This is a genomic window from Synechococcus sp. MU1642 (assembly GCF_020514115.1).
GTDB lineage: Bacteria > Cyanobacteriota > Cyanobacteriia > PCC-6307 > Cyanobiaceae > Parasynechococcus.
The window spans coordinates 52,809-105,025 of the sequence record NZ_VTKZ01000007.1; the positions used below are offsets into that span (position 1 = coordinate 52,809).

Genomic DNA, 52,217 nt, shown 5'->3' on the forward strand with positions numbered 1-52,217 from the left:
TCCAGGTGATTGATTCCAGCTGCAGCTGCTGCGTCAAGCACCTCTGCCATCTGGGCCGCTGAGTTCAGGGCACGCATCGTGCCCAGGCTGAACAGGCTGACGGGGCGGCCGCTGCCGAAGGCGCGGGTTTTCACTCCTCCGAGGGCGCTTCGCTGTCTTGGTTGCGCAGATGGCGCACCAAGGCCGCAGGGCTGAGGTCGTCGACGAAACGGCTGAAGGCAGTTTGATCTTCAGCATCCGCCTCTGCATCCACCGGGATCGAGGCTTCCGCTACCACCTCCTCCAGCATCCATATGCTGCTGCCGGTGCGGATCGCCAGCGCAATGGCGTCGCTGGGTCGGGCATCCACTTCGATCAGTTCCAGCACTTCGTTCTCAGCCAACTCCGCTTCGTCCAGATCAGGTCGCAGCTTCAAGACGGCATGAAAGGTGCTGTCCTCAATCGCGTGGACGATCACGCGCTCCAGTTCGAGCCCCCCAGCCACCAACAGTGCTGCCATCAGGTCATGGCTGAGGGGGCGTGGTGGTGCTCCCCCCTGCAGTCCGGCCATGATGTTGTGGGCTTGTGCCTGGTCGATCCAGATCGGGACCTGACGTCGACCGCTTGGATCTCGCAACAGCACCATGGGTGTGCGGCTGGCGGCATCGAGGGCAATTCCGGCGACGCTCATTTCGACCATGTCGGCGGCGCGGCTCTATCCGATTATGGCCAGAGAGCCGCTGCGAGCGATGTTCACGGGGCTGGTGCAGTCAGAGGGAAGGATCGAGCGTCGTGCAGGGGCGGTGGTGGTTTGGGGCTGCGCTCCTTTTGCCCCGTTGGCCCTTGGCGACAGCGTGGCTGTGGATGGCGTTTGCCTCACGGCGGCAGAGCTGATGGGGGATGGCTTCCGCGCCGATGTGAGTGAGGAAACCCTGCGCCGCACCACGTTGGGACGCAAGGCGGACCGTGGTGGAGCGGTGAACCTCGAGCCGGCGCTTCGGCTGAGCGACCGCCTTGGTGGTCATCTGGTGAGCGGTCATGTGGATGCCACCGGTGAAGTCACCCATCTGGAGACCCTTCCCCACTCCTGGGCCCTGTCGATCCGCTGGTCGGAACCCCGATTCGGCCGTTATGTCTGCGAGAAGGCCAGCATCGCGGTGGATGGAATCAGCCTCACGGTGGCTGAATGTTCAGCTGATGGATCTACGTTCACTCTCGCTGTCATCCCCCACACCTGGGAGGCAACGACCCTGAGGAACCTTGCTGTCGGGGACACGGTGAACCTGGAGGCCGATCAACTGGCCCGTTATGCCGAGCGGCTGCTGCATGCCACCGCTGCCGAAGACGGAAACGCCGATGGCCGAAAAAAGGATGATGATCTGTCAGCCAACTGGCTGGCAGATCACGGCTGGTCTTGATCCATCTGCTGCAGAACGATCATTCCGGAGTCCCGTTGGAGCTCGATCTTGAACTCCTGGCCGGGTTCCAGGCCGAGCCGACGGGTGTAGGCGTGGCCGATCAGCAGGTTGCCGTTGCCATGCACACGGGTTCTGAATTCGGCCTGGCGACCACGGCTGCCGCCTGAGGAACTACTGCTGCTGCTTTTCGGCAATTGCCATCCCTGGGCCGCCGCTTTGGCCTCCACCAGGGCCCGATAAAAACTCTTTTTCAGCAGACGTCCGCTTGGGCCGACGTAGCCGCAGCCGCGAGCTATGTCATCTTCAGGCCGATTGCTGAGCGATCTGGCCTTGTCGAGCAGTTCCTTGCCGACCAGCATTTCAGGAGTTAATTCAACTGAATTCTGGCCATGCTCGCCAATCAAGGCAAGGGATCAGAGCAGATAAAGGATCACGAAGAGAATCACCCAGATCCCATCAACAAAGTGCCAGTACAACTCCGCTGCTTCCAGGGGGAAGTGGTCGGCTGCAGTCACACGGCCCTGTGGCTGCCTCGCCTGCCACCAGACGATCAGGGTCATCAGGGCCCCGAGGGTCACGTGGAGACCATGAAATCCCGTGGCGGCGAAGAAGGTACTGGCGTAGAGGTTGTCGGTGAGGCCAAAGGGAAGGGTGAAGTACTCCACCATCTGGCTCACTAGAAAGGCCATGCCGAGGCCTGCGGTGATCAGCAGCCAGCGTCGACAGCGGCCGTGGTCGTCCTGCCGGATTGCCTGGCCGGCTCGGTGGAAGGTGGCGCTGCTCACCAGGAGCAGAACGGTGTTGAGGATGGGCAGGGGCAGCTCAAGTTCATAGATGGCTCCATCCGGTAGTGGGTTCACCGCTTTAAAGGTGAGGTAGGCCGCAAAGAATCCGGCGAAAGTCATGGCGTCCGCCACAAGAAATGTGGCCAGGCCGAACATGCGGTGATCGGGATGGCCGGCATGCTCCCCGTGGCTGTGCTCCTGCTCCTTGATGGGAACTGTGGTGGTCATTTGCCGCTGCTCCAAAGATCACGACCGCTGGCTGCGCTCAGGTCCAGCTCGCCCGGCGGGACGCCGTAGCCGTAGGGCTCTTCCACGAGAGGAGCCTCACCAATCCAGTTCTCGACCGGTGGTGGAGAACTGGTTAGCCATTCGGGCGTCAGCGCTTTCCAGGGGTTGTCCCCTGCGACTGGGCCGTTGAGGGCGCTGTGGATCACATTCCATAGGAAGGGCAGGGTGCTGATGGCCATCAGCAGGGCTCCGACGGAGCTGATCTGATTGATCAAGGTGAATTGGGGGTCGTATTCAGCAACGCGTCGCGGCATTCCATTGAGGCCGAGCCAGTGCTGAGGGCCGAAGCACAGGTTGAAGCCGATGAAGGTGAGTGCACAGTGCAGGCGGCCGAGATCTTCGTTGAGCATCCGGCCGGTGAATTTGGGATACCAGTGGTAAACCGAGGCGAAGATCACGAACACCGATCCACCGAACACGATGTAGTGGAAGTGGGCGACAACGAAGTAGGTGTCGTGTACATGAATGTCGAATGGCACCTGTGCCAGGGCGACCCCTGTGATGCCTCCGAGCACGAAGTTCACAATGAAGCCGCATGAAAACAGCATGGCGCTGTTGAGGCTGATGCGTCCGCCCCAGAGTGTTGCCAACCAGTTGAAGAATTTGATTCCGGTGGGAACCGCGATGAATGCGGTTGCAATGGTGAAGAACAGTCGCATCCAGGGAGGTGTTCCGCTGGTGAACATGTGGTGCGCCCACACAATCAGGCCCAATACAACGATGGCCATGATCGAATACACCATCGTTACGTAGCCGAATAGAGGCTTACGGGCATGAACCGGCAGGATTTCGCTCACCAAGCCAAAGGCCGGCAAGACCATGATGTAAACGGCTGGGTGGGAATAGAACCAGAACAAATGCTGGTAAACCACCACATTGCCTCCCAGGGTGGGATTGAAGAAGCCTGTATGGGCAACGATGTCGAAACTCAGCAGCACCAATGTTCCCGCCAGAACAGGCGTTGAGAGAACCACCAGAATGCTGGTGCCCAGCATCGCCCAGCAATACATGGGAAGCTGCATTAATTTCAAGCCGGGGCGTCGCAGCTTGAGAATGGTGGCAATGAAGTTGATGCCACCAAAGATCGAACTCCCGCCCAGCAGCAGCACGCTCAGGATCCAGATAATTTGGCCTGTTGCTGGTGTGGTGATGCTGAGTGGTGGATAGGCTGTCCAGCCCGATTGAGCAGCACCCGTGAGGAAATAGCTGGTGATCAGCATTAAACCTGCTGGAGGAATCAACCAGAAAGCAACGGCATTGAGGCGTGGGAAGGCCATGTCCCGAGCGCCCACATAAAAGGGGATCAAATAATTCCCAAAAGCACCATTCACTACGGGGACGATCCAAAGAAAGATCATCACCGTGCCGTGGAGGGTCAGCACCTGGTTGTAGACATCCCGTGCCATGAAGTCGGACACGGGACTGGTGAGCTCCGTGCGAATGGCACCGGCTAGGGCACCGCCAATCAGATAAAACACAAAGCCGCAGACGAGATACTGCAGCCCGATCACCTTGTGATCAACGCTGAAGCTGAAATACCGCAACCAACCGCTGGGTTGAAGCCGTGGAGGGCTGGATGTTTCTGGGGGCAAGCTGATGGTCATGTCAGGCGTTCGCGATGGTGAGCGTTTCTTCTTCAGGTGCGGCTTTGGCGTTCTGCCCGTACCAGCTGTCCCAGTCCTCCGGACTTTCCACCACAACAGTGGAGCGCATTCCACCGTGGTAGGGCCCACAGAGTTCTGCACACACAATTGGATAACGGCCGGTGCGTGTGGGCGTGAAACTCAGCTGAGTTGGTTGGCCTGGAATGATGTCCTGCTTCAGGCGAAATTCAGGAACCCAGAAGGCGTGAATCACATCTTTTGCTTCCATCCGCAGGGTGATTGGTCGGTCGGCTGGAACATGAAGTTCACCTGATGTGATGTCTCCCTCTGGGTAATGAAAGAGGAAGGCGAATTGCATGGCTGTCACTTCAACGGGCAAGACATTTGTTGCCGCTGCTGATTCAATCGAGCCTGAACTGATTCCTCCCCAGATCTGTTCCTCGTGTGCTCCGCCCATGTGGTCATGGGCCAGAGGCACCATGCCACCCATGCGGTCGTAAATGTCGTAGCTGTACAGACCAACAAACAGCACAACAACAGCAGGAACTGCTGTCCAGAAAATTTCGAGTGGCAGATTTCCCTCGATGGCCAGGCCGTCGCCGAGTTGCCCGCTGCGTCGCCTAAATCGAATCAAGCTGAAGACGAGAAGGCCAACGATTCCGACAAACAGAATGCTGCCAATCGTGAATAGAACCTTAAAGAGCTCGTCGTAAATCGGCGCGTTGGCGCTCGCATCGATGGGGAGGAGGTTGATGTTCTGGCCGATCCAAAGGCCGCCCAGAGCAAGGGCCATCCCGATCACCAACGTGAGAATGGCGGATGGGATCTGCACCTGATCAATCCCTGGTTTTAAACAGCGTATGGGGCTGGCTGCGGTTCTCCATGAAGTGATTGTTAAGGCCTTATTTCTGTCAGGAAAAGGGGATGATTTTTCCGCATTTGTGTTGCAGACGTCCACACAGCATGACGTCATCTTCTGCATCGCTACGGTCCAAGCAATCCCGCTTGGATGCATCGGATGGAGCTTGTTCGATGATGCTTTCCTCAATGTCGACATTGCGTCGACGTCTCGGGTTGTTGTCGGCTCACTTAGTGGTTGCCGTAATCGCTTTGGTGGTGATCGGTGGAGCGACCCGGGTGATGGAGGCCGGCTTGGCCTGTCCGGACTGGCCCCTGTGTTTTGGCTCGTTTTTGCCGGGTCGCCAGATGAATGTTCAGGTGTTCCTGGAGTGGTTTCACCGCCTCGATGCTTTCGTCATTGGCATCGCCTTGGTGGTGATGGCTGTGGCGACGACGCTTCAGCGGCGACAACTGCCGCGATGGCTGCCCTTGCTGGCCGCCGGCCTGATGGTTCTGGTGGCGATGCAGGGGGCCTTGGGTGCGCTGACGGTGACCCGGCTGCTGCCCTCCGGTGTGGTGACCGCCCATCTGGCACTCGCTCTCACCCTTGTGGCGCTCCTCAGTGGGCTGACCCAACGCTTGCTTCACCCCGCTGCTGTCCTCGCTCCGCTCTGGTGGCGCATCGCGGCATCGCTTGGTCTGTCGTCGGTCTTTGTGCAGTGCCTGCTCGGTGGTCGTATGGCTACTGCTTGGGCAGGGCAGCGGTGCCTTGCAGGAGGAGAGGCCTGCCAGCTGGTTCTCTCCCATCGCGTGACGGCGATGCCGGTGGTCGTTGTTGTGCTCGCCTTCGCCGGGGCAGCAGTTCTGGCGGGTGGTTGGGCTCGCCAGCAGTGGCCCTGGCTGGCTGGGGCCGTGCTCCTGGTGCTGGTTCAGGTGGCCCTTGGCGTTCTCACCCTTCGTCTTGGTTTGTCGCAACCCGCAGTGACCGTTGCGCATCAGCTGGTGGCTGCCTTGCTGATCGCTCTGTTCGCGGCGCTTCTGGTCCGCTCTCCGGACCTCCCCTCACCGTCCCGTTCCGTCGTCCTCGACGACACCTCCTTGGAGGCCTGTCATGGCTGAAATCACCGCAACCGTTCGTCCGACTCGTGAGGAGGTGGTTCCCTCCCGTAAGAGGGTGAAACTTCCGGCCTGGCTGGAAGTCGCCAAACCCCGCCTGATCCCTCTGCTGCTGGCTACCACTCTGGGTGGAATGGCTCTCAGTGAGGGCTGGCCTCTCTCATCGCCGCGGCTCGTCTGCACCCTGGGTGGAGGGGCGCTTGCCTCCGCTGCTGCAGGGGTTTTGAACTGCTTGTGGGAGCAGGACCTCGATGGTCGGATGGCCCGCACCAGCGGTCGCGCACTCCCCTCCGGTCGTCTGTCTCCCACCAGTGCATTCATCGGCGCCATCGCCTGCACCCTGGCGGCGGCGATGCTTCTGGTGAGCGGCGTGAACTGTCTCGCTGCTGGGTTGTCCCTGCTCGGTCTGTGCAGTTACGTGCTGCTCTACACAGCTTTGCTCAAGCCTCGGACATCCCAGAACATCGTCATCGGTGGTGTCGCCGGGGCCATTCCGCCTCTCGTGGGGGCGGCCGCCGCCACTGGCCATGTCGGCCTCGGGGGTTGGTGGCTGTTCGCTCTGGTGATGGTCTGGACGCCAGCTCACTTCTGGGCCTTGGCCCTGCTGTTGCGTGAGGACTATCGCGCTGTCGGGATCCCGATGCTGCCCGTGGTGAAGGGACCTGTGGTGACGGCCCGGGCGATCAAGACTTATGGCTGGATCACTGTTCTGCTCAGCGGTTTGGGCGTGTTTGCTCTGCCTTCAGGTGGCGTCTTCTATGGCGTGATGCTGCTTCCCTACAACGGTCGATTGCTGCAGCTCGTCGATCGGCTTTCCTTGGATCCCGACAGCCTTGTGAATGCCAAGGCTCTGTTCCGTTGGTCAATCCTTTATCTATTTGGGCTCTGTTTGCTGCTCATTCTCAGCCGGACGGATCTGGCCTCAGGCTTTGCCCAACAGGTGATGCAGCTTCTCTCCCTGCCCACGGGGGTGCAATGAGCACTCTCTAGATTCCCTGAATTGGCCGAGCAAGTCCCTGACGGTGCCTGATGGCGTTGATTGAACTGCGGAAGATCTCCAAGGCCTACGGCACGGTATCGGCTCTGCGCGAGCTTGATCTCACCGTTCCCGAAGGGTGCCTATACGGGTTGCTTGGCCCGAACGGTGCTGGCAAGACAACGGCCATGCGCATCCTGGCCACTCTGCTCGCCCCCGACAGCGGCTCAGTCGTTGTCGGGGGTGTAGACGGTCTGGCGCAGCCACGAGACGTCCGCCAGCTCATGGGCTACGTCGCTCAGGAGGTGGCCATCGACAAGATTCTGAGTGGCCGGGAACTCCTGCAATTGCAAGGGGATCTTTATCACCTGCCTCGAAACGAACGCGAAGATCGCATCGCTGATTTGATTGACCGCCTCGCGATGGGCGACTGGATTGACCGACGCTGCGGCACCTATTCCGGTGGCATGCGCCGGCGGCTGGATTTGGCGGCTGGTCTGCTGCATCGACCTCGGTTGCTTGTGCTCGATGAACCCACCGTGGGACTGGATATCGAGAGTCGCAGTGCCATCTGGCAACTGCTGCGTCAGTTGGTTGAGGCGGGCACGACTGTTCTTTTGAGCAGTCACTACCTCGAAGAAGTGGAGGCTCTGGCGGATCAGATGGCGATCATCGACGCCGGTCGTGTGATTGCCGAAGGCAGCCCTGACCAGCTCAAACGACGGCTTGGGGGTGATCGCGTCACCCTGCGGGTCCGAGAGTTCAGCAATGCCGATGAGGCGACCCAGGTGCGTGCCCTTCTTGAACCCCTGGATGGGGTTCGACAGGTGGTGGTGAACCGATCCCAAGGGTTTTCCCTGAACCTGGTAATTGAGGGTGGGGCCGTGATTGATCAGCTGCGTCAGACCCTCGAGGCTGCAGGTCTGCCTGTGTTTGCCCTGGCCCAAAGCCGTCCGAGCCTGGATGATGTCTACCTTCAGGCCACAGGACGCACCCTTATGGACGCTGAACTGGCCATCGCAGGCCAGCGCGACGTCAAACAGGAAAAGCGTCAATCCATGCGTTGAGCGCCAACGATGACTTCCCCAACAGCATCTGTTGCTCTCCAGCAGCAGCAATCCAGAGCCCTCGCCGAGCTCAGTCAGGAAACGTGGGCCCTCACCCGGCGCCTGTTTCTTCAGTTGATGCGTCGCCCTTCAACGTTGATTGCCGGGGTTCTGCAGCCCCTGATCTGGTTGATTCTCTTCGGTGCACTCTTCGCCAACGCCCCTGAGGGTCTCTTGCCAGGAGGCATGAGTTACGGCCGTTTTCTTGGTGCTGGAGTGATTGTCTTCACGGCCTTCAGCGGTGCTTTGAATGCCGGCTTGCCGGTCATGTTTGACCGCGAATTCGGTTTCCTCAATCGTTTGCTGGTGGCACCGCTTCGAAGCCGCAGTTCCATCGTGCTGGCGTCGGTGATCTACATCACGGCGCTGAGCCTGCTGCAGAGTCTGGCGATTATGGGCACGGCAGCCATGCTTGGTTATGGATGGCCAGGCATCAGCGGCCTGGCCCTGGTGCTGGTGACGCTGCTGCTCCTGGTTTTTGCTGTGACGGCCCTCAGCCTTGGACTGGCGTTCGCTTTGCCGGGGCACATCGAGTTGATCGCCGTGATTTTTGTGGCCAACTTGCCGTTGCTGTTTGCCAGCACGGCCTTGGCCCCGTTGTCGTTCATGCCGACCTGGCTGGGCTGGCTTGCGGCCTTGAATCCCCTTACCTTCGCGATAGAACCCATCCGAGCGGCTTACCAAGGTCCTCTGGATCTCTCGGCCGTATTGCTGGAGGCCCCTTACGGGGATGTCACCGGCACCAGCTGCCTGCTGATCCTTCTGTTCCTCACCATCGGGCTGTTTCTTCTGATTCGCCCTCTGCTCAACCGCAAACTTTCCTGAATCCGTGCTTTCTTCTCCGTTCCAGCAGCCGTCATCTCGACAGAACGCTCTGGCCCTTCAGATCCAGGTGGCCAGGATCTCAGGTGATGAGGCCTTGCTGGCGGGTCTGATCAGTCAGTGGGTTCACCGATACGGCTTTGACGGAGCAGCCGAGCTCGATCTGAGCGTGCCGGAGCCTGTTGCATTGAATCGTGAGTTCAGCCCAACGCCGCTGCCCGTCGTTCAGGAGGAGATTGCCGCTGAAGACGGCATGTTGGTTGAGAACGAGGCCGTTGTTGAGGACGAGATGGTCCTTGAAGAAGAAGAGGAGATTGCCGCTGAAGACGGCATGTTGGTTGAGAACGAGGCCGTTGCTGAGGACGAGATGGTTCTTGAAGAAGAAGAGGAGATTGCTGCAGAAGACGACGTACTGCTGGAGAACGAGGTGGTCGCTGAAGAAGAAACGTTCGTCGAAAAGGAAGAGATTGCCGCTGAAGAAATGCTGCTTCAACGCAGCTTCCAGGCTGCTCCTGTTCCGGCCCCACCGATCAGCACACCCCGTTCGCTGCGACGTTGGCTCCCCCGTCGAGAGGATGACGCTTTCCCCAAGGCGTCCTGAACACCATGATTCCGAACCCTGAATCCCTGGATCAGGGGCTGATCGTTTCGGTGCAGGCACCCCAGGGTTCGCCGATGCGCGATCCCGATGTGATCGCTGCCATGGCGGATGCTGCCCTGCGCAATGGGGCTGTGGGTGTGCGTTTGGAAAGCCCTGAACACATCGGTGCTGTGCGTCGGCGCTGTCCGGATGCCTTGATCATTGGCCTCTGGAAATGCACTTTCCCAGACAGCTCGGTGTACATCACCCCGGGCTGGAAAGAAATTCAGGCCGTGTGGTCTGCGGGAGCTGATGTGATCGCGATCGATGCCACAGCCCGTCCGCGTCCTGCGGGGCAGGACCTGGCCGCGTTGATCCAGCGCACCCGTGATGAGCTGAAGGCTCCCTTGATGGCTGATGTGGATTCGCTGGAGAATGGCTTGCGCGCAGCCGACCTCGGTTGTGACTGGGTTGGGACCACCCTCTATGGCTATACGGAAGAAACGGCGCAGCAGCGCCCCCCCGCATTTGACCTGCTCTCCCAACTTCGCGCTGAACTTCTCAGCTCGGTTCGTCTGATCTGTGAGGGGGGAATTGCTTCTCCAGCGGATGCACGGTTGGCATTGGAGGCCGGAGCAGACACCGTTGTGGTGGGGACGGCGATCACCGGAGTGGATCTCCAGGTGATCGCCTATAGCCAGGGAATGATCAGCTGATCACATCATTCCGGGCATGCCCATGCCACCCATTCCTGGCATGCCCATGCCACCCATTCCTGGCATGCCCATTCCGCCCATTCCGCCCATGCCACCCATGGGGTCTCCGTCTCCGGCGGGAGCCGGTGCAGGCGGTTCCGGCTTGTCGGCGATCACAACTTCGGTCGTGATCAGGAGAGAAGCGATCGAAATCGAATCTTGCACGGCCAAGCGCACCACCTTGGCGGCATCAACGATGCCAGCAGCCATCAGGTCTTCATAGGCACCACTGAGGGCATTGAATCCCTGGCCGCTGCTGCGCATGCCAGCAATCACAACGTCACCGTTCTGCCCGGCATTGGTGGCGATCTGATGAATCGGCGCCGTCAGTGCCCGCTGCACGATCTCCACACCGGTGCGTTGGTCGCCGTTCAGGGATGCAGCCAACGCATCAAGGCTGTCGGAGAGTTGCAGCAAGGTGCTGCCGCCGCCGGCAACGATGCCCTCCTCGATGGCGGCACGGGTGGCATTAAGGGCATCTTCGATCCGCAGTTTGCGGTTTTTCAGTTCCGTTTCCGTCGGCGCACCGACCTTGATCACGGCCACGCCGCCGGCCAGCTTGGCGATCCGCTCTTGAAGTTTTTCGCGGTCGTAATCGGATTCGGTGGTCTCCAGCTCACATCGGATCGCACCAACGCGATCGCTCACCGCCTGGCGATGGTCGTCGGTGGCGACAATCGTTGTGTTCTCCTTGCTGATGGTGACGCGGCGCGCTTTGCCGAGATCCTCGAGGGTCACTTTGTCGAGGGTCATCGCCTTGTCTTCGCTGATCAGCGTGCCGCCGGTGAGGATCGCGATATCGGCGAGGGCGGCCTTGCGTCGTTCGCCAAATGAGGGTGCGCGAACAGCGGCTACCTGCAGAACCCCACGGCTCTTGTTCATCACCAGGGTGGCCAGGGCTTCGCCTTCTACTTCCTCAGAAAGGATCAACAGGGGGGAACCACTCTTCTGAACGGTTTCCAGCACGGGGACCAGATCAGTGATCGTGCTGATCTTGCGATCCGTCAGCAGGATCAGTGGGTTTTCAAATTCACAGACTTGACGGTCGGCATCTGTGACGAAGTAAGGGGAGCTGTAGCCCCGGTCGAAGGCCATACCTTCAGTGATTTCAAGTTCCGTGGCCAGAGACTTCGATTCCTCAACCGTGATCACCCCATCGGTGCTCACCTTGTCCATCGCCTCGGCGATCATCCGTCCGACTTCGTCGTCACCTCCGGAGCTCACTGTGGCCACCTGACGAATGGCATCGCCGGCGACGACCTGGCTTCGCTCCCCCAGCCCCGCAACAATCTGTGCAGCGGCCTTCTCCATGCCTCTGCGGAGTTCCACAGGACTCGCGCCAGCAGCGGTGTTGCGAAGACCTTCACGCACCATGGCCTGAGCCAAAACGGTTGCTGTCGTGGTGCCGTCTCCGGCCTTGTCCTTGGTCTTTGCGGAGACCTGCTGCATCAGCTTGGCGCCCAGGTTCTCGAACGGGTCGTCCAGTTCGATTTCACGGGCGATTGAGTCGCCGTCGTTGACGATGTCGGGGGCGCCGAATTTTTTTTCGAGCACAACGTTGCGACCCTTGGGGCCGATCGTGACGCGCACCGCATCGGCGAGAGCATCAACACCCCGCTCAAGGGCGCTGCGGGATTCGTCAGAGAAAGAAAGGAGTTTGGCCATAGTCGCGGGCACGCCGTTGGTCACTGTCCCACAGCGATGCGGCGCTTGTGGAGAGGCATTGCGGTGGGGAAAGCCGAATGGTTGTAGCAGCTCGGATGCCGCTCTGAAATGAACTGATTAGGGTCCGGACATGGGTGAATCCGGAGCGCTGTTCTTTGTTCTGATGGCGGGGCTGGCCGGTTCTATGGCCCTGGTTTATGTGCCTCTGCGCATCTTTCTCACTGCTACCGCCCGCAGCCGTCGGCTACGCCTGCTCCAGCGCATCCGCCGGCTTCGGGATGAGTTAGCTCAACCCCTTGATTCGTAATCCTTGGGGTTAGGCCATCACCATGCCGCCATCCACCTGCAGTACTTGACCTGTGATGTAGAGCGCGGCCGGGTCGGCTGCAAGGAAGCGCACGGCACCGGCCACCTGTTCCTGGGTGCCAAAGGTTCCCAAGGGGATTTCTTTGAGGATGGCCTCAGCATCGAGGCCCTTGGTCATGTCCGTCGCGATGAAACCTGGAGCCACGGCGTTCACTGTGATGCCACGGCTAGCAAGCTCTTTGGCGGTGCTGCGGGTGAGACCGATAACGCCAGCTTTGGCGGCGGCGTAGTTGGCCTGTCCTGCGTTGCCCATCAGTCCCACAACGGAGGTGATGTTGATGATCCGACCACTTTTCTGCTTCAGCATCGGGCGTGCCACTGCTCGCGTGCAGAGGAACACTCCACTGAGGTTGAGGTCGATCACCGATTGCCAATCATCGGTTTTCATTCGCATCAGCAGTCCGTCCCGCGTGATGCCGGCGTTGTTCACCAACACATCAAGACGACCACTGCGTTCCAGCACCGTCTTGATCAGGCCATCAACCTCGGCCTCGACCGACACGTTGGCTTGCAGGGCGTAGGCCTTGCCACCTGCTGCGGCGATGACAGCGACCACTTCATCTGCTGCAGCGGCGGAATTGGAGTAGTTCACAACCACTTCTGCACCCGCTTCGCCAAGGGCCAGGGCGATGGCCCGGCCGATGCCGCGCCCTCCTCCCGTCACCAGGGCGGTCTGTCCGGCAAGAGAAGCGCTGGGAGACATTTAGGCACCGTTGATCGAAGGATCGTACGGAGCCGTCGTCATCCAGCTCAACCCGGCATGGTCTCAACCGTGTCGACGGCCTCCCCAAGCAACGACTGAAAGGTGGCGAGTTGAGTTTTGCTTCCCAGCACAATCAGGAGTTGCCCCGGTGCCATCTGGGTGTCGCCGCCTGGATTGGCGATCAGCTTTTCGTTCTCCCGGATCGCCAGAACCATGGCCCCGCTGCGACGGCCCAACTCCAGCTCCGCCAGGCTCCGCCCGCGGATCTCCATCAGGTGCAAAGGGTCGTGACTTAGCTGGAATTCCTCAATTTCATAGTCGGAACCCGCCAACAGCTCCATGAAGTTGAGGGCCAGAGGTCGCATTGCCGAAGCGGCCATCACCCGACCACCGGCCACATAGGGACTGACCACCACAGTCGCGCCGGCCAACCGCAGCTTTGAAGCGGCTTCATCGCTGTTGGCGCGTGCAATCAACCGGCACTCCGGTCGTAGGTCTTTGGCGCTGAGGATCACGTAGAGATTGGATGCATCGCTAGGAAGAGCTGCCACGAGGCTGCAGCAGCGTTCGAGACCTGCATCCAGCAAGGTTTCATCGAGGGTTGCATCGGCTTGAAGCACCCAAAGGCCATTTTCGTCTGCCACGGCTCGTCGCTCTGGATCGGTTTCGATCACGACGAGTGGCACCGCGTCCCGTTGCAGTTGGGCGGCAATCTCCTGTCCGATTCGTCCGTAGCCGCAAAGAATCACGTGGTCGTGCAAGCCTTCCAGCATGCGGAGAAAGCGGAATTCCCGCAGTCTGCGGAAATATCCCGACTCTTTCAGCCCAAGAACGCGTTGGATGGCCAGTTGTACAACCACCAAGCCACCCACCACGATCAAGACCGTGACCAGGCGGCCTGGAGGTGAAAGGGGGGCGACTTCTCCAAAACCTATGGTGCTGATGGTGATCAGCACCATCCAGAGGCAATCGCCCCAGTTCCATCCCTCCGTGATCCGATAACCGACGGCACCAGCGAAGATCACGGCACTGAGGGCGCTTATGGGCCCCCGCCATGGAGCTGTGATCAGCTTCAGCTGTCCCCTGGCTCGGCGCCGCCTCATGGGAACGTCCTTTAAAAACCGAGGGCCGTCAGAACATCACTGCTCTGTAGGTTGGCGAGCTCCTGCGGGCGGGCGAGGCAGCGGATCTCCTCGCGCTCGGGAAGGTCTGCGGCCTCTGCTCCAAGGGCAACCAGGGGGGTGCCGCAATAGGCCGCCAGGCGCTGGGACACCTGACAGCTGCTGAGTACGACATCGGCATTGGCCACCAGTGCCGCGCGCTTGGAAAGACTGAGCTCAGCTGGCAGCACCATGCTGCGCAGCGCCGGTAGGCGGCTTTTGATCGTCTCAGGCAGTTTGTGCCACTCCGCTGCAGGCCAGTCATCCACCTGGCCGGATGGAGACATCAGCAGCAGGGGGCCGTCACCGCTGGGCAGTGCTTCACGGGCTTCATCAAGAATCTCTGCTGCCATGGTTAGGCGGAACTGATCGGCCTCGAGTTCAAGCCCTAGGGCTTGGAGAAAGGGGTTGAGACGCTGCGCCGTCCAGCCGGGGCCGCGGCTGACCTGGTCGGTGCAGGCAAATCCCTCAGCTGCCAACCGTTTGGGGATATGGCTCATAGACAGCATCAGGTTCACCTGTTGCCCTTCGGCGAAGTTGATGCAGATTTGAAAGTCCGGTTCGCGCACACAGCCGAGCAGGTTGGCCCAGTCCGCGAGCGTGGGGTTGGCCTCGAAGTTGAACGGCAACAGCTTTTCGAGGCACGGCAGAAGCTTCCACGGAGCTGCCTGTTGGGGGTCACAGGCCACCTGCAGTGCGGCGTTGAGTTTCTGGCAGATGTCTGCCAGAGCCGGTAAACGGTCCAGCTGATCTTCGAGCGAACCCGGGCTTAGGGCAAGAACTCGCATGCAGCGCCGCCATCCATGGTGCGAGCTGATTGTATGGAGGTCGTTTACGCCTGTCCGGGGTAGGAGTCGCTTGTGCATCTGTTGATTGCTGCGGCGGGAAGCGGTCGGCGCATGGGTGCGGACCGCAACAAGCTGCTGCTGCCGTTGGCCGGACGCCCCGTCATTGCCTGGACCCTCGAAGCGGCCCTGCGGTCTCAGCGGATTAAATGGATCGGGATCGTTGGCCAGGAGGTCGATCGAGAGGAAATCCTTGCGGTGCTGGACGCACCAAGCAAGCCGGTGCACTGGATCCAAGGCGGCAGCACGCGGCAGGAGTCAGTGCTTTGTGGTCTGGCGGGGTTGCCTGAGCAGGCCCGTCACGTCTTGATTCATGACGGCGCCCGTTGTCTGGCTGAACCGGAGTTGTTTGATCGCTGTGCAGCTGTGGTGGAGGCCGGCACGGCTCTGATTGCTGCAACGCCTGTTAGCGACACGATCAAGCGTGTGGGATCCGACGGTTTGATTCGCGATACGCCGGATCGATCAGAGCTTTGGGCGGCGCAGACGCCGCAGGGCTTTGCCGTTGCTCAGCTGCGTCGCGGCCACGCTGAGGCGGTTGCCCAGGGCTGGACGGTGACTGACGATGCGTCGTTGTACGAGCGTCTGGGTTGGCCAGTGCAGGTCTTGGATGCCGGCCCTGCCAACATCAAGGTCACCACGCCGTTTGACCTCACCGTCGCGGAGGCGGTGCTCGCTCTCAGGTCAGCAGGCTGAGCCGGCCGCTTTGCCCGTCAAGGCGTGCCATCTCCCCCATGGCCAGGGCTGCGTTGCCGGCTCGGTGACCAACGGGTAGGTCCATCACCCTGGGAATTCCGAGATCGGCCGTGCGTTCATCAAGAACCTGCTCAAGGTTGAAGCTTTCGGAGGCGTCTCTGGTTTCGTCGGCGCATCCCTCGAAATTGCCAAATGCCAGACCCGCCAAGCCCTGCAAACTGCCATTGAGCCTCCACTGAGTCAGCATCCGATCAATGCGGTAGGGGGCTTCGCCCACGTCCTCCAGCACCAGAACTGCTCCTTCGAGGGGGGGTACGAAAGGGCTTCCCAACAGGTGGGTGGCCACGGTCAGATTGGCCACGAGTAGGGGACCGCTCCCCACACCGCCGCCACCACCACGACCGTGTAAGTCGGGGACGGTGTTGCCGAAGAGCAGGTTGCGCAAGCGGTCACGGCTCCATTGCGGCTCCTCCGCAAGCGTTGTGAGCAAGGGGCCATGGATCCCCCCTGCAAACCCTGCTGCCTGGCGGGCCCAGAGCAGAGCTGTCACGTCGGAAAAGCCCAGCAGCCAGCCGCTCTGCCAGTGGATGGGCTGCTCCAGCAGCCGAGCAGCCCCCCATCCACCGCGGGCGCAGGCGAGCAGCGCTGCGGGTTGGGCCGGATGCAGATCGGCATGGCGCGCGTCATCACGCCCTGCGAAGTTGCCCCAACGTCGCGCGGCCAAGGCCTGGGGTTGAACATCCAGGCCCCAGCTCTGCAGAACAGCAATGCCCTGTTGCAGCTTGATGTCGTCCTGCAGGGCTGAACTGGCGGCCACGCAAGCCACACGATCTCCAGTCCGGAGCGGTGGAGCCGGGGTGATGCGCATCAGCCTCCCCATCCCCTGGCCAGAATCAGGCCGAGCAAGAGCAGCGTCCCCGCCTGTACTTGCTGGGCAAAGTGCTTCCCGTAGGTGCCCATGGAGGCACCTTGCCTGTTTAAGGGATTGCAGCTGAGTTGCATGAAGACTGTGGCAATCAACCAGAGAGGCCAGAATGGTGCTGGGATCTGAGCCGACCAGGCCGCAATTGCAAGGGTGATGGCTGTCACGAGGTAGCAGCCACGCACCACGGGCACCACGCGGGATCCGAGGCTCAAGGCGCTGCTGCGCAGGCCGAGGCTGGCATCGTCACTTCGATCGGCCATGGCATAGACCGTGTCGAAACCAAAGGTCCAGACCATGGTTGCCACCCAACTACACACCAGGGCAGGACTCCAGCTCAAGGAGGCCGTTGCAGCGGCCCAGGGGATCAGCACCGCGAAGCCCCAGCACAGCGCCAAGATCACCTGGGGGAAGGCGAACCACCGCTTCGCTGATGGATATCCGAGGATCGGCAGCACGGCTGTGCAGGCCAACGCGAGACAGAGTCTGAGGCTGACGGCCGGAAGACTCAGAACGACAGCCAGGCTGAGGCCAAGGAAGATCAGCAGCAAAGCGAAGGCTGGTCCTCGCTGCAGCGCACCCCTTGCCAGAGGACGACGTTTTGTGCGTTCCACCCTGCCGTCGAACCGCTGGTCCCACAGGTCATTGGCGATGCAGCCCGCACCGCTAACTGCAATGCCCCCCAGCAGGATCTGCAGGATCAGCACAACACTTGGAGGAGCGGTTGGATTCAGCCAGAGGGCCCAGCCTGCTGGGATCAGCAGAATCAGCCGGCCGGTGGGTTTGTTCCAGCGGAGCAGTTCGATCCAGGGCTGAAGACGTGCAGAGCTGCTGATCACAATCAACGGGATTTGAAGAACCCTAGTCAGGGCCTGATGGCCTCGGCTGTCAGTGGCAGAGTGGATTCCGTTGCCGCTCTGACGTTGATGCTGGATGCCGAGGCCCCAGCCCAGCCAACGGAACAGAACAACGGCGTGCCTCAGGCCGCGAATCCTGATCTGCGTCGGATCGCCGCAATCGACATCGGCACCAATTCCTTTCATCTTCTGGTGGCAGCTGTTGATCCGAAGCTGCGCACGTTTCGGATCATCCAGGCCGAAAAGGCCACCACGCGTCTGGGGGAGCGTGATCCCGAGACCGGTGAGATCACATCGGCGGCGATGCAACGGGGGCTGGAAGCTCTACGCCAGTTCAGAGATCTCGCCGTCAGTCATCGGGTTGAGCAGATCGTTACGGCCGCGACGAGTGCCGTTCGTGAAGCGCCCAACGGTCGCGATTTCCTCCAATCCATTCTCGACGATCTGGGGATGGAGGTGGATTTGGTCAGTGGCCCCGAGGAGGCTCGGCTGATCTACTTGGGCGTCCTCTCAGGAATGCCATTTGGAGATCGTCCGCATCTTCTGCTCGACATCGGAGGTGGCTCCACGGAACTGATCCTTGCCGATGGTCGTGATGCCCGCGCCCTCACCAGCACCCGTGTGGGGGCTGTGCGACTCCAGCGGGACTTTGTTCGAGATGATCCGATGCCCCCCCAACGTCGATCGTTTCTTCAGGCTTTCATTCAAGGGTCGCTTGAACCTGCGGTCGACAAAGTGCGTCGCAGGATCAAACCCGGTGAAACTCCTGTGTTGGTAGCCACCAGCGGCACGGCCATGGCGATTGGCTCCCTTGCTGCGAGTGAAGAGGAGCGTCCACCCCGCAAATTGCATGGCTACCGCGTCACCCGGCAGCGCCTGAACAAGGTGGTTGATCGTCTGATCACGATGACCCCTGAGCAGCGGAGGGAGTTGGCTCCCATCAATGACCGTCGCGCCGAGATCATTGTTCCAGGCGCGCTGATCCTGCAAACCACCATGAAGATGCTGGGTGTGGAGGACTTGGTGCTGAGTGAGCGTGCGCTTAGAGAAGGTCTGATCGTTGATTGGATGCTTCGCCAGGGTCTCCTAGAAGACCGCTTCAGCTTTCAGAGCAGCATCAGGCAACGCACCGTGATTCATCAGGTGCAGCGCTTTGGGGTGAACCAGAGCAGGGCTGAACGGGTCGCCAGCCATGCCCTAAGCCTCTACGACGCCACGCGAGGAGTGATGCATGACGACAGCGGCGAAGGTCGCGAACTGCTTTGGGCTGCCGCCATGCTCCATTCCTGTGGCCAGCACATCAATATCAGCGCGTACCACAAGCACACCTGGTACTTGATTCGTCATGGTGAGCTGCTGGGCTATTCCGAAGCGGAGCATCTGATGGTGGCAGCGATTGCTCGCTATCACCGCCGCAGCTTGCCGAAGAAACGCCATGAGTCTTGGCAGCTTGTAGCCACCCGAGAAAACCGTCGTTGCGTTCTTCAGATGGCCCTGCTTCTGCGCTTGTCCGCGGCACTGGATCGCAGGCCTGAACCGGTGATTTCAGCACTCCGCATTCATGCGGTGAAGGGAACTCTGGATCTGGAAATCGTCCCTGAGCGGGTCAACCAGAACGTCAGCCTTGAGCAGTGGAGCTTGGAGAGCTGCGCTGAGGTGCTGAAGGAAGCGGTCGGGGTGAATCTGCGCGTCAGCGTTCAGGGTTGAGAGGGATCCAGCGGATGTCGTTCACAGCGCCAAGTGTTCGTGTCTCTGCTTCAGGGGAACTCAGCTGGACCAGATCAGGCCGGCCGGCGTAGATCTCCACCAGATCGGGATTATCAATTTTTCGCTCACCGTTCAGGAGCCCTTCGAATTCCACAATTCCCTCACGCCGCAAGGCGATCCAGCTGGGTTCGCTGCTGCTGATCGTGAGTCCGAGGTCTGCGGTGGGTGGAGCAGGAACGATGAGGACATCGGGCTCCTCTACAACCTCGGCTACCTCGATATCTGCCTCGCTTGGCTCAAGGGTTTGCTTGGTAGGCCTCAACCCTTGGGCGAAACGCGTCAACTCGGAGGCGTTGCTCCACACAACAAACCCAAGCCCAGCAAGCCCGGCTAAGGCCACAAGGGGAAGCGGACGGACTGTTATTAGTTTCTGAGGGGTGATGCCCCGCGTTGTTGCCCCGTGAGTCGTCCGTTTGGGCTGGTTGGTGGTGAGGGGACCGAGGGTCTGAACCATGGCGTCAGCATCCAAACCCAGATGGGAGCTGAGCCGGCGCACCATGGCCTTGATGAACACTGGTTCAGGAAGTTCTGCTTGATCGCCGCGTTCCAGTGCTGCGAGTTGCTCCTCGCCCATGTGCATCTGGCTGGCGAGCTGATTTTGGCTCAGGCCCGCTGCAGCCCGTGCCTCGGCCAACTGTCGCCCTGCTTCAACCAGGCCGGTGGCTTTGCCTTGGTCGTCCGCAAGACTCCGCTCGTTCATCGATGGGTAAGTCGACCTAGTTCAAAGTTGAACTTAGGCCCATTCCATAGTGCAGTCCGCACTTGATGAACAGCGAAGGGTTAAACGCCACCAAAAAACATGGGCGATACTGGATTCGAACCAGTGACCCCTTCCGTGTGAAGGAAGTGCGCTACCACTGTGCTAATCGCCCGCACAACCCCATCCTAAACCACTGCCTATTGGGCTTTTGGACGGAACAGGTGGTCGTGGTCAGGGGAATAAAGACGTGAGCGCTGAGGACCACCGGCTAGAGCCGGACTAACCACATAGAGCGTTGTTCGAATCAGACTGCGTTCCCGACTGACCGCAGCCATCTCCCTGAGAGGAACCACAGTGAGCATTTGATCGGGCCAGCTCACCCGATGTCCGATTGCTACTGGCGTGTCGGCGGGATAGTGCTCCAGAAGGGTGGCTTGCACCCCTTCAACGTGTCGTGCACTCAAATAGATGCAAAGGCTGGCTCGCAGGGCGGCCAGCCGATCCAGCTGTTCCCGTTCCGGCACGCCGGTGCGACCTCCAGCGCGACTGAGAACAATGGTCTGCACCACGCCTGGAAGGGTGAGTTCGCTAGCGAGTCCGGCGGCTGCCGCTTGGTAAGCGCTGATCCCGGGGATCACTTCGACGGGTATTTCGGCGTCATTTAAGGCGCAGATCTGCTCGTTGATGGCGCTGTAGAGGGCCGTGTCTCCGTCGTGGAGTCGTACCACTCGCTTGCCCTTGCGGTGTCGATCGATCAGCAACGGGATCAGGTCTTCGAGCGTGGTCGTGCTGGTGCGGACCAGTTCGCAATCAGCCGGAGCCAGATCTGCGATCGCTGGACAGACCAGGGAATCCGTCCATATCAGCACTTCAGCCTTGTTCAGACGTTCAGCCGCACGAAGGGTTAGCAGGTCTGGTGCACCAGGGCCTGCGCCGACGAAACTGACAACTTGACTCAACTGCGTTGGCCTGATGGATCAGGCAAGGGTCGCTTTCGTCCATATAGCCACCAAAGCCCGATCATGCCCAGCGCGACCAAGGTGAAACTCATCAATTGGGCGATGCGGATTCCCCCTTCGCAAGCGGGTGGAAGCGAACCGATACAGAGAGGATCAATGCGCAGACCTTCGATCCAGACACGGCCGAGGCTGTACCCCACCAAATACACGCAACTCATGGCACCCGATGGGAGGATCCCAGGAGCTTTCAGTCCGCGGCGAAAGAGCAGCACCAGCAGTCCGAAGAGCAACAGGTTCCAAATCGATTCATAGAGAAAGGTCGGGTGGAAAAACTCCGACGTGCTGTAGATCAGCGGGCGGCTCTGGGTCGGGATGAACAGTTTCCACGGCAGATCAGTCGGAACCCCAAAGGCCTCTGAATTGAAGAAATTCCCCCAGCGACCGATGGCCTGTCCCAAGGCCACGGAAGGAACCAGAACGTCCAGCACATCCCAGAAGGGTTGCCGACGCCAGCGGCAGAACAGGATCAGGGTGATTGTTCCCGCCAACAACGCACCGTGGATAGCAATCCCTCCTTCCCAGATGGCCAGGGTTTTGAGCGGGTTTGAGGCGTAGTTGTGCCACTCGAAGGCCACGTAGTAGATACGTGCTCCGATGACGGCAAACAGCACGAGCACCGGCAGCAGATCGCTGATTAGGCCGTTCTCCAGCTTTCGAAGTTTGGCCAGGCGGCTGGAGAGGTTGAGGCCGATCAGCACGGCTGTTGCAATGAGCAGCCCGTACCAACGCAGGGGAAGGAACCAGTTTTCGGTATGAGGCAAAAATTCCCCTGGCGACTGGAAGGTCGCCAGGGGAAATAGGGCTTCAAGAGCCATAGCGATCAGACGCCCTCAGCTGCCTGAACTTTTTCGATCTGCCTCTTCTTCAGCACCAACATGATCTGAGCCAGAGCCACGGCAGCGAAGAAGGCGAGCAAGCCATAGATCCGAACGGGGTTCTGCAGAACAATTTCCGCGTCTACCTGGCCGAAGCCACCGACGTTGGGGTCGTTGGTCAGGGCAGCACCGGCTTCGATGCTGTCACCAACACTGACAAGAACTTCAGGCCCAACCGGGATGGTCTCACTCACGCTGTTGCCGTCAGCGGCCTTGATGCTGACCACCCTGGCGCCGTTGTCGCCGGGCTCGATGGAGGCAATGGTGCCGCTGGCCGGAGCCGTGTAGACGGTGTTGTTGCTCTTCTCACCGGTGGGATACACCTGGCCACGGCCGCGGTTGCCACCCACGTGGATCTGATATTTGCCGAAGTGGATATTGCTGTCGGTAGCGGGATCAGGGGACAGAACAGGGAAGACGATCTCTTGGTGCTCGTCACCAGGAATCGGTCCCACCAGCAGGATGTTTGGCTGGTCATCGCTGTACTGGGTGAAGTAAACGCCTTCCGTCTCTTCCTTGATCTCCTCGGTCCAGCGGTCCTGAGGGGCCAGGGTGAAGCCATCTGGAAGCATCACAACAGCGCCCACCTGCATGCCCACGTCGCTGCCGTCCGCACCGATCTCCTGAAGCCCCTTTTCGTAGGGAACCTTGACGCTGGCGGTGAAGACGCTGTCGGGGAGTACTGATTGGGGAACTTCAGCTTGGGTCAGCTTTTTGGCCAGATGGCAGTTCGCACAAACAATCTTGCCGGTGGCTTCCCGGGGGCTGTCGTAGTTCTGTTGAGCCCAGAAGGGGTAGGCCCAGCTGGCAGCCGGGGCAATCAGCAGAGCCAGTCCGATGACCAGCGATCCAAGGAGAAGGGAGAGGTGACGACGCATGGGACGGTGAGGAGATGCAGGCTTAAGGAAGGGAAAGATCAGGCCCACCAGGGCTTATCACCAGTTCGGAAGTCGGTCTCAGTCCACTGGCTCATGAACACGTTGTCGTTCTCCACGCTGACGTTGGCCAGGGCCAGGGAGAGAGGGGCAGGGCCACGGACCACCTTGCCGGTGGCGTCGTACTGACTTCCATGGCAAGGGCACATGAACTTGTTGGCACCGCTGTTCCAGGGAACGACGCAACCGAGGTGGGTGCAGATGGCGTTGATGCCGTAGCTGCCAATGGCGTCTTCGCCTTCAACGATCAGATAAGTGGGATCACCCTTGAGGCCCTGCACCAGGCTGCGATCGCCCTCTGGGTGGCTGGAGAGCCAACCGCTGGCTGTGATCGGGTTGCCCAGCTCATCCTTGGCACTGGTGCCACCGCCGCTGCCAGCGGCCTTGGGGGGGATGAAGTAATTCGCCACCGGGTAGAGGGCTCCCAGGGCCACACCAGTGACGGAGCCGAACGTCAGCAGATTCATGAACTGGCGACGACCCATTCCGGGCACATCGCTCGAGGAGAGTTGTGTCATGGCGGACGTTCATCCAACTCGGATTGGCGACCATTATGGATGCTTAAGTGCCTGTCAAGCTTTGCAACGACAGGTGTCTTCCTGATCCTGCCGCTTCTGATTCTGTGCTTGAGATCGCCAACGCCGTGCCCGAGCCGCCGCTCAGCGTCGACGAGGTGATTGCCTGTCTACGCCAGCGCTGGCGGGCGACTTACGACCTTCAGTTGGTGGTTCGACGCCGTCGTTTGTACCTACAGGTGATGTGGGCCTATCTCGAGCAACAGTCGTTTCCGATGGACCTTGAGACCTATCGACAGCATCTCGGTGAAGTGCTGGATGTTGTGAATCGTCTTGGTTTGGCGGGTGAGGTGCGCCAATGGCTCGGTTCCACCCGTGACAAACCGCGTTTGGGTAAGGCGTTGAGTCTTCCGCTGGAGGCGACGGGGCCGGAGGCGGAAACGCTGATCAAGGAGTTTCTGGTCTGAACGATTCGGTCAGAGCCACCAGGCCTACGCCAATTAAAAACAGTGCCGTGATGGCTCCAGCTAATAGCAGCATCGTGATCGGATCGGTGGATGGCGTTAGCACTGCTCCAGCTAGGGCTGAACCCAGCACAACCCAGCGCCAGGCTCCAAGCATCGGCCTCCAGCGCACCAGCCCTAGAGCCCCGAGGAGCAGCTGCAGCACAGGGAGTTGAAACGCCAGCCCAGTGGCCAACATCAGCAGCAGAACAAAATCCAGATAACGCTCGATTGACCAAAGTGGCTCCACCACATCGGCGCCGTAGCTCACCAAAAAACGCAGGGCGGCAGGCACCAAGGCCCACCAGGCAAAGGCCAGGCCAACCATGAACAGAACCGCGGAGCCGGCGACGGCAGGGGCAATAAGACGTCGTTCGCGGATCGTCAGGCCAGGCAGCACGAAGGCCAGGATCTGAAACAGCACATAGGGCAGGGCCAAGGTGAGTCCGGCGTAGCCGGCAACCTTCAGCGAGACAAATAAAAACTCGCCCGGCGCGAGTTGAAGAAAATGAATGCCGCTGGCTGGCGCTTCCAGCAAGCGCACCAGCGGTTTAATCCCCAGCAGACAGGTCAGCGCTGCAATGACAACGGCCAGCAAGCTGCGCAGAACCCGTTGACGCAGTTCCTCAAGGTGATCCACCAGAGGCATCTCCACCTCATTGGGTAAATCGGCATCGCCAGGTGCCCTCCCAATGCGAATGGGTGGTGGTGGTTGCAGAGCTGGGGGGCCTTCGGGGCGCTCAGACACGGACGCGGGTCGGGCGGCGCAACAGGTCAGCCCGAATGTGGGCTCAGGCTAGGGGTAAGCAGCCGTTCTTCCGCACCCTGGGGATCCCCCCAGCGGATTTCAGCTTGCCCATGACGCACGGTGCCTGGTCCGGCACCGGGAATTCGCTGCAGCTGATCGGTGGGCACCATCACCACCGCCACCAGCATGTTGCCCCGAGCGCGACTGAAATAGGCCGCCAGATCTGTTGCCATTACCAGGTCTGATTCCTCGGCCAGCCCATTGGAGCTCTTCAACACCACATGACTCCCTGGGCATTCCTGGGCGTGAAACCACAGGTCACCACTGCGGGCCTGGCGCAGCGAGATCCAGTCGTTCTGGCGGTGGTTCCGCCCCACCTGAACCTTGAGGCCTCCCGGAGTAGTTAGTTCCAGCGGCTTGGGCTGGTTCCGTTGCCGCTGGTGTCTTGTGTTGCCACGGCGTTCCTTGGGCTGCAGCAGCTCATCGAGTTCCTCCCGCAGATCATTCAGGGCGGAGAGGCGTGCTGGGCAGTCCTGCCAGGTTGCACTCAGTTGATCCTCCATGAAGGTTTCGCTCTCGTTTATCAGCTCAAGACGTCGCTGATGGTGCTTCAGCCGCTGCTCAAGGATCGGGCGCGATCTCCGTAGTTTTTTGGCCCGGCGATACAGCGACTGGGCTTCATCGACTTGGTCGCGGCTTGGGTTGCCGAGGCAAAGGAGAGCGTCCGCCTGGCGTTGAAGGGCCCCGTGCCCTTCGGTGGCGTTCAGGCGCTGGCGTTGGTCCTCCTGGGCGGCCTGTTCTTTGCTGCGCCAACGCTCTAGGCGTTGACGCAGCTCATGGTTGACCCGTGCCAGGGCCCGTTGCTCTTGGCATTGCTGGTGCAGGGATCCCAGCGTTAGAGCCAGAGCGGGTTGTGGATGCACTTCGGTAGTGGGAGCTCCCCAGACCCTGTAACGACCGTCGTTCTCCACCACGAGGGCGAACTGTTCGCTCTCGAGCTGCTCCAACCAGAGAGACCAGCGCTCAAAGAGGTGGTTCCACTGGCTGGCAACCAGGCTGTCCACCGGGGCGTTCAAGTGGTCTCCGGCCAGCTGTCCAGCAAGGGCTGGGCTGATCCCCTGATAGGTCTGCTGAAAGGCCTTGCGCAGGGGGATCGGGACGAGAGAGAGCCGCTCCTTCCAGCGTTCAAAGCCCTCCGTTCGATCCGGTGCCAATCCCTGAAGCATTGGGGGGTGGCTATAGGAATCACCGGTGGAGAGAGGGCGCACGCGGGACTGATGGTCCCGGACCTGGCGCCCCAGAGCAATGATGTTGCGTTCCTCATCAAGGAGCAGCAGGTTGCTGTGCCGTCCCATCAGCTCCAGAACGAGCACCCGCTGGATCGGTTCCCCAGGACGTTGGGCAAACCGGAATTCCACCACACGTTCAAAGCCGCTCTGGTGAAGCTCTACAAGAGCCAGCTGGCGGAGGCTGTGTTGCAACTGTTGCGCGAAGGTGCTGCCGCTGCCGCTGCGCGGGGGAGGGTTGACCTCCACCAGCCGAGGTGCTTCTGCTTGCCAACTCAGTTCCAGCCACACCATCCCCTTGAGGCTGCGGCATCCCAGTTGAATCGTTGCCGGGTCCGGTTGTTGGGCCTTTTCGAAACGGCTTGGTACCAGCTTTGGACGCAGATCCCAGAGCACCGCGCGAAGCGTGGTGAGATCCATTGGCTGCAGGCTGGTGGATGCGATCACCTGAAGCACCGGACGGGGCATTGGGGCTTCCTACTCTGCTGACCCACGCAGACGCCGCTATGTCCACCAGTGGAAAGCTCACCTTGATCACCGGCCCCAGTGGAGTCGGCAAGGGAACCCTGGTGAACCAGCTGCAGGAGCGCCATCCCCAGATTTGGCTGTCGGTGTCGGCCACCACCCGTTCTCCGCGCCAGGGGGAGCAGGACGGCATCAATTACTTCTTCCACAGCCATGCGGGGTTTGAGGCCTTGGTGGAGCAGGGGGGTTTTCTGGAGTGGGCGGAATTCGCGGGAAATTGTTACGGCACTCCCCGAGGTCCTGTTGAGGAACAAATGACGGCGGGGCGCCCCGTGCTTTTGGAGATTGAGTTGGAAGGTGCCCGCCAGGTGCGTCGCAGTTTCCCGGATGGCTTTCAGATTTTTCTGGCTCCCCCCAGCTTTGAGGAATTGGAGTGCCGGATCCGCGGTCGCGGCACCGATTCGGAGGAGGCCATTCAGCGCCGCTTAACTCGCGCTCGAGAGGAACTCAAGGCTCAACATGAATTCGACGCCGTCGTGATCAACGACGATCTCGAATCAGCTTTGAACCAGGTGGAGACGCTGATGGGGCTGGGATAACGCGGAGCTGATCTTGGCAACGCGATGCGGGCACGAAAAAAGGAACCCGAAGGTTCCCTTTAGACAATGTTGATAACCCGCGGCTCACATCGGGTGAAAGAGAAGATCGGGGAAGAAGCGGTTCCACTCGATCAGGATTCCTGCGGTGGCTGTGAACCAGATGGCTGCAACCACTGGAGCTGCGGTCAGAAACTTGTTCATTGTTGAGGGAGCAAGGGTTGAAGTCGTATGAATCAGCGCGGTGAAACAGTCACCTTGCTGTCGTCTTCGAGCAGCTTGCCGCTGGTGAATTCACCGAAAGCAGCGAGTGGCCAAGTGGCGGCAGCCAGAAGGCTCTTGAACGCAATGCTGCGATCGATGAAAATTTCGTACTGGGCAGCATTCTTGCCGCGGGTTGCTTTCAGATACTCACGACCGGCCCAGCCGATGCAGCCGGCGACGTACAGGAACATGATCCCGGGATAAACGAAATCACCGGCATGGCTCCAGCGGCCATCGACGATCAAGTGGGGAAGACCATCCTCACCACAGGAGGCCTGGCTGTACATCTCGAAGCGGGCTTTGGCCTGAGGCGTTGAAGCGGCAGCGGCACGCTGCTGGAAGCGGGCGCTTTCAGAACAGGGTGTGAGGCCAGCCACATCCGCCTTGGCGACGGGGGCGAAGCCGAACACCAGGAGTGCTGAAAGCACGACGGCGAAGAGACGACGCATCGGAACGATTCCTCTGAACGGTGCCCCGAAAGGGCAAGATGTCACAAGACGGAGATTAGGAGAGGCGCATCGCTCCGATGCATGCAGTGCTTGCCCTCGAAACAAGTTGTGACGAGTCTGCGGCTGCGGTCCTGCGCCGTCATGCTGATGGACGAATCGACGTTCTGGCGTCGCGGATTGCGTCCCAGGTAGAGGAGCATGCCCTTTGGGGTGGTGTGGTGCCTGAAATCGCCTCGCGTCGTCACGTCGAGGCCCTGCCTGGGCTGGTGGAGGCCGTTGTTAACGAGGCGGGTGTCGCTTTGGGGCAGCTGGATGCCATAGCGGCAACGATCACTCCAGGCCTGGCTGGGGCTCTGATGGTGGCGTCGGTCACCGGCCGCACCCTTGCTGCGCTGCATCAGCGCCCCTTCCTCGGCATCCATCATCTGGAAGGCCATTTGGCCTCGGTGATGCTTGGAGATGTTCCACCGCAAGCGCCTTATTTGGTGCTGCTAGTGAGTGGAGGCCATACCGAGCTGATCCTGGTGGCTGACGACGGGGGGATGACGCGTCTAGGCCGAAGCCATGACGATGCCGCTGGAGAAGCTTTTGACAAGGTGGCGCGCCTGCTCGGTCTGGGATACCCCGGAGGCCCTGCCATCCAGGCTGTTGCCGATACGGGTGATGCAACGCGCTTCCGCCTGCCCAAGGGGCGGATTTCATTGCCGGGCGGTGGGTTTCACCCTTACGACTTTTCCTTCAGTGGTCTGAAGACAGCCATGCTCCGCACCGTGGAAACCCTGCGGCAGACCAGCGATCCGCTGCCTCTTGCCGATCTGGCCGCCAGTTTCGAACAGGTGGTGGCAGATGTTCTGGTGCAACGCAGCCTCCGCTGTGCTGAAGACCATGGTGTTCAGCAACTGGTGATGGTCGGCGGTGTCGCAGCGAACCGTCGCCTGCGCCAATGCATGCTCGAACAGGGGAAGCAGCGGGGCATAGCCGTTTCCATCGCTCCCCTGGCCTTCTGCACCGACAACGCTGCAATGATCGGAGCTGCGGCCTTGCTGCGTCTTAGCCAGAACACGGCTTCCACCCCGCTTGAATCGGGCGTTGCAGCCCGCTGGCCTTTGGATCAGGCGAATGCCCTTTACACATCAGACCCACCTTTTTAGAGAAGCCTTTTAGGCTTGATAGAGCTGTTCGGTCTCTGCGTAGTGGATCAACCAGAAACCAGATCAGATGCTCCGGAGCCCGTGGAGGCAGAAGAGCTGAACGCCTGGAAGCGTGGCTTTACTCCGCAGGCCGAAATCTGGAACGGCCGTCTGGCGATGATCGGCCTGTCCGCAGGGATCGCTGTCGTTCTTTTGGTGCGTGTGTTCAGCGGTGGCTGATCAGCTTCGGCCCCGCAGGGCCTGAGCCAGCTCGTTGGATTTGAGGCTGACGGCCACAGCATGTGCGCCGGGTTTTGAACCTCCCGGGATCGTTTTGAGGTACAGGCTGAGTTTGGGCGCGGCGGGAAGCTGGGGGGGGGGGTGAACCGGCTGAGCCATGTTGATGGCGCGAGATCTTTCATCAGGATCGTCTCGATGCTGGGACTGGCAAGGATTTCTCACTGTTCTCTCCGTGTTGACGCCCGTAAACTCCAGCGGTCCGTCTGGATGGAATGGCTGAACGGCCCCGCGTCACGATCGTTCTGGGAACGCGTCCAGAGGCGATCAAGCTGGCTCCGGTCATCCGGACGTTTCAAGCCTGTGATGCATTGCAGACCCGTGTCGTCCTGACCGGTCAGCACCGCGAAATGGTGGGCCAGGTGATGGATCTGTTCCATCTCCAGGCAGATCAGGATCTCAATCTGATGGCACCCCGTCAGACTCTGACCCATGTCACCTGTGCTGCACTGCAAGGGCTGCGGGAAGACTTTCAGGCCTATCCGCCGCAGTTGGTCTTGGTGCAGGGCGACACCACCACGGCGTTTGCAGCTGGTTTGGCTGCGTTTTACGAGCAGATCCCGGTTGGCCATGTGGAGGCCGGTCTGCGCACCGACAATCTTCTGGATCCCTTCCCGGAAGAAGCCAACCGTCGGCTTCTCTCCCAGATCGCGACCCTTCATTTCGCGCCGACGGCTAAGGCGGAATCCAACCTGAAAGCATCCGGGGTGGTCGGGGAGATCTCCGTGACCGGCAACACCGTGATCGATGCGTTGTTGATGATGGCGGAATCGGCGCCGGATGTTCGCTTTGATGGCCTCGACTGGGAGCAACAGAGGGTGATCCTCGCCACGGTCCATCGGCGTGAAAACTGGGGTGAGCGTCTGCACGACATCGCTGCAGGCATGCTGCAGGTGCTTGAGCGCTACCCCGACACGGCGCTGCTGCTGCCGATGCACCGCAACCCTACGGTGCGTGAACCGCTGCAGGCTCTGCTTGGAAGCCATCCCCGTGTCGTTTTGACCGAACCTCTGGACTACGACCGTCTCGTCGCAGCGATGAAAGGTTGCTGTCTGTTGCTCACCGATTCCGGTGGTCTCCAGGAGGAGGCCCCTGCGCTCGGAAAACCTGTACTGATTCTACGGCGAACCACAGAGCGGCCGGAGGCCGTTGATGCGGGAACAGCCCGGCTGGTGGGCACCGATCCCGATGTGATCCTGGAAGAGACCTCGCGGTTGCTTGGGGATGCCACGGCTTATCAAGAGATGTCCCGCGCCGTTAACCCCTTCGGCGATGGTCACGCCAGCGAACGCATCCTTGAGCGTTGTCGCCGACAGCTCGGGGTCTGAAGCGTCCCTCAGCAGCGATGGCTGTTACCGCTGGTGGCTGCGGCGCTGCCTGGGTACAGGCGAAGGGGGCCTGATCTTCGTGGGTCTAAACCCCTCGAGAGCTAATGGCCAGCGTGATGATCCGACCCTGCGCCGTTTGATCGGCTTCGCGAGGCAATGGGGATATCGGGAGTTACTGGTGCTGAATCTGTTCGCCCGGATGTCGCCGTCTCCGGCGGCGCTGCTGCGGGTGAAGGACCCCATCGGTGAGCAGAACGACGCGATCTTGAACTGCTGGTTCAACCACTGGTCCCGGACATCTGGGGTTGATCTCTGGTGTGGATGGGGGGCGCGGGGGGCGCGATGGCACCGGGCTCAGCTGGTTCTTGGAAACATTCAGCGTTTGCTGCCGAAACGCCAACGCTCTGTTCCCGACTCGCCGCAACCACTGATGCTGGGTCAGACGGCCTCGGGGCAACCGCGCCATCCGCTTTATGCCCCGCGCAACGCCTGTCTTCGCCCTTTTCTCTGGGCAGACCCGGAACCGATCCGTCATCCTGTGGGGACAGTGATGGATGTCTTTCTGCACTGATGTCCCGTACGCCCCGCCGCTATGCCGTCCATTTCCACCTTGTGGGAGGGCAAACCGAACGGGCGTTTTTTCCGAAACTCGAGACCTTTCAAGAGTGGTACCAAGGGGTGGTCAATGCCGAGAACCAGGGCGGTTTCGTCAACGTTCCCCTCAGCGATCTGGAGGGCGAGTATCTGGTCGTACGTCCCCAAGCCGTGATCGGCGTGCGCGTGGAACCTCAGTTCTCCTCTGTCGATGACGCCTGAGCGTCTGGGCCTCCTCTGGGGCGTCACGGTCTCCTCGGGTGCTGCGGCCCGTTTTCTGGCAGCCAAGTCGGAATTTCCTGGGGTGGTGTTGCTGCTCTTGTCGGGGTTGCTGATCGGTCGCTCTGGTCTGGGTTGGGTGGAACCCCTTGATCTCGGCTCCGGGCTTGGAACCGTGGTGGGTCTTCTCGTCAGCCTGGTGCTATTCGACGGCGGCCTGAATCTGCGTCTGCCTGGAGACACGATCAAGGCCACGGTGCAGCGGATAGCAGCACTGCGTCTGTTGATCTCCCTGGGAGGCGGTTTGTTGGCGGCCCATTGGCTTGCTGGCCTCAGCTGGTCGCTTGCGGCTGTGTTCAGTGCCATCGTTCTAGCCACGGGGCCAACTGTGGTCACCCCTTTGGTGCGTCAGATTCGGCTCGCTCCTCCTCTGGGTGAAGTCCTGGAGGCTGAGGGACTGGTGCTTGAGCCTATCGGCGCCGTTTTAGCCCTGCTGCTGTTGGAGCTTGCCCTTGGCAACCTGCACGGCTGGCGTGAGGTGATGCTCGGCCTGCTGTATCGATTGGGCGGGGGTGTGCTGATTGGCGCGAGCGTCGGCTGGCTGCTGTCTGAGCTGCTGCGACGGCTCAAACCCGATCAGTTGAATGGGCTTCCGCTGCAGCTCAGTTTGGGTTTGCTGTTTCTGATGTACGGCGTCAGTGAGTGGCTGCTGCCGGAATCCGCTCTGCCTGCTTCGGTGGCGGCGGGCATCGTCGTCGGTCGACGACCAGGACCTCACACCGCTGAATTGGATGGCTTGATTCAGGAACTGGCGCAGTTGGCAATCACCATGCTGTTTCCACTGCTGGCCGCTGACGTGTCCTGGGCTGAACTCAGCCCGCTGGGTTGGGGCGGCATCCTCTGCGTGCTGTCGTTGATGCTCGTGGTGCGTCCGGTTGGAGTGGGTTTGGCCACCATCGGACTGCCCTTCAAGCTTGAGCAACGGCTGTTTCTGGGTTGGCTAGCTCCTCGAGGCATCGTGACCGCTGCGGTGGCCTCTCTTTTCGCTATCCGTTTGGAGCAGGCCGGCATCCTCGGGGCTGGACGCCTTCAGGGGTTGGTGTTCCTGACCATCCTGATGACCGTCGGCCTCCAGGGCATTACAGCCCAGCCGTTGGCTCGGGCTCTTGGTCTAGTTCAAACCGACGATGACGAACCTGCCTCAGCCGAGGCAGCGGCGCAGACGCGGCAAGTCCTCACCGATTCGGGTCAGCAGTGACCATGTGGTGATCAGATCGGGGCCTTGAAGACGCCCCAGCAGAGCGGCGCGCAAGGATTTCATCACCACTCCTTTTTTTACGCCAGCCGCTTTGGCGGCATCCCCCAGCCAAGCCTTGGCTTGATCGATGTCGCTGCCATCCCAAGGATTGCTCTCGAGCCGCTGTATCAGGTCGGCAAGGGCTGCTTGAGCTCCTTCGACCGCGAGTTGCTCGAGAGCATCGTCCTGGAGGTTCGGACGATCAAAGAACGGTTCCGCTTGGCCGACGCCATCTTTGAGCAGGGTGAGGGATGGCCCCAGCAATGCACAGAGGTCGAGGCACCAGCTGGTGTCGCTGGGATTGGTCCAACCGCGTTCGGCCCAAAGGGGCGTCAGTTCTTCCAGGAGCTTTCCCGCCGTCCAGCCATGCAGAACCTGGGCATTCAGCCAGTTGAGCTTGTCCCAGTCGAAACGCGCCCCGGCTTTGTTGACCCGGTCGAAACCAAAGACGGCTGCGGCCTCACTCAAGCTGAACCGTTCCTCCATGCCCTCCGGCACGGACCACCCCAGCAAAGTCATGTAGTTGGCGATGGCGTCAGGGGTGTAGCCCATGGCGCGGAAGTCGTTGATGGAGGTCACCCCATCCCGTTTGGAGAGCTTGCGTCCCTCGGCATTGAGGATGAGAGGAGCGTGGGCAAAGGTGGGCAAGGTCAGGCCCAGCGCTTCGTAGAGGAGCAGCTGCTTGGCGGTGTTGGCAATGTGATCTTCACCGCGGATGACATGGGTAATTTCCATCGCGGCGTCATCCACAACCACAACAAGGTTGTAGAGGGGGGCGCCGATTTGATCAGCCGGGGCACGACGGGCAATCACCATGTCTCCGCCAAGGTCAGAGCCTCGCCAGCTCATGGCCCCGCGCACCAGATCATTCCAGCGAATTTCGGCAGCGTCATCAATGCGAAAGCGGATCACCGCTTCACGGCCTTCTGCCTGAAATGCCTGCGCCTGCTCGGGCGTCAGAGTCCTGTGGCGGTTGTCGTAGCGCGGAGCTTGATTGGCCGATTTCTGTGCATCGCGCATGGCCGAGAGTTCCGTTTCGCTGGCGTAGCAGCGGTAGGCCAATCCCCGATCGAGCAGGGTCTGTATCGCTTCACGATGCTGCGCCACCCGTTCGCTCTGGATGACGGGTTCCTCGTCCCAGTTGATCCCGAGCCACTGCAAGCCTTCGAGAATGTTTTGGGTGTACTCGGGCTTGGAACGCTCTTTGTCGGTGTCTTCAATGCGCAGCACGAACGCTCCATGCTCGTGCTTGGCATACAGCCAGTTGAAAACGGCTGTTCGCGCCGTTCCAATATGAAGCGTGCCCGTTGGGCTGGGGGCCAGTCGAACGCGCACCATCGTGGGTTTTGGTGGTGAGAACGGGACCGACGGGATTCGAACCCGCAACTTCCGCCGTGACAGGGCGGTGCTCTAACCGGTTGAACTACGGTCCCAGACCTGATTCAGAACTCGCGAGACGCGCTCCGAAGAATCTGACCTGTGTCGCTTGTGCGACCTGATCAGTATCAACTGTTGCCCTGCCCTCCGTCAACAACTGAGCCATGGATCAGCCTTGATTTGTCTTCCGAGTGCTGCCATAAAAAAACCCCCGACGACAATGTCGTCAGGAATTGAGGGAAGCATCGGTACATGACCGAGTGCTCAATGAGTCAGGGACGGAATCCCGCAGGTTCGATGAGCCGAACCTGATTGCCGCGGGCGGTGAATTCACGTCCTTGATCGCTTTGAACGACCACACGGCCGCCGGACTTGACGCGTATCACTCGGGCACGGACCCAGCCAAGGGCGGCTGACTCCAACACCTTCACAACATCACCAGGTTGAAGATCCAACTCCATGCTCAGAACCGGGAAACTGCACGAGGGGAACATCGGACGCGCCGTGGAGGACTCGAACCCCCGACATCAGGTTTTGGAGACCTGCGTTCTACCAACTGAACTAACGGCGCAAGGCGATGTACCCCTCAGCCAACGTTGAAATTGGCAACTGATTGAACGAGGTCGAAACCTCAGCGATCGAAGCGCTGCTTCACGCGGGTGGCCTTGCCCACCCGTTCCCGCAGATAGAAAAGCTTCGCCCTGCGCACCTTACCGCGCCGTTCCACCTTGATGGAAGCCACCTGGGGGCTGTGCAGCATGAACACCCGCTCAACGCCGATGCCCTGGAAGATCCGGCGCACGGTGATGGTCTGGTTGAGACCGCCATGGCGCTTGGAAATCACCACGCCCTCGTAGGGCTGGACACGCTCCTTGTTGCCTTCGCTGATGCGAACACCAACGCGCACGGTGTCGCCCACGTAGATCTCAGGAAGATCATCTTTTTGCTGAGCCGACTCAAAGGAGCGAATCAGAGCTTCGGGGCTCAGTTTTTTGGCAGGAGCACTGGAAGCCTTGCTGGGCTTCGCCGCTGTGGCCTCAGGTGCTGTTTCCACAGCCGTTTCGGTGTTCTCGTCGGTCACCGCTGTGTCCTTCGAATCGGCTGCCATCCCAGCTCCGCGTTGTATCGCCAAACTATGAGTGTACCTTTCGACGCCATTGCTCTATCAGGAGTCCTATTCCTGTGATCAGCATCCACAGCAGCCCGATGGCATTGAGAAGAACGACGACCGGTTCCAGCGTGGAACCGAGCCATTCCCCTTCGTGTACCACCATTAACCAGTGAACCTGTTCCCTGCTGGCTCCGAACCAGTCCCGGGCTAGGCGGTAACTGACGCCGGAGAACACCGTCACCAGCAAAGGCGCCAGAACAAAAGGTGCAACGCTTCGATGCAGTTCGCGCAAGCGCACAAGCAGCGACATGACCGGCATCAATTCGGTTGCTCTTGATAGCGTGACGGATATTGGGTTGAGCCATGAATCTCTTTGCTGATCTTCTGGCATCCACCCAGGCAACGCAGGGGCAGGTGACGGCGACGGGCCCGCGCATTCAGAAGCGTCGAGGTGTTGAGATCAAATCAGCCCGTGAAGTGAAGATCATGCGTCAGGCCAGCCACATCGTCGCCACCGTGCTGCGGGAGGTGATGGGAATGGTTGAACCGGGCCAGACAACGGGAGATATCGATGCTTATGCCGAAAAACGCATTCGCGAGATGGGGGCGACTCCAAGTTTCAAGGGATATCACGGCTTTCCGGCCAGCATTTGCGCCAGCATCAACAATGAAGTGGTGCACGGCATTCCAAGTCCGAAGCGCGTGATCCGCAAGGGCGATCTGCTGAAGGTGGATACCGGCGCCTACTTCGAGGGGTACCACGGCGACAGCTGCATCACGATCTGCGTTGGAGATCTGCCCCAGGAAGCACAGACTTTGAGCCGGGTTGCCAAGGAAGCCTTGATGGCTGGTCTGAACCAGGTCAAAGCAGGCAACACCCTGCTGGACATCGCTGGAGCCGTTGAAGACCACGTCAAGGCCAACGGTTTCAGTGTTGTGGAGGATTACACCGGCCACGGTGTCGGTCGGAACCTTCATGAAGAACCTTCCGTGTTCAATTTCCGCACTGACGAGCTTCCCAACGTCACCTTGCGTCCTGGTATGACCCTGGCGATTGAGCCCATTCTCAACGCCGGCAGCAAGGCCTGCCGCACGCTGCGGGATCAATGGACCGTTGTGACCCGCGATGGCTCTCTCTCGGCGCAGTGGGAGCACACCGTTCTTGTCACTAGTGATGGATGCGAAATCCTCACGGATCGGGGCGACTGAGAATCCGGCTATAGACCCGCCGTCCAAGCTCGGTCAGGGGCATCAACACATAGGTCAGTGGGTTTGGCGTCACGATCACAAGGCGAAAGCCCCAGCTCGCCTGGCGCAGTACCTGGGCTGCGACGAAATCGGCGCCCATCACCCCAATCGGATTGAGTGATGAGCGAAAGGGTCCGAGCACCAGCTTTCGAAGGATCAGGGCTTCACGGCCTGAGGCATCGAGTACCGCACCGCGGATGCTCACCAGCTGTCCCAGCATCCGCTTGGTGAGTTCATAAACAGGACTTACGGCAGGCTGGATTTCAGCCTCCGAGGTGTTGATCCACACCTCCCTCGCATCGCCCTGCGGCGATGCTCTGCTGATGGCCTCAAATCGCTGCATCAGCCGCCAGCTGCTCAAGGTGTTGATCTCCAGCGCCTGATTGATCACCTCGGGGCTCTGGCCGCCTTGAGGATTGATCCCATGGTTCAGGACCAGAACATCGATCTCCGCCAGATCGGCATCCAAGCTGACTTCGTCTCCGCAGCTCCAGCTCACCCAACGGTGTGGACCATCCGCTTGCTCCGGCGGTTTGGAACCGTGAGTGAAACCGATCACGTGGGCGCCTGCGGCACGGAAGCATCGAGTCAGGGCTGCTCCAAGGGCTCCACGAGCGCCTGTGATGCCGATCCGTTTTCCGTGGAAGGGGGACTGGGCCATGGGGCCAGCTTGGGGCATCCTTGAAATAAACGGAGCAAGAATCAAGAACCAGCTGTGTCAGATGCCGCCCAACTGGTTTTGTTTGGCCTTTACTGCGGTGGTGTTAGTCGCGAGCAGGATCTCTCTGCAGCCCTGCAGATCCTCAGCTGCGGGGGAGCTGAAGGGGCGGCGTCCAGTTGCCGGAGTTGATGGATGCCCATTTGAACTCCGCTGGCATGGGGTCGCTGCGCCGATGGAGAGGCTGGACTGCCAGCTTCGTTTTCACGGTCATACCGAGGGGGATGTTGATTTCGTCGTCACCATCCATCAGCTGATGGCCTGGCTGATGGATCGTTCCCATCTGAGCCATCGGAGCCGGATCTGCCCGATGGGTTCTGGCAGTGCTTGTTGATGGAGCGCGGAGATCCGCCTGAACAGGCCTAGATTCAGTGGCGACAGGCATCACCTCCATGGGAACGACACTGTTGATCGGATCGTGTGAGCCGTTCAGTGGGAAGTCAGCCCTCGTTCTTGGAATCGCTCAGCAGCTTGCCCGTGCCGGACAGCAGATCAGGTTCGGGAAGCCCCTGGCCACAAGCCTGGATTGGGATCCGAACCAGGGCCCGTTGCCTCAACCTCTCATAGACGACGACGTTCGCTTTGTTGGTGAAACGCTGAATCTGCCGCCTGAACGTCTGATTCCTTCGATGCATCTGCTGTCGCCGACAACAGCTGCCCAGCGCCTTGGCCAGGGCGAGTTGGATGCCGGCCAGGGTTTCGCGGAGCTTCGTCAGCGCATTCAGGCTGACGAAGGACTCACCCTCTTGGAATGTGCGGGAAGCCTGCAGGAGGGATTGCTGTACGGCCTCAGCCTTCCGCAGCTGGCGACAGGTCTGAATGCCAAGGTCGTGTTGGTGCACCTCTGGCAGGACAGCCGCAGCGTGGATGCGCTGCTGGCGGCCAAGCAGACCCTGGGCGACCGTCTGGTTGGAGTGGTGCTCAACGCTGTCACACCAGAGGAGGTCGAAAGCTTGGAGCGTCAGGTGGTTCCTGCCTTGCAGGGCCTGGGCCTGCAGGTGTTCGGCGTTATGCCCCGTTCCCCGTTGCTGCGCAGCGTCACGGTTGGTGAGTTGGTGCGGCGGCTTAATGCCCGGGTGATTTGCTGCCAGGAACGGCAGGAACTTTTGGTGGAAACCCTGAGCATCGGGGCGATGAATGTGAATTCGGCCATGGAGTTCTTCCGAAAACGACGCAACATGGCTGTGGTGACGGGGGCTGATCGCACCGACATCCAGTTGGCTGCTCTGGAGGCATCAACCCAATGTTTGATCCTTACTGGGGCAGGGGAACCTCTTCCTCAATTGATCAATCGCGCTGAAGAATTGGACGTGCCCTTGCTCAAGGTGGAGCACGACACCCTGGCCACGGTGGGCGTGATTGAGCAGGCATTTGGTCATGTGCGCTTGCATGAAGCAGTGAAGGCCACCTACGCCTTCCGTCTTGTGGAAGAGCACTGCAAGCTTGATCAGCTCTTCAATGCATTGAATCTGACGGTTCAGCACGCCTGATGATTGCTAGTTTTCGATGAAATCAGGCGGCGGATTTTCCTTGGGTCAGTCACTGGATCTGCCAGCTCTTGATCGGGTTGACACCCTTGCGCAGGAACTCGCTCTTCTGCAGGACAAAAGCGAGCGAAGGATCGCCATTCTCGGTAGCCGTCATGTGCCCGTTGTGGCGGTTCACCTGATCGAATTGGTGGCTCGCTCACTGGTTCAGGAAGGCCATTCCCTGATTACATCAGGATCTCAGGGGGTGAATGCTGCGGTAATTCGCGGGTGTCTTGAGGTGGATCCCTCCAAACTCACCGTGCTCTTGCCCCAGAGCCTCGATCGACAGGTGCCTGAAATTCGAGATCTCCTGGATCGGGTGTTGCACCTTGTGGACAAGCCAGAGCAGGACGACCTGCCTTTGCCCATGGCCAGCAGTTTGTGCAATCAAGAGATCATCAACCGCTGTGATCAGTTGATCTGTCTCGCATTTCACGACAGTGAAACACTTCTGGCGAGTGCACGAACTGCGGAGGACATGGGAAAGGTGGTGAGTCTTCTGTACTTCGACTGATCAGCCGGCGGCGCTGATCACGGCCCGAAGTCCCTCCACGTAGCAGATGCCAACGGCAGTCACCCCGGTGGCCCAGCAGAGTCCCCTCAGTGGTGGGACATTGCCGACGTAGGCAAACAGATAAACGAAACGGATGGATGGCCAGATCCACGCTGCCGTTATGGCCGTGGGGCTGCTGACTCCGCTGATCAGACACAACAGCATTGCCGGTGCCCCCAGGGTTAGTGCTTCCCAGCTGTTTTCCTGTGCCCACACGGCACGTTGCCCGAAGGCGGGCAGCCGTTCAAACATCGCCCGAGGTGCCTGTAGATCAGCCAAGGTGAAGTCGGCTTTGGCTCGTCCGGCACCGGTGAGCACGATGCTCACCATCACTACGGCTCCCATCAGGCAGAGGGCCCAGGCAAACGCAGGAGTCATGACATCCGATCAATCCTTGGGGACCCTAACGGGCTCGGGTGGACTGCAACCTGATGGAGATCGTCGGGTTTCTAAGCTGGAGGATCGACAGGTTTGCGACATGGCCAGTACTTATTCCTTCGATGTGGTCTCCGACTTTGATCGTCAGGAGCTGGTGAACACCCTGGATCAGGTGCGTCGCGATGTTGGCAACCGTTATGACCTCAAAGACTCCGGTACTGAAATTGACCTGGAGGAAACGGAGATAGTGATCACCACGGCCAGTGATATGACGCTTCAGGCTGTGGAGGATGTGCTGCGAACAAAAGCGACCAAACGCAACCTGTCTCTGAAGATTTTCGATTTTCAAACACCTGAAACAGCAGGAGGCAATCGGGTGAAGCAGGTGGTGAAGCTGCGTAAGGGCCTGAGTCAGGAGATCGCTAAGAAGCTGAGCAAGGTAGTGCGCGATGAGCTCAAAAAGGTGACGGTGGCAATCCAGGGTGAAAGTGTGCGGATCACGGGCAAGAGCAAAGATGATTTACAAGCCGCAATTCAGCTCGTCCAGAGCAAGGAAGATGAGCTTGATGTTCCCCTGCAGTTTGAGAACTATCGCTGATGAGGAGATCGCAATATTTGGCTTGGAGGTGATGCAAGTCAAAAAATAGTCTTGATGGCGTCCCTCAAAATGTGAGTTCCTGCCACAAGCCCATGGTCCACAAATTTCGTGCAAGTGTTTGTGGTAATTTGAATCAAAATTTTTGGTTTTAGTGAGCAGATTTGCCGTCGTAATTCGTTCTTTTGACGGCGAATCTCCCTGCCTTCGGTCTTTCATTAATTACCATCGCCGCCTAGGTGTTGATTCTTTTGCCCGGTGGTTGGTGGCCCCTGGGGATCCGCGACTTTGTTGCGAAGTTTTTTCGAGAAATTGAATTGCATTCTATTAGTGGGATGGTCAGAGAATCAGTTCTGTTCAGGATCTGATCCTGAGGATTATGTTGCTGTTATTGATGCTGATGAATACTTGCATCCTGATCGGCTCTCTTTTCTGGATCAGGAGAAGGTGGAATCGCTTCTGATGCCTTGGAGGCTGACGGCATCGATGAATATGGCTTCTATGAAGCTCCACAAAGAGATTTTTGTTTTTCCTCAGGTCAAGTCGATCGTCAAAACATCGGCGCTTCAATGGCTTCGCCTTCATGCTTCAGCCACGTCTGAGTCGGGGCATGGCCTGGGGATTGCACAAGGCCAGTAATTCCCTATTCAGCATTACTACCTTCGCGGTCTCGATGACCTCTTGCTGAAAGATGGTGGTGTTGTGAAGCGAACCTTGGCGCAGAGTTCAGGACGGAAGGAGGTGAATCCGAACGCTGATGCGAATCCGATGGATTTCCTCAGTCGTCATGCCCGTGTGGCCTTCCTTTTAAACGTGCTCAAGTCTATGCCTGTGCAGCCTGACCCCTACCGCATGTCGTTGAATCGTTCCATGTTGGATCATTTCCGGAACAATGTTGAGGGTGATTCAGAAGCTGCTAAGAAAGGGCTAAATGACAGTGTTGTGAAGATTCAAAAGGTTTGCCGGAACCGCATAATTCGTCGGGAAATTAGAGCCACGCAGCAGCCACTTGCTGCAGATCCTTGCAAGGTGAGTTGTCAAAAGAGGGTTTTGAAATTGCTTCGGCAGGATTTTCAGTTTCGTCGTTCATGGTTGGGACGTCTGGAACACACTCGTGACTCCTGGTTAATGCATTGGACTTGAGCTGTATGGGTGAGGGGCGACGTCTAATCGCTCTGATCCCGGGCCCGTCGAGCATCGATGATCTTGGCCAGTTCCAGCACATAGCCTGCGGTGCACCAGCGCCCATGACTGCGGGATCGGTTTTCATGGTCCGAGCGGATCTCGGCGGTCTCGGCCATCAGTAGATCCAACTCTCCCTGAGGCAGGTCGTACAGCTCCTGCAATTCCAGTTCTCGGTTGAGCAGATGGCTGCGAAACCATTTGCGGTTTTGTTCTTGGGGAGGGATGTCTCGGCTCAAGGGGCATCACAGCGTGGATGTGTCATTCTCCGGCCATGCAGGTACTGAGCTGGGCCCAATTCGATCAGGCGGTGCAGCAGTTGGCTTCACGCTTTGCCGATTCTGCGGTGACTGGCGTTTATGGGGTCCCCCGGGGAGGGCTGTGCCTGGCCGTCGCGCTCAGCCATGCCTTGGATCGCCCCTTGCTCTCAGCACCCGAGCGATCAGCCCTGATTGTGGATGATGTCTATGAAACCGGACGCACCTTGCAGGCGTTGAAAGTTCAGGTGCCGCAGGCATCCTTCGCTGTTTGGGTCAGTAAGGGTTGTCCTGATTGGTGGATGGCAGCCGTGATTGCCGAGTCGTCGGAATGGCTGGTGTTCCCTTGGGAAAACCTTGAACAGGCCCGTGCGGACGAGCAGGCCTATCGCGCCTCCCGTGGCTTGTGATGAACAACACCGCGCGCACGATTTATTTGGCGTCTCCCTATGGCTTTTCGGCGCAGTGGAAGCGCCTGCTGTTGCCGGAGTTCATTGGGGCATTGGAAGCCCTGGGATTGGAGGTATGGGAGCCCTTTTCGCGCAATGGTCAGGTGAATCTGGCGGAACCGGGATGGGCCTATCGCGTCGCGCAGCGGGACCTGCAGGATGTGCGTGATGCTGATGCTCTGTTCGCCATCGTGAACGGAACGCCACCCGATGAAGGGGTCATGGTGGAGCTTGGTGCTGGCATCGCCCTTGGTAAACCAACCTTCTTGTTTAGGGATGATTTCCGCAGGTGCACCGATTCCGAGCAGTATCCGCTCAACTTGATGTTGTTTGCCGGTCTTCCCGAACTGGAATGGCAGAAGTACGTCTACAGCGACGTGTCTGAAATCAACGATCCCCAGAAAGCCTTGGCCTGTTGGGCACGATCTTGATTCTTTGGAGAATCGTGGTCTGTTGATGCTGCTCGCCTTTGGATGAGCGCTTCAGGGCTGTGATGCTGATGATCAGTTGATTGTTGGTTGTCTCAGTTCAAAGGGCGTAGGAAGAAGTTGCTCAAGTTGCCTTGTTCCCACACCATCGATGCTCTCCTCGGCCTTGCTTGGCAGCAGTTCCTGCATCGCCTGACGGCAGGCGCCGCACGGCATGCGGGATCCTGGAGGCTGCTGCATCGCCTGTGGCATCGATGCAGCTCACGGCCAGTTCAATCAGTCGTTTGCCCTGGCTGATCGCCGTAAAAAGTGCGACCCGCTTGGCACAGATGCTCAGCCTATAACTGGCATTTTCCACATTGCAGCCGTCGATCACACTGCCGTCAGCACACCTCACGGCAGCCCCCACGTGCAAGTTCGAGTACGGGCAATGGGCACGCTTGGCGGCCTGACGAGCGCACACCAGTAAAGACTCAGCGAGCGTTGTTCTCGGCAGGCGCCATGGGCCGTTTCAAAAAGTCTGCTCAGGGTTTGCGTCCCAGCCGATTGGGTAAGCCGGGATTGCTGGCTGAGCTCGAACTCATTTTGGGGATCAATGACCAGATCTCCGCTTACCGCAACATGACTCTCCTGGGCAGGTCTGCTGAAGGATCCGGAGTCATTGAATTTCAGTGCTCCTAATGAGGCTTCGTAAGACCAGTGATAGGTCATGCGAGACACCTTCATCTGCTCAACACCGGAACTGCTGAAGCGTTCCACAAGGGGGGTGAGCCTGATTTCGATAACTGTCTTCGGGTGAATTTAAGGGGTTTCACCCTGGTCAACCTGGAACTGCTGATGCTCAAGCTGTCAAATGCCTGGAATAGGCTGGCCGGACCACCGACTCTCCACGGTCTGGATCGTTCAGACCAGTGGAGGGAGAGGGGGTGCTGGTGCCAGCACGTAACGATCAGGCCACGGCCGCGAAGCTTTCGCGGAAAGCGTTGATCGTCGCTTCGATGTCGGCGTCGGAGTGCGCCAGGGACGTGAAACCAGCTTCGAAGGCCGAGGGTGCGAGGTAGATGCCCCGCTCGAGCATGGCGCGATGCAGTTTGCCGAAGCGTTCAGAATCTGTGCTCTTGGCTTCTTCAAAATTGCGCACCGGGCCTTCGCACAGGAAAAAGCCGAACATGGCGCTGACACTGGCAGCTGTGATCGGCATACCAGCGGATTTGGCGGCGTCCTTGATGCCCGCCACGAGCTTCTGGGTTGTGGCCGTCAGCTTCTCGTATGTGCCGGGCTGCTTGAGCAGTTCCAGGGTCTTGATGCCGGCGGTCATCGCCAGGGGGTTCCCACTGAGGGTTCCCGCCTGATACATGGGGCCTGCCGGAGCCACCATTCCCATGATGTCGGCGCGGCCGCCGTAGGCTCCCACGGGAAGTCCGCCACCGATCACCTTGCCCATGGTCGTGAGGTCTGGAGTGACGCCGAAATGAGCCTGGGCACCGCCGTAACTGATCCGGAATCCGGTCATCACTTCGTCGAAGACGAGTAGGGCACCGTTCTCTTTGGTGAGTTCTCGCAGACCTTCGAGGAAGCCGGGTTCCGGCTGAATGAAGCCAGCGTTGCCAACAATGGGCTCGAGGATTACGCCGGAGATGGCGTCAGGGTTCTCAGCGAACAGAGCCTTAACGGCCTCGAGATCGTTGTAAGGCGCAGTAAGGGTATTGGCGGTGGTGCTGCGGGGCACCCCGGGGGAATCGGGCAGGCCAAGGGTGGCCACGCCAGAACCAGCCTTCACCAGGAACATGTCCGCATGGCCGTGGTAACACCCCTCGAACTTGATCACCTTGTCCCGGCCGGTATAGGCACGGATCAGTCGCAACACAGCCATGCAGGCCTCGGTGCCGCTATTGACGAAGCGCACCATCTCAACGCTGGGCACAGCGTCGATCACCATTTCGGCCAGGGTGTTTTCCAGGGCACAAGGTGCTCCGAAGCTGGTGCCCTTTTCGATCGCCTCCTGCAGTGCTGCGATCACCTCGGGGTGGGCGTGGCCGCAGATGGCCGGTCCCCAGCTGCCGATGTAGTCGATGTATTTATTTCCATCCACGTCCCAGGCATAGGGACCCTTCACTCGATCGAACACGATCGGCTGACCGCCAACCGACTTGAAGGCCCGCACAGGGGAGCTGACACCTCCAGGCATCAGGGCCTGTGCTGCCCCGAAGATGGCCTGGGAGTGGCTGGTGTTCAACGCGGGAGCTGTCACTGGAACCGACGCCAAAGGGCTGATGCAAACCGTGCAACATCCTGACTCAGGAACCACCGGTTCTGTTTGCTGTGTTTCTTAATTGGCCACTTCGCACGCATTTTGATGCGTAGTCTTTAGTCAGATCGAGATCGATGTGGCCCACGACTGGTCAGTGCTGGAGAGGGATCTGCGCCGATGTCTGCCCCCTCGGGCCATCGTGGCGAAGCGTCAGGAACTGCTCAGTTACGACTGTGACGGACTGACGCTTGAGCGCCACTGTCCGCCCCTGGCGGTGCTGCCGGAGACCACCGAACAGGTCGCCGCGGTGTTGCAATGCTGCCATCGACACGGTGTGCCGTTTGTGGCTCGCGGCAGCGGTACCGGCCTCTCGGGGGGAGCGTTGGTGGAGCAGCAGGCGCTTTTGGTGGTGACCAGTCGCATGCGTCGGGTGCTCGACCTTGATCTGGCCAATCAGCGGGTCACGGTGCAGCCCGGGGTCATCAACAGCTGGGTGACACGCGCTGTTGCAGGTGATGGGTTTTATTACGCCCCGGATCCGTCCAGCCAGGTGGTTTGCAGCATCGGCGGAAATGTGGCGGAAAATTCAGGCGGGGTGCACTGCCTCAAATACGGCGTGACCAGCAACCACGTAATGGGGCTTGAGGTGGTGCTGCCCGATGGAACCATCACGCAGTTGGGCAATGGGCTGGCCGAATCCTGCGAACTGGATCTACGTGGTGCCTTCATCGGCAGCGAAGGAACGTTGGGCATTGCAACGGCCATCACCCTGCGCCTGCTTCGGGCGCCGGAGTGCGTGAACGTGCTGTTGGTGGATTTCGCCACGATGGAAGCGGCAGGGGAAGCGGTGCGATCGGTGACCGCGAGCGGCCTCTTGCCTGCAGGGATGGAAATCATGGACAACGTCACCATCAACGCCGTCAATGATTTCTTCGGGTACGACGAATACCCCCGTGATGCTGCGGCCGTTCTGCTGATTGAGCTCGATGGGCAGGAGGCTGAGGTTCAGGCCTCTTCGGAACGTGCCGAAGCGCTTTGTCGAGCGGCAGGGGCCCGTGGCCTGCGGCGGGCCCAAGACCTCGCGGAGTGCGCGGTGCTCTGGAAAGGCCGTAAATCCGCGTTTTCCGCAGTGGGCAAAATCACGCCGACCTATTACGTGCAAGACGGTGTGGTTCCCCGCAGCAGCCTTCCGTCGGTGCTTGCGGCAATTGAACGGCTCAGCCAGGAGCACGGCCTGCCCGTCGCCAATGTTTTCCATGCCGGCGATGGCAACCTTCATCCACTGATCCTGTATTCCCTGGACCAGCCCAACGTGGAGAGGAACGTCAAGGAGCTCGGTGCCGCCATCCTGCGGGTGTGCCTTGATGCCGGAGGCAGCATCAGTGGAGAGCATGGCGTTGGCGCTGACAAGCGTTGCTACCTCGACTGGATGTTCACCCCCGACGACCTGGAGACGATGGGGCTGTTGCGTTCCGCCTTCGATCCAGACAACCGGGCCAATCCGGGCAAGGTGCTCCCTACGCCGCGCACGTGCGGGGAATCATCCAAACGGACGGTGACGCTGCCTGCAGGAGTTGAGGTCTACTGAACTGAATTAGAACAACGGTTCATCGCCGTCATCGTCGTCGGCTGGAGGCCAGTCGAGGTCAACGCTGACCGGGGCGTGGTCGCTGGGTTGTTGGTTGCCGCGCATGCCTTTGTGGATGACGCAGCTGCGGGCAAGTCCCAGCAGCTCGTCGCATAGGTAGATGTGGTCAATGCGCCAGCCGCGATCCCGGTCCCAGGCACCGCTGCGGTAGTCCCACCAGCTCCAGTGACCGGAGTCCGGTTCGAAAACCCGGAACACGTCCTGAAGCCGTTCACCTAGGGCTTCACGAAGGGCCTGGCGCTCGGCATCGCTCGCCATGATTCCGCCGGTTTGGCGTTCGGGGTCAGGAAGATCGCGTGTTTCGAGGCCGATGTTGAAGTCGCCGACCATGCACAGCGGCTCGCCGCGTTGCTGTTGAGCATCGAGATAACGCTTGAGGCAGCCGAGCCAGGCCAATTTGTAGGGGTATTTCTCCGACTTCAGGCTCGATCCATTTGGTACATAGAGGTTGAGCACGCGAACACTATTAAGCAGTGCGCTGATCACGCGCTTCTGTGCGCCGAGATCGTCCGCTTCCGCATCATCTGGGAGCTCACCAACGAAGCCGCAGCGCACATCCTCCAAGGGCTCGCGGCTGATCAGCGCGACGCCGTTGTAGGCCTTTTGGCCATGCATGTGCACGTGCCAGCCTGCAGATTTGAAGGCCTCAAGGGGGAACAGAGGGTCATCCACCTTGGTTTCCTGCAGACAGAGCAGATCCGGTTGCTCGCTCTCCAGCCAGCTGAGCACCTGATCCAATCGCATGCGAACCGAGTTCACATTCCAGGTGGCGATTTGCACGGTTGATCCTTTGGCGTCAAGGACCCTTAGCATCTGCCAAATCTGGAGTTCGCTGATGTCTCGCCGTCTTGCGGCTGCCGCGCAACTTGCGCTGTCTTTTGTAGTGATGACAGCTATCCCGGTGGGGGTTCATGCTCAAGTTGAAGCTCCTTTTCAGAACCGCGAGGAACGCGAGATCTACGGCGACACCGATGGCAGCGGCTCAATTCTGGATTCCGCGAACCCCATGGATCTGTTGAATCAGATTCGGCGGGCGACGGCCATGGACGATGCCACGCCACCCTCCGATGCCATTGATGCGGCCCTCAAGGCCTATCAGAACCCTCCCAAAACGCCATAGCGCTGAGTTGTTCAGAAGCGTTGCTACGGGCTGCGCTTAATCCGAGCTGTCCGGCCACCGCATCGATCCGTCCGTTTGCGTCCCGTTTTTCTGGGCCTGCTCCAGCAAGGTGTGAACAGCCTCTTCATCTCCCTTTTTTGCCGCACAGCGTTAGGGCCAAAAGGGGCCTTGCATCATTTATTTTTTCTCTGGCCAGTTAGCCATACGTATTCATTGCGGCCTGATCGGATCCGCCTTGTCTCGGCACATCAGCCAGAAGCAATCCGACCTCCAAACGCTGGCCAGGCTCAAGGTTTTTGAACCGGGTGGTGAGCTCCGCTCTCGCCTGCCGATGGCGTCCCTGCTCTTGGTTTAGAAACACAAGCACTTGCAGAACCTACGGATCATTCCGATGCAGCGGAAGCAGATTTTGGAGGCTGCGCCGGGATGATTCGGGCTGGCCATTGCGACGTTGCAGGTCCGCTTTAAACAGGATGAGTTCGCGCGGCGTGGTGCGGCCAGACAGCCAGGGTTGCAGCATCATTTCGGCCTCTTGCAGGAGTTCTAGTGCCACCAGGCGTTCCAGCAGCAGGCCCTGATCTGCCTCGCTGAGGTTGTCCTGGCCCTAGAGCTGAAGATCGGCAGTTCAATCTGCTGATCTTCAGCCTGGCGTCTCCCCCGTGCACGGGTTTCCTGGGGGCCATGGAGGCAGCTGCGATCCAACCGACCAGTGCAGCTCCAGTGATGGAAGCCAGCAGCAACAGAATCCGGCCCGGGCTTGGCATCCGATCTCGAATCAGCCACTTCAGTCTGAGGAGATTGCAGTGGGCTGGCTACAGTCCCTACGAGGGCTTTTGACTCCGCCCGGATCAGCATCAATGCGCGCCCATCCGATTCCCCCGGTTACAGAGCCGTTGCAGTACCGGGCCATCGGGCTTGTGCGCGGCACGTACACCCCAACCGATCCCGAGCAACTCACCCGTGGCAACTTGACCGATGCCCAGGGGGTCCCATTGGAAACAGTTGTTCTCGGTCGTGTGCTCACCCTGATTCGGCGGCATCTCCCCCTGGATCAACCCCACCTCTGGGTCGTCTATCCCAGAAGCCGTGAAAGTGATCATCTGCATCTGCAGATCGCTGGGGTATGGGAACCCAGCACCTTGGCTCCGGACCAAGCCGATGCCTCTGACACCCTGCCGGAGGGTGACGACTTCTTCTCCATTCGAGGGGAGTTGATCTTCACCAAGCCTGAAACCGGCGAAATTGTGGTGAAGGTTCGGCAGCAGGCTCGTGCAGACGGCCACCGTCCGCTTCCCTTCAAAATTCAGATCAAGGGTGAGCTTCCCCTTGAACACCTTCGTCACTTCGTCAGCCTTGACCTGCGCCGCCAGGGCCAGGAACTTCACCTCGAACAGCACGAGGTGATTGCTCCCATGCCGACGCGTGGCGGCAAATCCAAGGGAGGTCGTGGGCGTGCCACCTCCCGCGCTCGCAGCTGATGGCAGAGGCGGGGCAGGGCTCTACGGGGGCACTTCGGGCTGGCGTTGCCGTTGCAGGGATTACCGCCCTCGGTGCTTTTGGTCCTGCACTGGGTCTGTCTGCTGCCTGGATTGTGGTAGCGGTTTGCGGCGCCCTGGTCACCCTCAGCGTTGATGCCGCTACATGGGAAGGCATGGGCGGTCATATCCTTGCCGAAGCTTTGCCTGGTGGGCAGGAGCGTTTGCGTCGAATTGCGGTCCATGAGGCGGGCCATGTTTTGATCGCGGAAGAGGAGCAACTTCCGGTTCAGCAGGTGCTGGTGGGAACCCTGGCCTGTGTGCGTGCAGGACTGCGCAGCAGCGGCGCCACGGAGTTCGCTGTGCCGGACAGCGTCCGCATGCCCCTTGAGGATCTAAGGCGTTGGAGCCGGGTGCTTCAAGCCGGCATCGCTGCTGAGACTGTGGTCTTCGGTAAGGCCCGTGGTGGGGCTGATGACCGCGCTTTGTTGGGACGGTTGTGGGGACTCTCGGGCCATGACGTCGCCACGGCCCAACGGGAGCAGCGTCGCGCCCGCCGGGAGATTGAACAGCAGTTGCGTCAGCAGCGTGAGGCGCTTGACCAGCAGACCGGTGTTCTGTTGGAGGCGGCCCCGCGTCTGGGGCGATGAGTGCTCTTTGGATTGATGCACCAACGGGGTTGGCAGGCGACATGCTCCTCGCCGCACTGTTGGATTTGGGCGTGGACCAGGCCGTGGTGGAGTCGCCGCTGGCGGCACTCGGTTTGGCAGGGAGCTATCGAATCACCCAGCAGGAGGCGCGCAGCGGTGGTCTCCGGGGGGTCCGCGTTGATGTGCAGGGTCTCGAGGATCAGCCGCCCCACCGCTACTGGTCGGGGATCCGTGATCAGATCAATGCAGCTGCATTAGCGCCATCGCTAAAGCAACGGGTGCTCGCAGTATTTACCCGTTTGGCGGAAGCCGAAGCCACTGTGCATGGAACTCCGGTGGAGGCCGTTCACTTCCATGAGGTCGGATCTATAGATGCCCTCGTGGATGTGGTGGGTGTCTGTGCGGCGATTGACCATCTCAATCCAGACAGGATCGTCTGTTCCCCTTTGCCTGCGGGGAGCGGAACGGTGGCAACCGCCCATGGCCTGTTGCCGGTGCCCGTTCCTGCAGTGCTGGAACTGGCGCGACGTCATCGCATTCCTTTGCTTCAGGGCGGAGACCTGCCCACGGGAGAGTTGGTGACGCCCACAGGCCTCGCCCTGGTTTCGGTTCTGGTGGGTCAGTTTGTCGCTCCTGATCGTTTGGTTCCCGAAAAGGTTGGTGTTGGCCTCGGCCATCGCCAACTGGATCGCCCCAACTTGGTGCGCCTTGTGCTCCACAGCCCAGCGGCGAATGCGGTGGAAGGTCCCCGTTGGGAGTCGTTGGTCGTGCAGGAAGCTTGGATCGATGACGCCACCCCAGAACAGGTCGCGGTCTTGACCAATCGCTTGCGTGATGCGGGAGCGATCGATGTGGCGGTGCAGCCGTTGCTCATGAAAAAGGGCCGCAGTGGCCAGTTGTTGACGGCGCTTGTGCGGCATGAGAATGCCGATCAGATCCGCAGCCTTTGGCTCAGTGCTGGCAGCAGCATCGGTCTGAGGGAGCGGTGCCAGGGACGCTGGGTGTTGCCGAGGCGGCAGGGCGTGCTCGAAACCCCCTGGGGGCCCGTCGCCGCCAAACAGGTGCGTCGCCCCGATGGATGTTGCACCGTCAAAGCCGAAGCGGATGCCCTTGAGGCCCTTCAGGCCAGCTCTGGGTGTTCCCTTGATGAGCTGCGGGCTGCTGTTGCTTTAGCACCGTTTGTCAGCACGGAAGATTGGGCCTGATGAGCAAGTTTCTCCGTCAACCCAAGCTCTGGATCACGCTGGCCAGCCTGATCTTCATCGCTGTGGCTCTGGCCCAGCAGGCGGGCCAACTTCACCAGCTGAGCTTGGTGGCCAACGGTTGGTGGTGGCTTGTGATGGGGCTTGGACTGACCTGGCTCAGCATCCTGATCAATGGTCTGGCTTGGCGGGATCTGCTGGTTTGGTTGAAACACCCTCCCCAGGGCCTCGCTGTGGTGCCGCTGTTTGTGCGCAGCAATCTGCTCAAGTACTTGCCGGGAGGGATTTGGCATCTGGTGGAGCGGGTTCGGGTGCTGCGCCCGGTGATTGGTGGCGGCCCTGCCCTGGCAGGGGTGATCCTTGATCCACTCTTGATCGTGGCGGCGTCCGTTCTTGTTGTGGTTGCTGGTGGATGGCAGCAAGGCTTTGCCCTGCTGGCCCCCTGGCCTGCGCTGTTGATGATTCCTCGCTGGCGCGAGCCCCTTCTGCGTCGACTGGAACGTTCTAAGGCGGCGCAATTGCAGTCGGTTGGCAGTGGGCCCTTGAAAAGTGAGGGAAGCGGCCGCGGCGGCTATCCATGGCGGCCCCTCAGCCTTCAGCTGCTGTTCGTGCTCTTCCGCTTTGCCGGGTTCTGGTGCAGTGTCCAGGCCTTCGGGATTCAAAGTCCGGAGCCGTTCACCTGGCTCGCGGCCTTTGGACTGGCCTACGCCGTTGGGCTGGTGGTGCCTGGTGCGCCTGGGGGGCTGGGGGTGTTTGAGGCCACCCTGCTGCTGCGTTTGGGTGCTGCCGTGCCAGAGGCGCAGTTGCTCGCGGTGGTTCTCAGCTATCGACTCCTCTCCACCCTGGCCGATGTTGTTGCCAGCGGGGCACTGGTGGCTGATCGGATGGTGGTCCAACGTTTGAAACGTCCCGGCTGACCCCCTTGCTGTTGTGCTGCTGAGTCGTCGTCAGATACTGCAGTTGGTGCTTGGCACCGGTCTCACTGCAGCGGCCTTGCCCTTGAACGCCGCCAGGGGGGGAGTTCACCGCGTTGGCCTGATCAGCGATCTCAACAGCAGCTATGGCTCCACCAGCTACATCCCTGCCGTTGATCAGGGGCTTAATCAGCTCATTGGCCTGCAGCCGGATCTGGTGGTGTGTGCTGGCGACATGGTCGCGGCTCAGATGCTAGGCCTCAGTGGTCAGCAGCTGGATGCAATGTGGCGGGGCTTTGAAACGTCCGTTCTGCAGCGGCTTCAGGCGGCGGACATTCCACTGCTGCCAGCGATTGGGAACCATGACGGTTCACCTGGGTTCCCCGCGGATCGTGCCGCTGTTCGTCGGTTCTGGACCCCGATCCGTTCCCGGATGGGATTAATGCTTGTGGATGCCTCGCAGTTTCCGTTTCGCTACACGGCGCTGCAGGACGGGATCTTCTGGTTGTTCTGGGACGCCAGCTCAGCCAGTGTTCCTGAGGATCAGTTGGCCTGGGCACAACAGCAGTTGGCCAGTCCCCAGGCACAAGCGGCTCGTGCTCGGTTTGTTGTGGGTCATCTCCCCCTGGCGGGTGTTGGTCTGGGCAAGGATCGCCCCGGCG

General features: G+C 60.0%; 67 protein-coding genes and 3 tRNA genes (2 of these 70 cut by a window edge). 33 read left to right on the plus strand and 37 right to left on the minus strand.

Annotated elements, in window-relative coordinates; genetic code table 11:
* Both FZZ85_RS08225 and FZZ85_RS08230 read right to left on the minus strand, forming a co-directional pair.
* Positions 1–134 carry the 5' portion of an aldo/keto reductase gene (locus FZZ85_RS08225; RefSeq protein ID WP_226414004.1) on the minus strand. 988 nt of this gene lie to the left of the window's left edge, so the window shows 134 of its 1,122 coding nt (coding positions 1–134); it begins with the start codon at positions 132–134; its stop codon lies beyond the left edge, outside the window.
* On the minus strand, positions 131–679 hold the full coding sequence (locus FZZ85_RS08230) for a bifunctional nuclease family protein (protein WP_226414006.1): 549 nt from the start codon (positions 677–679) through the stop codon (positions 131–133). The genes FZZ85_RS08225 and FZZ85_RS08230 overlap by 4 nt, the downstream gene beginning before the upstream one ends.
* A 49-nt stretch (positions 680–728) precedes the next feature.
* Between FZZ85_RS08230 and FZZ85_RS08235 the strand changes: the two genes are divergently transcribed.
* Positions 729–1,397: a riboflavin synthase gene (locus FZZ85_RS08235; RefSeq protein ID WP_226414137.1), complete on the plus strand. Its 669-nt coding sequence runs from the start codon at positions 729–731 to the stop codon at positions 1,395–1,397.
* Here FZZ85_RS08235 and FZZ85_RS08240 read toward each other — a convergent pair.
* From FZZ85_RS08240 to FZZ85_RS08255, 4 genes are read right to left on the minus strand one after another with little or no spacing between them, the layout of a single operon-like run.
* A complete protein-coding gene (locus tag FZZ85_RS08240) occupies positions 1,382–1,756 on the minus strand; it encodes an AbrB family transcriptional regulator (RefSeq protein WP_226401581.1) in 375 nt (124 codons plus the stop codon). The two genes, FZZ85_RS08235 and FZZ85_RS08240, sit on opposite strands and share 16 nt — an antisense overlap.
* A gap of 54 nt (positions 1,757–1,810) precedes the next feature.
* Complete coding sequence (locus FZZ85_RS08245; protein ID WP_226414008.1) at positions 1,811–2,410, minus strand: cytochrome c oxidase subunit 3; 600 nt, start codon at positions 2,408–2,410, stop codon at positions 1,811–1,813.
* Positions 2,407–4,074, minus strand: a complete 1,668-nt coding sequence (gene ctaD / locus FZZ85_RS08250; protein ID WP_226401577.1) for a cytochrome c oxidase subunit I — start codon at positions 4,072–4,074, stop codon at positions 2,407–2,409. The genes FZZ85_RS08245 and ctaD overlap by 4 nt, the downstream gene beginning before the upstream one ends.
* Before the next feature lies 1 nt (position 4,075).
* Entirely contained in the window at positions 4,076–4,906 is an 831-nt protein-coding gene (locus FZZ85_RS08255) for a cytochrome c oxidase subunit II (RefSeq protein ID WP_226414010.1), read from the minus strand.
* 200 nt (positions 4,907–5,106) lie between these two features.
* Between FZZ85_RS08255 and FZZ85_RS08260 the strand changes: the two genes are divergently transcribed.
* The 6 genes from FZZ85_RS08260 to FZZ85_RS08285 are packed head-to-tail and all read left to right on the plus strand — an operon-like array spanning position 5,107 to position 10,230.
* Entirely contained in the window at positions 5,107–6,033 is a 927-nt protein-coding gene (locus FZZ85_RS08260) for a heme A synthase (RefSeq protein ID WP_370631165.1), read from the plus strand.
* Positions 6,026–7,009 carry a heme o synthase gene (locus tag FZZ85_RS08265; protein ID WP_226414012.1) on the plus strand — a complete coding sequence of 328 codons (984 nt, stop codon included), beginning with the start codon at positions 6,026–6,028 and terminating at the stop codon, positions 7,007–7,009. The genes FZZ85_RS08260 and FZZ85_RS08265 overlap by 8 nt, the downstream gene beginning before the upstream one ends.
* A 50-nt stretch (positions 7,010–7,059) precedes the next feature.
* The gene (locus tag FZZ85_RS08270; RefSeq protein WP_226414014.1) at positions 7,060–8,073 is read left to right on the plus strand and encodes an ATP-binding cassette domain-containing protein; all 1,014 of its coding nucleotides are present in this window, start codon (positions 7,060–7,062) and stop codon (positions 8,071–8,073) included.
* Positions 8,074–8,082: 9 nt separating this feature from the next.
* Positions 8,083–8,937: an ABC transporter permease gene (locus tag FZZ85_RS08275; protein ID WP_226414016.1), complete on the plus strand. Its 855-nt coding sequence runs from the start codon at positions 8,083–8,085 to the stop codon at positions 8,935–8,937.
* Between the two features lie 4 nt (positions 8,938–8,941).
* Positions 8,942–9,535, plus strand: a complete 594-nt coding sequence (locus FZZ85_RS08280; RefSeq protein ID WP_226414018.1) for a hypothetical protein — start codon at positions 8,942–8,944, stop codon at positions 9,533–9,535.
* 5 nt (positions 9,536–9,540) lie between these two features.
* Positions 9,541–10,230, plus strand: a complete 690-nt coding sequence (locus FZZ85_RS08285) for an N-acetylmannosamine-6-phosphate 2-epimerase (RefSeq protein ID WP_226414020.1) — start codon at positions 9,541–9,543, stop codon at positions 10,228–10,230.
* Here the strand turns inward: FZZ85_RS08285 and groL are convergent, their stop codons facing one another.
* Entirely contained in the window at positions 10,231–11,934 is a 1,704-nt protein-coding gene (gene groL, locus FZZ85_RS08290) for a chaperonin GroEL (protein WP_226414022.1), read from the minus strand.
* A gap of 130 nt (positions 11,935–12,064) precedes the next feature.
* On the opposite strand from groL, the gene FZZ85_RS08295 reads away from it, so the two are divergent.
* On the plus strand, positions 12,065–12,241 hold the full coding sequence (locus tag FZZ85_RS08295) for a hypothetical protein (RefSeq protein WP_006850012.1): 177 nt from the start codon (positions 12,065–12,067) through the stop codon (positions 12,239–12,241).
* A 9-nt stretch (positions 12,242–12,250) separates the two neighbouring features.
* On the opposite strand, the gene fabG is transcribed toward FZZ85_RS08295, so the two are convergent.
* From fabG to FZZ85_RS08310, 3 genes are read right to left on the minus strand one after another with little or no spacing between them, the layout of a single operon-like run.
* Positions 12,251–13,003 carry a 3-oxoacyl-[acyl-carrier-protein] reductase gene (gene fabG, locus FZZ85_RS08300; RefSeq protein WP_226414024.1) on the minus strand — a complete coding sequence of 251 codons (753 nt, stop codon included), beginning with the start codon at positions 13,001–13,003 and terminating at the stop codon, positions 12,251–12,253.
* 47 nt (positions 13,004–13,050) lie between these two features.
* On the minus strand, positions 13,051–14,106 hold the full coding sequence (locus FZZ85_RS08305; RefSeq protein ID WP_226414026.1) for a TrkA family potassium uptake protein: 1,056 nt from the start codon (positions 14,104–14,106) through the stop codon (positions 13,051–13,053).
* An 11-nt stretch (positions 14,107–14,117) separates the two neighbouring features.
* Complete coding sequence (locus FZZ85_RS08310; RefSeq protein ID WP_226414028.1) at positions 14,118–14,951, minus strand: glycosyltransferase family 9 protein; 834 nt, start codon at positions 14,949–14,951, stop codon at positions 14,118–14,120.
* Positions 14,952–15,023: 72 nt separating this feature from the next.
* Between FZZ85_RS08310 and ispD the strand changes: the two genes are divergently transcribed.
* Positions 15,024–15,704, plus strand: a complete 681-nt coding sequence (gene ispD / locus FZZ85_RS08315) for a 2-C-methyl-D-erythritol 4-phosphate cytidylyltransferase (RefSeq protein ID WP_226414030.1) — start codon at positions 15,024–15,026, stop codon at positions 15,702–15,704.
* Here ispD and FZZ85_RS08320 read toward each other — a convergent pair.
* Both FZZ85_RS08320 and FZZ85_RS08325 read right to left on the minus strand, forming a co-directional pair.
* Positions 15,688–16,572: an LD-carboxypeptidase gene (locus FZZ85_RS08320; protein WP_226414032.1), complete on the minus strand. Its 885-nt coding sequence runs from the start codon at positions 16,570–16,572 to the stop codon at positions 15,688–15,690. The two genes, ispD and FZZ85_RS08320, sit on opposite strands and share 17 nt — an antisense overlap.
* Positions 16,572–17,465 carry a 4-hydroxybenzoate polyprenyltransferase gene (locus FZZ85_RS08325; protein ID WP_226414034.1) on the minus strand — a complete coding sequence of 298 codons (894 nt, stop codon included), beginning with the start codon at positions 17,463–17,465 and terminating at the stop codon, positions 16,572–16,574. Before FZZ85_RS08325 ends, FZZ85_RS08320 begins: the two co-directional genes overlap by 1 nt.
* A 36-nt stretch (positions 17,466–17,501) precedes the next feature.
* Between FZZ85_RS08325 and FZZ85_RS08330 the strand changes: the two genes are divergently transcribed.
* A complete protein-coding gene (locus tag FZZ85_RS08330) occupies positions 17,502–19,190 on the plus strand; it encodes a Ppx/GppA phosphatase family protein (RefSeq protein WP_226414036.1) in 1,689 nt (562 codons plus the stop codon).
* On the opposite strand, the gene FZZ85_RS08335 is transcribed toward FZZ85_RS08330, so the two are convergent.
* The 6 genes from FZZ85_RS08335 to petC form a co-directional block, all read right to left on the minus strand.
* A complete protein-coding gene (locus FZZ85_RS08335) occupies positions 19,174–19,950 on the minus strand; it encodes a RodZ family helix-turn-helix domain-containing protein (protein ID WP_226414038.1) in 777 nt (258 codons plus the stop codon). The genes FZZ85_RS08330 and FZZ85_RS08335 overlap by 17 nt on opposite strands.
* Positions 19,951–20,050: 100 nt before the next feature.
* Positions 20,051–20,122, minus strand: a tRNA-Val gene (locus FZZ85_RS08340).
* A 25-nt stretch (positions 20,123–20,147) separates the two neighbouring features.
* Positions 20,148–20,909: a precorrin-4 C(11)-methyltransferase gene (gene cobM / locus FZZ85_RS08345; RefSeq protein ID WP_226414040.1), complete on the minus strand. Its 762-nt coding sequence runs from the start codon at positions 20,907–20,909 to the stop codon at positions 20,148–20,150.
* On the minus strand, positions 20,906–21,784 hold the full coding sequence (lgt, locus tag FZZ85_RS08350) for a prolipoprotein diacylglyceryl transferase (protein WP_226414042.1): 879 nt from the start codon (positions 21,782–21,784) through the stop codon (positions 20,906–20,908). The genes cobM and lgt overlap by 4 nt, the downstream gene beginning before the upstream one ends.
* Positions 21,785–21,789: 5 nt before the next feature.
* Positions 21,790–22,722, minus strand: coding sequence for a cytochrome f (gene petA, locus FZZ85_RS08355; RefSeq protein ID WP_226414141.1), 933 nt, complete (start codon positions 22,720–22,722; stop codon positions 21,790–21,792).
* A gap of 38 nt (positions 22,723–22,760) precedes the next feature.
* A complete protein-coding gene (petC, locus tag FZZ85_RS08360) occupies positions 22,761–23,297 on the minus strand; it encodes a cytochrome b6-f complex iron-sulfur subunit (RefSeq protein ID WP_226401539.1) in 537 nt (178 codons plus the stop codon).
* A 104-nt stretch (positions 23,298–23,401) separates the two neighbouring features.
* Here petC and FZZ85_RS08365 point away from each other — a divergent pair, with 104 nt between their 5' ends.
* Positions 23,402–23,761 carry a DUF3067 family protein gene (locus FZZ85_RS08365; protein ID WP_226414044.1) on the plus strand — a complete coding sequence of 120 codons (360 nt, stop codon included), beginning with the start codon at positions 23,402–23,404 and terminating at the stop codon, positions 23,759–23,761.
* Here FZZ85_RS08365 and tatC read toward each other — a convergent pair.
* Complete coding sequence (gene tatC / locus FZZ85_RS08370; protein WP_226414143.1) at positions 23,742–24,446, minus strand: twin-arginine translocase subunit TatC; 705 nt, start codon at positions 24,444–24,446, stop codon at positions 23,742–23,744. The two genes, FZZ85_RS08365 and tatC, sit on opposite strands and share 20 nt — an antisense overlap.
* A gap of 125 nt (positions 24,447–24,571) precedes the next feature.
* Positions 24,572–26,299: an NFACT family protein gene (locus FZZ85_RS08375; protein WP_226414046.1), complete on the minus strand. Its 1,728-nt coding sequence runs from the start codon at positions 26,297–26,299 to the stop codon at positions 24,572–24,574.
* 38 nt (positions 26,300–26,337) lie between these two features.
* Between FZZ85_RS08375 and gmk the strand changes: the two genes are divergently transcribed.
* Complete coding sequence (gene gmk, locus FZZ85_RS08380) at positions 26,338–26,895, plus strand: guanylate kinase (RefSeq protein WP_226414048.1); 558 nt, start codon at positions 26,338–26,340, stop codon at positions 26,893–26,895.
* Between the two features lie 84 nt (positions 26,896–26,979).
* Here the strand turns inward: gmk and psaJ are convergent, their stop codons facing one another.
* Both psaJ and FZZ85_RS08390 read right to left on the minus strand, forming a co-directional pair.
* Positions 26,980–27,096: a photosystem I reaction center subunit IX gene (gene psaJ, locus FZZ85_RS08385; RefSeq protein ID WP_006850741.1), complete on the minus strand. Its 117-nt coding sequence runs from the start codon at positions 27,094–27,096 to the stop codon at positions 26,980–26,982.
* Positions 27,097–27,128: 32 nt separating this feature from the next.
* Positions 27,129–27,605, minus strand: a complete 477-nt coding sequence (locus FZZ85_RS08390; RefSeq protein ID WP_226414050.1) for a Photosystem I reaction center subunit III — start codon at positions 27,603–27,605, stop codon at positions 27,129–27,131.
* Positions 27,606–27,682: 77 nt separating this feature from the next.
* On the opposite strand from FZZ85_RS08390, the gene tsaD reads away from it, so the two are divergent.
* Positions 27,683–28,756, plus strand: a complete 1,074-nt coding sequence (gene tsaD / locus FZZ85_RS08395) for a tRNA (adenosine(37)-N6)-threonylcarbamoyltransferase complex transferase subunit TsaD (RefSeq protein WP_226414052.1) — start codon at positions 27,683–27,685, stop codon at positions 28,754–28,756.
* A 42-nt stretch (positions 28,757–28,798) separates the two neighbouring features.
* The gene (locus tag FZZ85_RS08400) at positions 28,799–28,975 is read left to right on the plus strand and encodes a chlorophyll a/b-binding protein (RefSeq protein ID WP_226414054.1); all 177 of its coding nucleotides are present in this window, start codon (positions 28,799–28,801) and stop codon (positions 28,973–28,975) included.
* Here the strand turns inward: FZZ85_RS08400 and FZZ85_RS08405 are convergent, their stop codons facing one another.
* Entirely contained in the window at positions 28,976–29,134 is a 159-nt protein-coding gene (locus tag FZZ85_RS08405; protein ID WP_226414056.1) for a hypothetical protein, read from the minus strand.
* A 113-nt stretch (positions 29,135–29,247) separates the two neighbouring features.
* On the opposite strand from FZZ85_RS08405, the gene wecB reads away from it, so the two are divergent.
* Genes wecB through FZZ85_RS08425 form a run of 4 tightly spaced genes read left to right on the plus strand, consistent with a single transcriptional unit; the run spans position 29,248 to position 32,431 of the window.
* Complete coding sequence (gene wecB / locus FZZ85_RS08410; protein WP_226414058.1) at positions 29,248–30,360, plus strand: non-hydrolyzing UDP-N-acetylglucosamine 2-epimerase; 1,113 nt, start codon at positions 29,248–29,250, stop codon at positions 30,358–30,360.
* Positions 30,329–30,931 (plus strand): DUF1643 domain-containing protein, encoded by a 603-nt coding sequence (locus FZZ85_RS08415; RefSeq protein ID WP_226414059.1) that lies wholly within the window; start codon positions 30,329–30,331, stop codon positions 30,929–30,931. Before wecB ends, FZZ85_RS08415 begins: the two co-directional genes overlap by 32 nt.
* Positions 30,931–31,176, plus strand: a complete 246-nt coding sequence (locus FZZ85_RS08420) for a hypothetical protein (RefSeq protein ID WP_226414060.1) — start codon at positions 30,931–30,933, stop codon at positions 31,174–31,176. Before FZZ85_RS08415 ends, FZZ85_RS08420 begins: the two co-directional genes overlap by 1 nt.
* On the plus strand, positions 31,166–32,431 hold the full coding sequence (locus FZZ85_RS08425; RefSeq protein WP_226414061.1) for a sodium:proton antiporter: 1,266 nt from the start codon (positions 31,166–31,168) through the stop codon (positions 32,429–32,431). The genes FZZ85_RS08420 and FZZ85_RS08425 overlap by 11 nt, the downstream gene beginning before the upstream one ends.
* Here FZZ85_RS08425 and gltX read toward each other — a convergent pair.
* The 6 genes from gltX to FZZ85_RS08455 form a co-directional block, all read right to left on the minus strand.
* A complete protein-coding gene (gene gltX / locus FZZ85_RS08430; protein ID WP_226414062.1) occupies positions 32,375–33,808 on the minus strand; it encodes a glutamate--tRNA ligase in 1,434 nt (477 codons plus the stop codon). The genes FZZ85_RS08425 and gltX overlap by 57 nt on opposite strands.
* Positions 33,809–33,829: 21 nt before the next feature.
* A tRNA-Asp gene (locus tag FZZ85_RS08435) sits at positions 33,830–33,903 on the minus strand.
* 216 nt (positions 33,904–34,119) lie between these two features.
* The gene (locus FZZ85_RS08440; RefSeq protein WP_006043540.1) at positions 34,120–34,308 is read right to left on the minus strand and encodes a hyperconserved protein Hcp; all 189 of its coding nucleotides are present in this window, start codon (positions 34,306–34,308) and stop codon (positions 34,120–34,122) included.
* A 37-nt stretch (positions 34,309–34,345) separates the two neighbouring features.
* A tRNA-Trp gene (locus tag FZZ85_RS08445) sits at positions 34,346–34,418 on the minus strand.
* A 60-nt stretch (positions 34,419–34,478) separates the two neighbouring features.
* Positions 34,479–34,955 carry a 50S ribosomal protein L19 gene (gene rplS, locus FZZ85_RS08450; protein WP_226414063.1) on the minus strand — a complete coding sequence of 159 codons (477 nt, stop codon included), beginning with the start codon at positions 34,953–34,955 and terminating at the stop codon, positions 34,479–34,481.
* A 25-nt stretch (positions 34,956–34,980) separates the two neighbouring features.
* On the minus strand, positions 34,981–35,268 hold the full coding sequence (locus FZZ85_RS08455) for a PepSY domain-containing protein (RefSeq protein ID WP_226414145.1): 288 nt from the start codon (positions 35,266–35,268) through the stop codon (positions 34,981–34,983).
* Between the two features lie 53 nt (positions 35,269–35,321).
* On the opposite strand from FZZ85_RS08455, the gene map reads away from it, so the two are divergent.
* Positions 35,322–36,167 carry a type I methionyl aminopeptidase gene (gene map, locus FZZ85_RS08460; protein WP_226414064.1) on the plus strand — a complete coding sequence of 282 codons (846 nt, stop codon included), beginning with the start codon at positions 35,322–35,324 and terminating at the stop codon, positions 36,165–36,167.
* Here the strand turns inward: map and FZZ85_RS08465 are convergent.
* Together FZZ85_RS08465 and FZZ85_RS08470 are read right to left on the minus strand one after the other, a co-directional pair.
* Complete coding sequence (locus tag FZZ85_RS08465; RefSeq protein WP_226414066.1) at positions 36,148–36,885, minus strand: SDR family oxidoreductase; 738 nt, start codon at positions 36,883–36,885, stop codon at positions 36,148–36,150. The genes map and FZZ85_RS08465 overlap by 20 nt on opposite strands.
* Positions 36,886–37,009: 124 nt before the next feature.
* Positions 37,010–37,318, minus strand: coding sequence for a hypothetical protein (locus FZZ85_RS08470; RefSeq protein ID WP_226414068.1), 309 nt, complete (start codon positions 37,316–37,318; stop codon positions 37,010–37,012).
* Here FZZ85_RS08470 and FZZ85_RS08475 point away from each other — a divergent pair.
* On the plus strand, positions 37,317–38,414 hold the full coding sequence (locus FZZ85_RS08475; protein ID WP_226414070.1) for a phosphotransacetylase family protein: 1,098 nt from the start codon (positions 37,317–37,319) through the stop codon (positions 38,412–38,414). The two genes, FZZ85_RS08470 and FZZ85_RS08475, sit on opposite strands and share 2 nt — an antisense overlap.
* 16 nt (positions 38,415–38,430) lie before the next feature.
* Positions 38,431–38,967, plus strand: coding sequence for a DNA-protecting protein DprA (locus tag FZZ85_RS08480; protein WP_226414072.1), 537 nt, complete (start codon positions 38,431–38,433; stop codon positions 38,965–38,967).
* Here FZZ85_RS08480 and FZZ85_RS08485 read toward each other — a convergent pair whose 3' ends face one another.
* Positions 38,968–39,384, minus strand: coding sequence for an MAPEG family protein (locus FZZ85_RS08485; protein ID WP_226414074.1), 417 nt, complete (start codon positions 39,382–39,384; stop codon positions 38,968–38,970). It abuts the gene before it with no gap.
* A 100-nt stretch (positions 39,385–39,484) separates the two neighbouring features.
* Between FZZ85_RS08485 and FZZ85_RS08490 the strand changes: the two genes are divergently transcribed.
* The 3 genes from FZZ85_RS08490 (at position 39,485) to FZZ85_RS08500 (ending at position 41,122) form a co-directional block, all read left to right on the plus strand.
* Positions 39,485–39,982, plus strand: coding sequence for a YajQ family cyclic di-GMP-binding protein (locus FZZ85_RS08490; protein ID WP_226414093.1), 498 nt, complete (start codon positions 39,485–39,487; stop codon positions 39,980–39,982).
* Positions 39,983–40,237: 255 nt separating this feature from the next.
* The gene (locus FZZ85_RS08495) at positions 40,238–40,618 is read left to right on the plus strand and encodes a glycosyltransferase family A protein (protein WP_226414095.1); all 381 of its coding nucleotides are present in this window, start codon (positions 40,238–40,240) and stop codon (positions 40,616–40,618) included.
* Positions 40,619–40,681: 63 nt separating this feature from the next.
* A complete protein-coding gene (locus FZZ85_RS08500; protein WP_226414097.1) occupies positions 40,682–41,122 on the plus strand; it encodes a hypothetical protein in 441 nt (146 codons plus the stop codon).
* Positions 41,123–41,145: 23 nt separating this feature from the next.
* Here FZZ85_RS08500 and FZZ85_RS08505 read toward each other — a convergent pair whose 3' ends face one another.
* Positions 41,146–41,400, minus strand: a complete 255-nt coding sequence (locus tag FZZ85_RS08505) for a hypothetical protein (protein ID WP_226414099.1) — start codon at positions 41,398–41,400, stop codon at positions 41,146–41,148.
* A 17-nt stretch (positions 41,401–41,417) separates the two neighbouring features.
* Here FZZ85_RS08505 and FZZ85_RS08510 point away from each other — a divergent pair, with 17 nt between their 5' ends.
* On the plus strand, positions 41,418–41,828 hold the full coding sequence (locus FZZ85_RS08510) for a phosphoribosyltransferase (protein WP_226414101.1): 411 nt from the start codon (positions 41,418–41,420) through the stop codon (positions 41,826–41,828).
* A complete protein-coding gene (locus FZZ85_RS08515) occupies positions 41,828–42,298 on the plus strand; it encodes a nucleoside 2-deoxyribosyltransferase (RefSeq protein WP_226414103.1) in 471 nt (156 codons plus the stop codon). Before FZZ85_RS08510 ends, FZZ85_RS08515 begins: the two co-directional genes overlap by 1 nt.
* 121 nt (positions 42,299–42,419) lie before the next feature.
* Here the strand turns inward: FZZ85_RS08515 and FZZ85_RS08520 are convergent, their stop codons facing one another.
* Positions 42,420–42,758, minus strand: a complete 339-nt coding sequence (locus tag FZZ85_RS08520; RefSeq protein ID WP_370631167.1) for a cytidine deaminase — start codon at positions 42,756–42,758, stop codon at positions 42,420–42,422.
* A 486-nt stretch (positions 42,759–43,244) separates the two neighbouring features.
* On the minus strand, positions 43,245–44,546 hold the full coding sequence (gene hemL, locus FZZ85_RS08525; RefSeq protein ID WP_226414105.1) for a glutamate-1-semialdehyde 2,1-aminomutase: 1,302 nt from the start codon (positions 44,544–44,546) through the stop codon (positions 43,245–43,247).
* Between the two features lie 136 nt (positions 44,547–44,682).
* On the opposite strand from hemL, the gene FZZ85_RS08530 reads away from it, so the two are divergent.
* Positions 44,683–46,134 (plus strand): FAD-linked oxidase C-terminal domain-containing protein, encoded by a 1,452-nt coding sequence (locus FZZ85_RS08530; protein WP_226414107.1) that lies wholly within the window; start codon positions 44,683–44,685, stop codon positions 46,132–46,134.
* A gap of 6 nt (positions 46,135–46,140) precedes the next feature.
* On the opposite strand, the gene xth is transcribed toward FZZ85_RS08530, so the two are convergent.
* A complete protein-coding gene (gene xth, locus FZZ85_RS08535) occupies positions 46,141–46,974 on the minus strand; it encodes an exodeoxyribonuclease III (RefSeq protein WP_226414109.1) in 834 nt (277 codons plus the stop codon).
* A gap of 55 nt (positions 46,975–47,029) precedes the next feature.
* Between xth and FZZ85_RS08540 the strand changes: the two genes are divergently transcribed.
* Complete coding sequence (locus FZZ85_RS08540; RefSeq protein ID WP_226414111.1) at positions 47,030–47,314, plus strand: hypothetical protein; 285 nt, start codon at positions 47,030–47,032, stop codon at positions 47,312–47,314.
* Positions 47,315–47,690: 376 nt separating this feature from the next.
* On the opposite strand, the gene FZZ85_RS08545 is transcribed toward FZZ85_RS08540, so the two are convergent.
* Entirely contained in the window at positions 47,691–47,867 is a 177-nt protein-coding gene (locus tag FZZ85_RS08545) for a hypothetical protein (RefSeq protein WP_226414113.1), read from the minus strand.
* A gap of 304 nt (positions 47,868–48,171) precedes the next feature.
* On the opposite strand from FZZ85_RS08545, the gene FZZ85_RS08550 reads away from it, so the two are divergent.
* The 5 genes in view from FZZ85_RS08550 to FZZ85_RS08570 are tightly spaced (at most 13 nt apart) and all read left to right on the plus strand, a layout consistent with a single transcriptional unit that may run on beyond the window.
* On the plus strand, positions 48,172–48,792 hold the full coding sequence (locus FZZ85_RS08550; protein WP_226414115.1) for a hypothetical protein: 621 nt from the start codon (positions 48,172–48,174) through the stop codon (positions 48,790–48,792).
* Entirely contained in the window at positions 48,792–49,439 is a 648-nt protein-coding gene (locus FZZ85_RS08555) for a hypothetical protein (protein ID WP_226414117.1), read from the plus strand. Before FZZ85_RS08550 ends, FZZ85_RS08555 begins: the two co-directional genes overlap by 1 nt.
* Complete coding sequence (gene larC, locus FZZ85_RS08560; RefSeq protein WP_226414119.1) at positions 49,436–50,644, plus strand: nickel pincer cofactor biosynthesis protein LarC; 1,209 nt, start codon at positions 49,436–49,438, stop codon at positions 50,642–50,644. Before FZZ85_RS08555 ends, larC begins: the two co-directional genes overlap by 4 nt.
* Complete coding sequence (locus tag FZZ85_RS08565) at positions 50,644–51,558, plus strand: lysylphosphatidylglycerol synthase domain-containing protein (protein WP_226414121.1); 915 nt, start codon at positions 50,644–50,646, stop codon at positions 51,556–51,558. Before larC ends, FZZ85_RS08565 begins: the two co-directional genes overlap by 1 nt.
* 13 nt (positions 51,559–51,571) lie before the next feature.
* Positions 51,572–52,217: the 5' portion of a metallophosphoesterase gene (locus FZZ85_RS08570; RefSeq protein WP_226414123.1), read on the plus strand. The gene runs 347 nt beyond the window's last position; 646 of the gene's 993 nt are visible here — the first part of the coding sequence; the start codon lies at positions 51,572–51,574; the stop codon falls past the right edge of the window.

Bases quoted from the DNA above. Each gene is read 5' to 3' on its own strand.
- FZZ85_RS08540 (WP_226414111.1), top strand. From the start codon at position 47,030: ATGTCTCGCCGTCTTGCGGCTGCCGCGCAACTTGCGCTGTCTTTTGTA.
- FZZ85_RS08270 (WP_226414014.1), top strand. From the start codon at position 7,060: ATGGCGTTGATTGAACTGCGGAAGATCTCCAAGGCCTACGGCACGGTA.
- FZZ85_RS08320 (WP_226414032.1), bottom strand. From the start codon at position 16,572: ATGCGCATCACCCCGGCTCCACCGCTCCGGACTGGAGATCGTGTGGCT.
- FZZ85_RS08260 (WP_370631165.1), top strand. From the start codon at position 5,107: ATGATGCTTTCCTCAATGTCGACATTGCGTCGACGTCTCGGGTTGTTG.
- FZZ85_RS08240 (WP_226401581.1), bottom strand. From the start codon at position 1,756: ATGCTGGTCGGCAAGGAACTGCTCGACAAGGCCAGATCGCTCAGCAAT.
- FZZ85_RS08480 (WP_226414072.1), top strand. From the start codon at position 38,431: ATGAAATCAGGCGGCGGATTTTCCTTGGGTCAGTCACTGGATCTGCCA.
- psaJ (WP_006850741.1), bottom strand. From the start codon at position 27,096: ATGAACAAGTTTCTGACCGCAGCTCCAGTGGTTGCAGCCATCTGGTTC.
- FZZ85_RS08470 (WP_226414068.1), bottom strand. From the start codon at position 37,318: ATGGAGGTGATGCCTGTCGCCACTGAATCTAGGCCTGTTCAGGCGGAT.
- FZZ85_RS08555 (WP_226414117.1), top strand. From the start codon at position 48,792: ATGGCAGAGGCGGGGCAGGGCTCTACGGGGGCACTTCGGGCTGGCGTT.
- FZZ85_RS08465 (WP_226414066.1), bottom strand. From the start codon at position 36,885: ATGCCCCAAGCTGGCCCCATGGCCCAGTCCCCCTTCCACGGAAAACGG.
- FZZ85_RS08375 (WP_226414046.1), bottom strand. From the start codon at position 26,299: ATGCCCCGTCCGGTGCTTCAGGTGATCGCATCCACCAGCCTGCAGCCA.
- FZZ85_RS08335 (WP_226414038.1), bottom strand. From the start codon at position 19,950: ATGAACGAGCGGAGTCTTGCGGACGACCAAGGCAAAGCCACCGGCCTG.
- FZZ85_RS08550 (WP_226414115.1), top strand. From the start codon at position 48,172: ATGCGCGCCCATCCGATTCCCCCGGTTACAGAGCCGTTGCAGTACCGG.
- FZZ85_RS08510 (WP_226414101.1), top strand. From the start codon at position 41,418: ATGTGTCATTCTCCGGCCATGCAGGTACTGAGCTGGGCCCAATTCGAT.
- FZZ85_RS08485 (WP_226414074.1), bottom strand. From the start codon at position 39,384: ATGACTCCTGCGTTTGCCTGGGCCCTCTGCCTGATGGGAGCCGTAGTG.
- FZZ85_RS08405 (WP_226414056.1), bottom strand. From the start codon at position 29,134: ATGGCTCAGCCGGTTCACCCCCCCCCCCAGCTTCCCGCCGCGCCCAAA.
- FZZ85_RS08230 (WP_226414006.1), bottom strand. From the start codon at position 679: ATGGTCGAAATGAGCGTCGCCGGAATTGCCCTCGATGCCGCCAGCCGC.
- ctaD (WP_226401577.1), bottom strand. From the start codon at position 4,074: ATGACCATCAGCTTGCCCCCAGAAACATCCAGCCCTCCACGGCTTCAA.
- gltX (WP_226414062.1), bottom strand. From the start codon at position 33,808: ATGGTGCGCGTTCGACTGGCCCCCAGCCCAACGGGCACGCTTCATATT.
- FZZ85_RS08295 (WP_006850012.1), top strand. From the start codon at position 12,065: ATGGGTGAATCCGGAGCGCTGTTCTTTGTTCTGATGGCGGGGCTGGCC.
- petA (WP_226414141.1), bottom strand. From the start codon at position 22,722: ATGCGTCGTCACCTCTCCCTTCTCCTTGGATCGCTGGTCATCGGACTG.
- rplS (WP_226414063.1), bottom strand. From the start codon at position 34,955: ATGGCAGCCGATTCGAAGGACACAGCGGTGACCGACGAGAACACCGAA.
- map (WP_226414064.1), top strand. From the start codon at position 35,322: ATGAATCTCTTTGCTGATCTTCTGGCATCCACCCAGGCAACGCAGGGG.
- fabG (WP_226414024.1), bottom strand. From the start codon at position 13,003: ATGTCTCCCAGCGCTTCTCTTGCCGGACAGACCGCCCTGGTGACGGGA.
- FZZ85_RS08475 (WP_226414070.1), top strand. From the start codon at position 37,317: ATGGGAACGACACTGTTGATCGGATCGTGTGAGCCGTTCAGTGGGAAG.
- FZZ85_RS08515 (WP_226414103.1), top strand. From the start codon at position 41,828: ATGAACAACACCGCGCGCACGATTTATTTGGCGTCTCCCTATGGCTTT.
- larC (WP_226414119.1), top strand. From the start codon at position 49,436: ATGAGTGCTCTTTGGATTGATGCACCAACGGGGTTGGCAGGCGACATG.
- FZZ85_RS08390 (WP_226414050.1), bottom strand. From the start codon at position 27,605: ATGCGTCGTCTCTTCGCCGTCGTGCTTTCAGCACTCCTGGTGTTCGGC.
- FZZ85_RS08455 (WP_226414145.1), bottom strand. From the start codon at position 35,268: ATGTCGCTGCTTGTGCGCTTGCGCGAACTGCATCGAAGCGTTGCACCT.
- FZZ85_RS08245 (WP_226414008.1), bottom strand. From the start codon at position 2,410: ATGACCACCACAGTTCCCATCAAGGAGCAGGAGCACAGCCACGGGGAG.
- FZZ85_RS08420 (WP_226414060.1), top strand. From the start codon at position 30,931: ATGTCCCGTACGCCCCGCCGCTATGCCGTCCATTTCCACCTTGTGGGA.
- FZZ85_RS08235 (WP_226414137.1), top strand. From the start codon at position 729: ATGTTCACGGGGCTGGTGCAGTCAGAGGGAAGGATCGAGCGTCGTGCA.
- FZZ85_RS08565 (WP_226414121.1), top strand. From the start codon at position 50,644: ATGAGCAAGTTTCTCCGTCAACCCAAGCTCTGGATCACGCTGGCCAGC.
- FZZ85_RS08310 (WP_226414028.1), bottom strand. From the start codon at position 14,951: ATGCGAGTTCTTGCCCTAAGCCCGGGTTCGCTCGAAGATCAGCTGGAC.
- FZZ85_RS08490 (WP_226414093.1), top strand. From the start codon at position 39,485: ATGGCCAGTACTTATTCCTTCGATGTGGTCTCCGACTTTGATCGTCAG.
- tatC (WP_226414143.1), bottom strand. From the start codon at position 24,446: ATGCCTCTGGTGGATCACCTTGAGGAACTGCGTCAACGGGTTCTGCGC.
- petC (WP_226401539.1), bottom strand. From the start codon at position 23,297: ATGACACAACTCTCCTCGAGCGATGTGCCCGGAATGGGTCGTCGCCAG.
- tsaD (WP_226414052.1), top strand. From the start codon at position 27,683: ATGCATGCAGTGCTTGCCCTCGAAACAAGTTGTGACGAGTCTGCGGCT.
- gmk (WP_226414048.1), top strand. From the start codon at position 26,338: ATGTCCACCAGTGGAAAGCTCACCTTGATCACCGGCCCCAGTGGAGTC.
- FZZ85_RS08305 (WP_226414026.1), bottom strand. From the start codon at position 14,106: ATGAGGCGGCGCCGAGCCAGGGGACAGCTGAAGCTGATCACAGCTCCA.
- FZZ85_RS08330 (WP_226414036.1), top strand. From the start codon at position 17,502: ATGGCCTCGGCTGTCAGTGGCAGAGTGGATTCCGTTGCCGCTCTGACG.
- FZZ85_RS08285 (WP_226414020.1), top strand. From the start codon at position 9,541: ATGATTCCGAACCCTGAATCCCTGGATCAGGGGCTGATCGTTTCGGTG.
- FZZ85_RS08275 (WP_226414016.1), top strand. From the start codon at position 8,083: ATGACTTCCCCAACAGCATCTGTTGCTCTCCAGCAGCAGCAATCCAGA.
- FZZ85_RS08265 (WP_226414012.1), top strand. From the start codon at position 6,026: ATGGCTGAAATCACCGCAACCGTTCGTCCGACTCGTGAGGAGGTGGTT.
- lgt (WP_226414042.1), bottom strand. From the start codon at position 21,784: ATGGCTCTTGAAGCCCTATTTCCCCTGGCGACCTTCCAGTCGCCAGGG.
- FZZ85_RS08440 (WP_006043540.1), bottom strand. From the start codon at position 34,308: ATGGAGTTGGATCTTCAACCTGGTGATGTTGTGAAGGTGTTGGAGTCA.
- FZZ85_RS08425 (WP_226414061.1), top strand. From the start codon at position 31,166: ATGACGCCTGAGCGTCTGGGCCTCCTCTGGGGCGTCACGGTCTCCTCG.
- wecB (WP_226414058.1), top strand. From the start codon at position 29,248: ATGGCTGAACGGCCCCGCGTCACGATCGTTCTGGGAACGCGTCCAGAG.
- groL (WP_226414022.1), bottom strand. From the start codon at position 11,934: ATGGCCAAACTCCTTTCTTTCTCTGACGAATCCCGCAGCGCCCTTGAG.